Genomic DNA, 56,456 nt, shown 5'->3' with positions numbered 1-56,456 from the left:
CTGATCTCGGGCACATGGACGCCGGACTCGTGCAGGGCGTGCAGCACCAGCTTGACGCCGATGAAGCCGAGGATGATCGACAGCCCGTACGAGAGGTGGACCAGCTTCCGCAGCAGCCCGCCGATGAGGAAGTACAGCTGGCGCAGACCCATCAGTGCGAAGGCGTTGGCGGTGAAGACGATGTACGGGTCCTGGGTCAGGCCGAAGATCGCGGGGATGGAGTCCAGGGCGAACAGCACGTCCGTGGTGCCGATGGCGAGCATCACGACGAGCATCGGGGTCATGACCCGCTTGCCGTTCTGCTGGATCCACAGCTTGGTGCCGTGGTAGCGGTCGGCGACGCCGAACCTGCGCTCCGCCGCCTTCAGCAGCCTGTTCTCCTCGTACTCCTCGTCCTCCGTGTCGGCCCGGGCCTCCTGGACGAGCTTCCAGGCGGTCCAGATCAGGAAGGCGCCGAAGATGAAGAACACCCAGGAGAAGCTGGCGATGATCGCGGCCCCGGCGGCGATGAAGACGGCCCGCAGGACCAGGGCTATGAGGACGCCGACGAGCAGAACGCGCTGCTGGTACTGGGCGGGTACCGCGAACTTCGCCATGATCAGGACGAAGACGAAGAGGTTGTCGACGCTCAGCGACTTCTCGGTGATGAAGCCCGCGAAGAACTCGCCGGCCGGCTGTCCACCGCCGAAGACGAGGAGGCCGAGGCCGAACAGTCCGGCCAGGGCGATCCAGACGACCGTCCAGATGCCCGCTTCCTTGATCGACACCTCATGCGGCTTACGGCCGATGAAGAAGTCGACCGCGATCAGGGCGGCGAGGCCCACGACGGTGAGGACCCACAGGGTCAGGGTGACTTGCACTGCACCTCCGGCATTACGTAACGGCAAACACATCAGCGTTGTCGCTGCCGGAGGTCTCTTCCACCCGGGATGGGCCGACGCCCCGGGACCGGAACCGGTCCGTACTGACGGGTGCGCCGCAGTCAGGGAGTACTCCCCTCCGCACGTAGAACACTACCCAATCACCAAGGAAAGGTAAAGCGCTGAGTAAAGGTGATGCCAAGTCGCCTGGTCAGGTGCTCTTTACCACTGCTTGGTGCGGGCCTTGGTCACCTCCGCGAGCACCTGCTGCAGAACGTGGCTGCCGGCCGGGGCGAGTGAGGGCTCGTACGTCCAGCTGTGACCGACCCACGGATCGGCCAAGTGGTCGTCGGGCAGCGGCGTGAGTCGCAGCAGCGAACGCCACAGCGGATCCAGCAAGGGGCCGTAGGCGGCGGCGTCCTCACGGTCGGCGACCAGCAGGAGATGCACACCGACAGCAGGGCCCTCATCGGCGAGATAGCGGAGCCGGGTCACCGACCGCTCATCGAAACCGTGCGGAAAGTCGTTGACGATCAGAAGCTGCTGTGCGGTGTCCACGTCGGCCGGCAACGCCTCGGCCGCGCCGCCGCGCACCGCCATCTGCACCAGGTCGACCCGCCGGGTCAGCCTCTCCAGCATGCGCGAGACCTCCGCCGCCCCGGTCGCCGGCGGCGCCGCGAGCACTCCGGCCTGCGTCAGCGGCAGCAGCGCACGGGCACCTGCACCAGCCGGGTCGACGACCTGCACGGAGAACGCCTCCGGCGGGTGCACAGCAAGGAGGCGCACCGCGAGGGCGACCGCGGCCTCCACGGCCAGGTGCCGCAGCTCGGCGAGGTCCGGGACGGGGTCCCCGGCGCCTGCCCCCGGACCGCTGTCGATCCACAGACCCCGTTCCAGCGGCAGCCTGACCAGCAGCGGGATGCGCAGTGGGGCGCTCTCGGGGAGATGGAGATCGCCGAGCCGGAGGGCCATCGGCGGCTCGGCGGGGGCGCGGTAGGCGTGCCAGACGGGGGCGCCCCAGCAGGCGTAGGCGGGTGGGAGCGCGGGCTCGACCACCTCCGCCTCGGCGGTGAGCTGGGCCAGGTCGCGGTCGAGGGCCGCACGTGCCCGGCCGGCCAACTGGGCCCGGCGAGCGAGGGCCGCCTCGCGGGCGGCGTCGCTCGCCCCGCCGAGCCTGGCGCGCGGGTCGGCGAGAGCCTGGTCCAGTTCCTTCTCCAGACGCGAGTCGGCGTAATCGACGGCACTGCGGTAGGCCGCGGTGGTGCGGGCGAGGTCCTCGAACATGCCCCAGACCTGGTTGTACAGCCGCTCCTCCATCGACCAGCCCACGGCGTCTCCGGCGACGGGCCGGGCGGCCTGTCCGTCGCCGGCCGAGGGCCCCGAAGGCGGAGGTGGCGCGGGTGGCGACGGGATGCTGTGGGCGCGCCTGGGGTGCGTGTAGTCGACCGGACCGCCGGGGTGGCCGGGACCGGCCCCGCCGGCGTCCTCACCGCTCTGCGGGGCGTACCGGCGAGCAGGCTCTACCGGCTCGGAAGCGGAGGCTGCCTGCGATACGGAAGGAGCAGCGGACGATGAGGGGGCGGGCGAAACCGAGGGGGCGGGCGGCTCCGACGCGGCCTGGGCGGTCTGTGCGGCGGACGGCGTCTTACCGCCGGGAGCGGGCCGGGCCGAGGAAGGCGGGGTTGCGCGCGGGACCGGCTCGTTCGGCGGCGCGGGTGTCGCGTGGGGCGGGGCGTGTGCCGCCTCGTGGATGGCGGTCGCGAGATCGTCTGCGTCGCGCAGCCCCTGGTCAGCGAGGAGTGCGGGCAGACCGTCCGCGTAGCCCTGGCCCATCGCCCGTACCTTCCAGGCACCCTGTCTGCGGTACAGCTCCAGGGCGATCACGGCCGACTCGGCATCCAGGCCGGTGAGGGTGTAACAGGCGAGTTCGGTGCCGTCGAGGCCGTTCACCGTGGCGTGCGGTGCCGGGACGGCACCGAAGCGGTCCGGGCCCGCGGTGCCGGCGGGCAGGGCGAGGAACACGTCGAGGCGGTGCACGGCCTCGGGAAGGGCGGCCAGGTCGACGGCCAAGCGGTGCTCGGCGGCGGCCTGCCGGGGCACCTCGACGCCGGGCTGGGCGGGGGCGCCGGGGTGTGCCACCCACTGGCAGCCGTGCACCGTGCCGTGCTCGTCGCCGAGTGTGGCACCGGTCAGGACAGGTACTCCGGCGCAGACCCGGATCTCCAACCGGATCTGGGACAGCGGGTGGTTCTGCCCCCGTACCAGCTCAGCCGCCACCGCCGCCGCCCCCCTTGGGTCGTTCTGTCGTGCGTACCGTGCCCGGTGAGCAGTCGGTCCCGTCCTAGAGGTGCGGCAGGATCGTCGGCATCAGGTCCTGGAAGGTGCGGCCGTTGGCCGGGGCGCCGATGGCCGTCATCGTCCAGCCGGTGCCGGCCCGTTGCACCTTGGCCATGATCTGGGCGGTGTACTCGCCGCCGCCGGCCAGGGTGTAGCGGGCGAGTTCCTGACCGTTGGTCTCATCCACGAGCCGGCAGAACGCGTTCTGCACCTCCTGGAAGGTCTGGCCGGTGAAGGAGTTCACCGTGAAGACGATCTGGTCGATGTGGACCGGGACGCGCTGAAGGTCCACCAGGATCGCCTCGTCGTCGCCGCCCTGGCCGACGCCGCCGACGAGGTTGTCACCGGTGTGGCGCACGGAACCGTCGTCGCTCACCAGGTGGCGGAAGAAGACGACGTCCGTGGGCTCGCCGCCTGCGAAGAGGACCGCCGAGGCGTCCAGGTCGATCTCGCGGGTGCGGGAGCCGAACAGGCCACGCCGCTTCGCCGCCTGCCAGCCCAGTCCCATGCGGACCGCGGTCAGCGTGGCCCCGTCCTTCTTCTCCAGGCTGATGGCCTGACCCTTGGACAAGTTGACGGACACGGCTGAATCCCCTCTCGACGTTCCCCTGTTGCCCCGCCGGGCCGTTGTCGGGCACTGCGCGGTTGACCAGCACCCTACGCAGAGCCGCTGACAGTGCCGACCTCGGCCCACGCTTTTGTGTCGGTGTTGCAACACTTGACGCATATGCCGAGGTCGGTACCGGGGCCGAGGCTCAGGCGAGGCCGGCCTCCCGCATCTGGCGCAGCTCCTTCTTCATCTCGGAGACCTCGTCGCGCAGCCGGGCGGCGATCTCGAACTGCAGCTCCGCCGCGGCGGCGCGCATACGCTCGGTCATCTCCTCGATCTGCTCGGCGAGTTCGGCCGCCGGGCGGTCCGTGGGCACCGCCTTCCCCTTGGCGGTCTTGGCTGCCTTGCCGGCCTTCGCGCCCTTGGCCGCCTTGTCGCCGAGCGAGGGAACGGGTGCCTTCGCGCCCTTGCCGTCCTTCGCACTGCGGTAACCGGACCCGAGGAGCTGTTCGGTGTCGACCTCCTCGCGGGCGATCTGCGCGACGATGTCGTTGATCTTCTTGCGCAGCGGCTGGGGATCGATGCCGTTCGCCTTGTTGTAGGCGACCTGCTTCTCGCGGCGGCGGTTGGTCTCGTCGATGGCCTTCTCCATCGCCGGGGTGATCTTGTCGGCGTACATATGGACCTGGCCGGAGACGTTGCGCGCAGCGCGGCCGATGGTCTGGATCAGCGAGGTGCCGGAGCGCAGGAAGCCCTCCTTGTCGGCGTCCAGGATCGCCACCAGGGACACCTCGGGCAGGTCCAGGCCCTCACGGAGGAGGTTGATGCCGACCAGGACGTCGTACTCCCCGGAGCGCAGTTCGCGCAGCAGCTCGACGCGGCGCAGGGTGTCGACGTCGCTGTGCAGATACCGCACCTGGATGCCGAGCTCCAGGAAGTAGTCGGTGAGGTCCTCGGCCATCTTCTTGGTCAGCGTCGTGACAAGGACGCGCTCGTCCTTCTCCGTACGCTTGCGGATCTCGTGCACCAGGTCGTCGATCTGGCCCTCGGTGGGCTTGACCACGACCTCCGGGTCGATGAGCCCGGTCGGGCGGATGATCTGCTCCACGAAGCCGTCGGAACGCGAGAGCTCGTAGGTGCCCGGGGTGGCCGACAGGTAGACGGTCTGCCCGATGCGCTCCTGGAACTCCTCCCATTTCAGGGGCCGGTTGTCCAGGGCGGAGGGCAGCCGGAAGCCGTGGTCGACGAGGGTGCGCTTGCGGGAGGCGTCGCCCTCGTACATGGCGCCGATCTGCGGGACGGTGACGTGCGACTCATCGATGACGAGGAGGAAGTCGTCCGGGAAGTAGTCCAGCAGGGTGTTCGGCGGGGAGCCGGGCAGGCGGCCGTCGAAGTGCATCGAGTAGTTCTCCACACCGGAACAGGTGCCGATCTGGCGGAGCATCTCGATGTCGTACGTGGTGCGCATCCGCAGGCGCTGGGCCTCCAGGAGCTTGCCCTGCTTCTCCAGCTCGGCCAGGCGCTCCCCCAGCTCCTTCTCGATGTCGTTGACGGCCCGCTCCATGCGCTCGGGGCCGGCCACGTAGTGCGAGGCGGGGAACACATAGAGCTGCTGGTCGTCGCTGATGATCTCGCCGGTGAGCGGATGGAGCGTGGACAGCGACTCGATCTCGTCGCCGAACATCTGGATGCGGACGGCCAGCTCCTCGTAGACCGGGAAGATCTCGATGGTGTCGCCGCGGACCCGGAAGGTGCCGCGGGCGAAGGCCATGTCATTGCGCGTGTACTGGATGTCGACGAAGCGGCGCAGCAGATCGTCCCGGTCGATCTCGTCACCGACCCTGAGGGGGACCATGCGGTCCACGTATTCCTGCGGAGTACCGAGGCCGTAGATGCAGGACACCGAGGCGACCACCACGACGTCGCGGCGGGTGAGCAGCGAGTTGGTGGCCGAGTGGCGCAGCCGCTCGACCTCCTCGTTGATCGAGGAGTCCTTCTCGATGTAGGTGTCCGACTGCGGGACGTAGGCCTCGGGCTGGTAGTAGTCGTAGTACGAGACGAAGTACTCGACCGCGTTGTTCGGCAGGAGCTCGCGGAACTCGTTGGCCAGCTGGGCGGCCAGCGTCTTGTTCGGCGCCATCACGAGCGTGGGGCGCTGGAGCTTCTCGATCATCCACGCGGTGGTGGCGGACTTGCCGGTGCCGGTCGCGCCCAGGAGGACGACGTCCTTCTCGCCGGCGTCGATGCGCTTGGCCAGGTCGGCGATGGCCGCCGGCTGGTCGCCGCTGGGCTGGTAGGGGCTGACGACCTCGAAGGGCGCCACCGTGCGTTCGATGTGGGAAACGGGCCGCATGTCATCAACCGTACGACCCCGCACTGACAACGGGTCCTGATCAGCGGTTCTGCGGGGTCCCGGAGCCGTGGTGCGCGGGCCGTCGGACCGGCCTGCGCCCCTCGTGGAGGGCGGGACGCCGGTCGGCGTGGGAAGCGACGGCGGCGGCCGGGACGCCCGGTTTGTGCTCGACGGGCCTCCAGTCGGGCCGGCCCGTGACCATCAGCGGGTCGAAGATCACGACGGCGCCCGCGAGCAGCAGGAAGGCGAGCGGGCCGATCAGCATCGGCGCGAGCACGGACGCCGCGGGTGCGCCTCCGGTGGCGTGGGAAGCGCCGTCGAGGTGGACGCCGAGGGCGGCCATCCCTGTGTAGTGCATGCCGCTGACCGCGAGCCCCATGACAGCGCTCGCGCCCACGCTCCACGCGAAGCCCCGCACCTGTCCGGCGGCCCACAGGGCGGCGGTGGCGGCCACGACCGCTATGACGACGGAGGCGGCGACGGTGAGCGTGTCGTAGGTGAACCGTCCGTGGAAGCGGACACCCGCCATGCCGAGGTAGTGCATCGAGGCGACGCCCAGACCGGTGATCGTGCCGCCGGTGAAGAGCGGGGTCCCGGTGGTGCCCCGGTAGCCGACGATGAAGATCCCGGCGCCGACCATGACGACGGCGATCCCGAGACTCGCGTAGGTCATCGGCTTGTCGTAGTGGATCGGTGTCTCCGCGATACTGAAGCCCATCATGGCGACGAAGTGCATGGTCCATATGCCGGAGCCGATCGCGGCCGAGCCGAGGGCCAGCCAGGCGGGGCGTCGGGAGTGCGTGACCAGCAGGGACCGTGTGGTGCAGCGGAGGCCGAGGGCACCCCCCAGGCAGGCCATCAGGTAGGCCACCAACGGGGTGACGGCCCCGTAACTGAATCCGTCGACCGTGCCTTGCATCCGCGGCTGCCTTTCCGCCTTCTCGCGTCCCGGAACGCTTGAATATGCCACCGTCCCAGGACCGCGCGGCGGTCAGGGTTGTCGCAGAGAGTATGACCCCCACCGGAATGGTCGAACGATTTTCCGGCAAAGAAACACGTCCTTACCGCAGATGTGCGCCACCGGTGAGCGGTCCTGGACATCTCCGTTCGGTGTGTGCCCATCGTGCGCCCGGGTGCCGTTGACTCCAGGCTGTCACTCTGGTGCTGTCCGTATGCACGATTGGCTCGACCTGAGGAGTAAGCATGTACGCGCGCGTAGTCGCCGCCGCCGTCGCCGCGGCACTGGGGACGGCGGCGGCCCTGCTGGGCCCTGGCTCCGACGCCCGGGCGGGCGAGGCCGGTATGCCCACCGTGATCGCCCACCGGGGCGCCTCCGCCTACGCGCCCGAGAACACGCTGCCCGCCATCGACAAGGCCGCCAAGCTGGGCTTCACCTGGGTGGAGAACGACGTCCAGCGCACGAAGGACGGCGAGCTGGTGGTCCTCCACGACGACAGCCTGCAGCGCACCACGAACGTCGAGGACGTCTTCCCCGGCCGGGCCCCGTGGAAGGTGCGGGACTTCACCGCCGCGGAGATCGCCCGGCTGGACGCCGGCAGCTGGTACTCCCCGGCGTACGCGGGCGCGCGGGTGCCCACGCTGAAGCAGTACATGAGCCGGGTCGAACGCAACCACGAGAAACTGCTCCTGGAGATCAAGAACCCGGAGCTGTACCCGGGCATCGAGCAGCAGACGCTGAAGCTCCTCGGCAACGAGGGGTGGCTGGACGGCAAGCACCTGCGCCGGCTGGTCGTGCAGAGCTTCAGCGCCGACAGCGTGCGGACCGTCCACGAGCTGAAACCGGCGGTCACCACCGCCTACCTGGGCAAGCCCTCGGTGGCGAAGCTGCGCGGGTTCGCCCGGTTCGCGGACCTGGTCAATCCTTCGATCGGATCGCTCACCCGGGGCTACGTCTCGACGGTGCACACCTTCCACGGGCCGCACGGCAGGCCGCTCGGGGTGTTCGCCTGGACGGTCGACGACGCGGCCACCGCCCGCAAGGCGGCCGGTTACGGCGTCGACGGGGTCATCACCAACAAGCCCGACGTGGTGCGGGCGGCGCTGGCCGCGGACTGAACCGGGCAGGCGTTGTCGGTGGCGGGCCGTACCGTGGGCGCATGGACAGCCAAGGGCAGGATGAGCGGCGGGTCGTGTGGGCCGTGGTCGGCACGGACATCGGGCCGCTGATGCTGGCGGCGACCAGCGACGGCCTGGTCAACGTCGTCTTCCACGCCTCGGACGCGGTGCGCGACCGGGCGCTGGAGCGGCTGGCCGCCCGGCTGGGCGGCCGGCCCGTGGAGGATCCGGACTCGCCGCTGCTGACGGAGGCGATACGCCAGCTGCGGGCGTACTTCTCCGGTGAACGGCACGCCTTCGACCTGCCACTGGACTGGTCACTGATCTCCGGGTTCAACCGGCAGGTACTGCGCGAGCTGGCGTCCGGCGTGCCGTACGGCACCGTGGTGGGGTACGGCGATCTGGCGGGGCGGGTCGGGCAGCCCGGCGGCGCGCAGGCGGTCGGCGCGGCGATGGGAGCCAATCCGCTGCCGGTGGTCGTGCCGTGCCACCGGGTGGTGGAGAGCGGCGGCGGCATCGGTGGTTTCGGGGGCGGCCTGGAGACCAAGCGGAAGCTTCTCGCCCTGGAGGGTGTGCTGCCCGAGCCGCTGTTCTGATCGGAGCGGGACGCGGTTGGGGCCTGTCCTTGGGATCATGCCGGGCTCGCGGGCGGGCAGCACGCTCCGGTCCGGCTGAGCCAGACGAAAGCCCCTAGTCGTCGTAGTGCCGGGCCTCGAAGACGTTGCCGTCGGGGTCGCGGAAGTAGAAGCTGCGTGTGGCGTTGCCACGGGCGCCGGACAAGCCGGGGTCGATTCCCGACACGGGGACACCGTGTTCCTCAAGACGGGCGCGCAGGGCGTCGAAGGCGTCGGCCGGCAGGGACAGGCAGACGTGGTTGACCGGGTGGCCGGCGCTGTCGGCCGAGCCGGGCAGCATCTTCATCCGTGCGGCGAAGCTGTGCGGGGCGAGGTCGAGGACGGTCTCCTCGTTGACGCGTACGGAGGGGAAGGCCACCTCCCCCTCGGTGAACTCGGCGACCCTGACCGGCTCCAGGCCGACGGCCCCCTCGTAGAAGGCGGCCGCGGCGACCGGGTCGGCCACCCACAGGACGACATGGTCGAGACGCGTGGTGTTCTTCGTCATGCGTCCCAGGCTGGTGGCCTCCGCCACGGGCCACAAGCGTTTATCCGCGGCCGATGCCCGCCAGAGATGAGGAAGGACCGACGACAGGAGGCGGGCACGTGGTGCTGGTGGTGTCGGAAGAAGTCCGGGAGGCGATCGACGCGCGACGGCCGGTGGTGGCTCTGGAGTCCACGATCATCGCGCACGGCCTGCCCCGCCCGCGCAATCTGCAGGTGGCCTTGGAGCTGGAGGACGCGGTACGGCGGGAGGGTGCCGTACCGGCGACCGTCGCGGTGCTGGACGGGCAGCCCCGGGTCGGCCTGGACAAGCAGCAGCTGGAGCGGGTCGCCAACGAGGACGGCATCCGCAAACTGGGGCACCGTGACCTGCCGCTCTCCGTGGCGGCGGGGGCGAGCGGGGCGACGACGGTGTCCGCGACGGCTCAGCTGGCCGCGCTGGCGGGCGTCCGGGTGTTCGCCACCGGCGGGCTGGGCGGTGTGCACCGGGAGTGGACGGTGACCCAGGACGAGTCCGCCGACCTGGGGCTGCTGGCGCGCACCCGGATCACGGTGGTGTGCGCGGGGGTGAAGTCCATCCTGGACGTGCCGGCGACGCTGCAGCGGCTGGAGACGCTGGGAGTGGCCGTCGCCGGCTACGGCACGGACCGGTTCCCCGGCTTCTACCTGGCGGACTCGGGGCATCCGGTCGACTGGCGGCTGGACACCCCGGAGCAGGTCGCGGCCGTGATGCGCGCCCAGGACACGCTGGACGCGCCGGATTCGGCGCTGATCATCGCCCATCCCGTCCCGGAGGCGGAACAACTCGACCCCGAGCTGCACGCGCGCGTGCTCGCCGACGCCCTGCGCGCCTGCGCCGAGCAGGGCGTGACCGGGCAGATGGTGACACCGTTCCTGCTGGACTACCTGGTCCGGCACACCGACGGCGCCTCGCTGGGTGCCAACCTGGCGGCGGTGCGCGGCAACGTCCGGCTGGCTGCACGGATCGCCGCGGCGTGGACCAGGGGGTGAGCGCGGGCCGGGACGGAGCGCTGCTGGTCGTCGGGGACGTGGTGACGGACGTGGTCGCCCGGCACCGGGGGCCGCTCGCGGCCGGCACCGACACGGCAGCCGTGATCCGGACGCTGCCGGGCGGCGCGGGCGCCAACGTGGCCTGCTGGGCGGTCCACGCGGGCTGCGCGGACGTACGGCTGCTGGGACGGGTGGGGGCGGACGCCGCGGACTGGCACGAGCGGGAGCTGCTCGCGGGCGGGGTGCGGCCCCGGCTGGTGGTGGATCCCGAGGCGGCGACCGGGACGGTGATCTGTCTTGTCGACGCGGATGCGGCGGCCGAGCGGACGTTCCTGACGGACAGCGGGGCGTCCCTGCGGCTCGGTCCCGCCGACTGGTCGGACGCGCTGCTCGACGGGGTGGCCCTGCTGCATCTGTCGGGCTATCTGCTGTTCACGGAGTCGAGCCGGGCGCTCGCGGGGACGGCACTGGCGGCGGCACGCGCGCGTGGCGTGCCGGTCAGCCTGGACCCGGCCTCGTCCGGCTTCCTGGCGGAGCTGGGGGTGGACCGTTTCCTGGCCTTCGCGGAGGGGCTGGACCTGCTGCTGCCCAGCCGGGACGAGGCGTGCCTGCTGACCGGGCTGCCTGATCCGGTGGACGCGGCGGCCAAGCTGAGCCGTCTCGTGCCGCTGGTGGTGGCCAAGGCAGGGGCCGACGGCGCGCTGGTGGCCCGTTCCGGCACCGTCCTGACCCGGGTCCCGGCCCTGCCGGCGGTGCCCCGGGACACCACGGGCGCGGGGGACGCGTTCACCGGTGCTTTTCTCGCCGCGCTGCTCGCGGGCGCGGCCCCGGAGGACGCGGCGGTCCGGGGCTGCCGGGCAGGCGCGGAGGCGGTACGGCGGGTGGGCGGCAGACCTCCGCGTCGGGACAAGGGACACCTTGGAGCAGCGAGCGGGAGCTAGGGAGGGAGACAAGTGCCGGGGAGGCCGGACGCCGCCCCTTCTTACTGGAGGCGGCCGGCCGACAGCAGCTGTAGTGGAGGCGGCCGGCCGACAGCGGCTGTAACGGTCAGGCGCCGCCGGATGCCCGGGCGTGGACGGTCATGCCTTGTGGCCCCAGGCCGAGATCATCGGTGCGGTGGCCAGGTCCATGGCGCCGGTCTCCACGTTGGCCAGGTGCTGGTCGATCTCGGCGTCGGTGGCGAGGCCGGCGGCGACGAGACGGTCACGGATCTGACGGACCGTCGCGGCCTCCAGGGCGGTGCAGGCGGGCGAGGTCACGGGGAAGTACGCGTCGGCCTCCACGCCGTGCAGCCCGGCCTCCCGGAGCAGTCGCGGAAGTTTACGGCCGTAGGACAGGTCGGCGCCGCGATCGGCGAGGAGCTTGCGGAAGCCTTGGCGCAGCCGGTTGGCGAGCCGCTGCTCCGGCCCCTGTTCGTCGGGGCAGAGCAGGGGCTGGAGGGCGGGGTCCGCGTCCTCGATCAGCAGCCGTCCGCCGGGCCGCAAGGACTTGATCATGGAGCGCAAGGCCCTTTCCCGATCGGGTACATGGACGAGGACGAGCCGGGCGTGGACCAGGTCCAAGCCCTCTTCCGGCGGTTCCCCCGCGCCCACGTCGTGGACGCGGATCTCCACCGGCGGGCGGCCGGCGGGGGCGAGCCGCGTGGTGTCGATGTCGGTGGCGACGACCCGCCCGGCCGGTCCCACCTTCGCGGCGAGCCAGGACACGACGGAGGTGCCGCCGGCCCCGACTTCCCAGCAGCGCCAGCCCGGTGCGATGCCGAGACCTTCGAGGTGCCGGAAGGTCGTGGGGTCGAAGAGGGTGGCGAAGGCGTCGAAGCGCCGGCCTGCCTCGTTCTGCTGGTTGTCCAGGAGGTACCCGTCGGATGGCGTCATGCCCCGATCATCCCCGTCACCCGAGTTGTCCCCCTCTTCCGGCCCTCCATCCGCAGGCGGGAACCAAGCGGAACTTCCTGTTCCCACAGGCTTCCCCGCACTTCGCCCCGGCCTGGCAGACTTGCGGGTCAAGGCACGGAAGCGTTGCAGCACGGAGATCCACGCGAGGAGATCCAGATGTCGATGGCAGGGAATCTGCGGAAGGTCACGGGGCTGGGCAGGGTCGGCGGCCTGCGCAAGGTGGCACAGCTGGCCCGGCGTCGGCCGCGCGTGGACCTGAGCCATCCCGCCAGGTCGCCGCTGGGCTCGTCCGTGGTGAACTGCGTGACGTATCGAGACGGCGTGCGTGTGCCCGGGTGCACCGACCTGGTGGACGCCGTGCGGCTGGTGCGCAAGACCGGCGAAGGCTTCGTCTGGCTCGGGCTGCACGAGCCGACGGACCATGAGTTCGCGGGGATCGCCGAGCTGTTCGACCTGCATCCACTGGCGGTGGAGGACGCGGTCGAGGCACATCAGCGACCGAAGCTGGAACACTACGGGGACACGCTCTTCGCGGTGTTCAAGAGTGTCTGTTACGTGGAGCACGAGCAACTGACGGCCACCAGCGAGGTGGTGGACACCGGCGAGATCATGGTGTTCGTCGGTGAGGACTTCGTCATCACGGTGCGGCACGGGCGGCACGGCTCCCTCGGACCGCTGCGCGAGGAGCTGGAGGCGGACTCGCACCAGCTCGCCAAGGGGCCTGCGGCGGTTTTGCACGCGATCGCCGACCATGTGGTCGATGACTACCTGAATGTCACGGACGCCGTGCAGGCCGACATCGACCAGGTCGAGACGGAGGTGTTCTCGGAGAACGGCGCGCGTCTGGACCCTGGGCGCATCTACCAGATGAAGCGTGAACTGCTGGAACTGAAGCGGGCGGTGGTGCCGCTGGGCCGTCCGGTGGAGGATCTGGCCACCCGGCCCATACGGGTCGTCGCCCCGGAGATACAGGCCTATTTCCGGGATGTGTTCGACCACCTGACACGGGCCAAGGAACAGATCGCCGCGTTCGACGAGCTGCTCAACTCCATCCTGCAGGCGCATCTGGCGCAGGTGACCGTCGCGCAGAACGAGGACATGCGGAAGATCACGGCCTGGGCCGCGGTGGTCGCCGTGCCGACGATGGTGTGCGGGGTGTACGGCATGAACTTCGACCACATGCCGGAGCTGCACTGGCAGTTCGGCTATCCGCTGGTCATGACCGTGATGGCGGCGGCCTGTCTGGCGCTGTACCGCGGCTTCCGGCGCAACGGCTGGCTCTGACAGGGTGCGCCCCGGGCCGGGCGTGATACGAGGTGGCGAGGTTGCGCGGTCACGCGGCCCCCGTTCCCACGGCCACCCGGTGGCGCCCCGAGCCGGGTCAGGCCGTGAAGGACACCACCTTCTGCGGGACGATCCTGACGATCACACGGATCTCGTCGTCCTTCTCGGCCGGCGGGTCGATGCCGAGGTACTTGTGCGACAGCTCGTGCGGGAGCCGCTTCGCCTCGTCCGACAGGATTTCGGCGACGCCCCGGATCTCGGCCGAGTGGTAGGGGTTCGCCAGGTCGAAGACGGAGAGACTGATGCGTGGGTCGCGGCGGAGGTTGCGCACCTTCTGGCGGCGGTCGACGGACGAGAAGAGCACGCTGTCACCCTCGCGCTTGATCCAGACCACGGAGTTCTGCGGGGCACCGTCGGGGCCGAGCGTGGCGACGCTGGCGAAGTTCTTGCCGTCCAGCAGAGCGCGGAGGGAGTCGTCGAAGCCGACGGGACCGGCAGGTGAAGTCGTCATGACGTCACCCTAGTTACATGCACGCGCATAGAAAAGGGGGTTGACCGGATCATCGGGAGCCGGATCGTGGACGGCGTGTCCGGGTCAGCCGCTCCAGGCGGGGTGACGGGGATCGTCGGCGCGTACCAGGACGTCCGCCGTGCCGGCCGGGTCCGTCTCGGTCTCGTAGCGCTCGAAAGCGGGGAGGGTCCAGTGGTCGGCCTCGGGGGTGCGGCGGCGCAGGGCGCCCGGGGAGAGCAGGAGGTGCACGGTCAGGTCGAAGGGGAACCAGTGACGCAGCAGAAGGGGGCCGTGAAGCAACAGGACTCCGCCGGGCGGCAGTTGCACGTAGGGGCTGCGGGTGGCCCGGTCCGTGGCCGGATCCCACAGGTCGGGCAGGATCCGCCCGCTGCCTCCGGGATCGAGCGGACCGAAGACCTCGCGCCACAGGGCGCCGGTGTCGAACCATCCGTCGTAGTACGACTCCGCGTCCTGCCGCCCGTGCTCCAGGCGCAGCGAGGCGGGACGCAGAAACCCCTCGGTGCCGATCACCAGGGAGGGCCGGCCGCGCACCAGCAGTGCCTCCCCCACGCGCGTGGCGAGGTCTTCCGGCTGAGCGGCCGGGGCCCCGTCGAAACCGACGCGCGGCCAGGCCCCTCCATCGGCCGGCGCAGCACCGGCCAGCCGGTCGGCGAGCTGCTCGGCAAGCCGGTCCCAGGTGATCGCTTCCAGTCGCACAAGGCCCACGGTATCCGGGTCTCGAAGCGGAGGGAGTCACGGTCGTACCGGGCGATGTCACCGATCCCGGGTCGGTCGGCGGGGTCGCGGCCGGGCATGACAGCGCCGTGCATGCCGTCTCGCCGTTCAGCGGGCCGGGGCAGGGCTTCGACACGCTGGACCCCGGCTTCTTCGTGAAGGCGGCCGACGCGCTGCTCGACGGGCTTGCCGAAGCCGGCGTGGGCGGGCTCGTGGCGGTGGGTCTGGGCGCGGATCGTTCAACTTCAGGGAGACGAAAGGGTGGTTCCGGCCCGCTGGAGAACGGGCCTGCCGGAGAACGGACGGATGGACGGACGGTCGGGGACGGGCTCTGACGACGAGGAGAAGGCGAGGGCGGGTGAGGGAGCGCCGTGGGCTGTGACGGGGAAAGTACCGCGTATGGTGCTTCCCGCAACTTCCCACTCTTCCGGTCGCCTTGTCGTCGTCCAGCCCCTGAAGCGCAAGCGGTGTGCCGGTTGCCGACGCGGGCCTCTGTCGCTGCTGATGCTGGAGGACGGGGCGCCGCGGTGCCTGCATTGTGCCGACCTCGGGCACCTGGTGTTCCTGCCGCGTGGCGACACGGCTCTGACCCGTAGGGCGCGGGAGGAGAGCACGTTGTCGGCGGTGGTGGTGCGGTTCAACCGGCGCAAGAGCCGCTACGAACGCCAGGGCGTGCTCGTGGAGGAGACCGCGCTGGCACGGGCCGAGGCTCGCTGTCTTGCGGACGCGGAGGCACGGCGCCGACGGCGGGCGCGGGACGCACGGCACAGGGCGGCGGAGGACGAGCGGTTCGCGGCGGCGTTCACCGCGGAGATCCTCCGGTTGTTCCCCGGGTGTCCCGCCGAGCGCGCCCGGGCGATCGCGGCCCACGCGTCGGTGCGGGGCAGCGGACGGGTCGGGCGCAGCGCGGCGGGTCGGGCGCTGACCGAGAGCGCGGTGATCTCGGCGGTCGTGGCGGGTGTACGGCATGTGGACACGTCCTACGACCAGCTGCTGATGAGCGGGGTACCTCGGTACGAGGCACGGCGCCGGATCGCACCGGCTGTGGAGGCCGTGCTGCGGGGGTGGCAGGAGGCCGGGGAGGACACGGGCTGAGGGTCCGGACGGGACGGCGGGGAAGGGTGCAGGCCGAGGATGCGGGCGGAGAGGCGAAGCGCCCGGCGGAAGAGCTTGGGTCGTGGGCGGAGGAAGCTGGGGGACGCGGGCGGAGTACCAGCGGTACGCGGGGCGGTACGCGGCGGAGCCCGGGCGGGACGAGGACGGAGCACAGCCGGGACGAGGACGGAACACGGCCGGGACGAGGACGGAACACGACCGGGACGCGGGCGGAACACGACCGGGACGCGGGCGGAGCACGGGCGGGACGCGGGCGAGCAGGGGCTTTCGCCCGGCGCCGGATTCCGCCGCGGGCTCCGGGCTCACGCCACGGAGTGGGGCGAGGCGGGCACCGGTCTCCGGCCCTGCGCAAACGGAACACGGCTGCGGGCGCCCCGCGGCGATACGGAACGGCTACGGGCACCGGCCCGGGAGGAGCGAACCGGCGCCGTACATCGGCTCGGGGCGGCAAGACGGGTGCCGGACGCCGACCCGAGTGCAACAGACCGCCGCCCGGGCGCTGCCCCCGGGAGGCGCAACCGGTGCCGGACTCCGCCGGGCCTCCGCCGGATCGGAACCCGTGGACCGGCACCGCCGCGGGCGCAACAGCCGGTGCCTGACGCCGGCCCAGCGTGCAACAGCCGGTGCCCGGGGCATCGACCCGGGCGACGGACCGGTGCTGGACACTGACCCGACGGTGCGAACAGACCGCTGCCCGGGGGCTGCCCCGTGCGGTACAACCCGGTACAACCGGTGCCGGGCACCGGCCCGGCCCTGCGCCGGACCAGTGCGCGGGCGACAGAGCGGCCCGGGTGCCGGTCCGGCGGAACATGTCGGCGTCGGGCAGCAGCCCGGTTGAGGCGACCCGGACCGGAGACCGGAACGGGCGGAACGGAAAAGGGGGGCGTGGAGATGATCGATGGGCCGTTCTTCGGGCTGGTCGTGTCGGGGATCCTGGGGACCGGGCTGGTGGCCGGTGTCTTCTACGGGTTCTCGACCTTCGTGATGCGAGGGCTCGCCGCACTGCCGCCCGCGCAGGGCGTCGCGGCGATGAACGCGATCAACGTCGCGGCCGTGCGTCCCGCTTTCATGGTCCTGTTCGTCGGATCGGCGGTGCTGAGCGCGCTGACGGCGGTGGTGACGTTCGTCGTGTGGCCGGGCGAGGGGAAGGTGGAGCTGCTGCTGGGCAGCGCGTTGTACCTGATCGGCTCGTTCGGGCTGACGATCGTCGCGAACGTGCCCCGCAACGAGCGGCTCGCCGGGCTCACGCCGGATGGGCCGGAGGCCGGCGGGTACTGGCCGGTGTACGTGCGCGAGTGGACGTTCTGGAACCACGTCCGGACCGTCACCTCGGCGGCGGCGTCACTCCTCTACATACTGGCCCTCGCCTGACCCACGAGGCGCCCCGTCCCGTCCGGGTCAAGCCGGTGAGAGCCCCGGCAGAAAGCGCTGTCCGCCACTCTGCGCGGCCGTCGGCGGGGACGTATCGTGGCCGAAAGAGTGCCGCCCGAAGACGCACGGCCCTTCGTACACCCGGTGCCTGCGGTGCCCGTACGCGAGGAAGACGCCATGGCCGATCCCAAGGGGTTCATGACCACGCCGCGCCAGGAGTGGCCGCGGCGGCCCGTCGAGCAGCGGGTGCGGGACTGGGACGAGGTGTATGTCCCGGGAGCACTGCTGCCCATCATCAGCAAGCAGGCCGACCGCTGCATGGACTGCGGCGTCCCGTTCTGTCACCAGGCCTGCCCGCTGGGCAATCTCATCCCCGAGTGGAACGACCTGGTCTCGCGTGAGGACTGGCGGGCCGCGAGCGACCGCCTGCACGCCACCAACAACTTCCCGGAGTTCACCGGCCGGTTGTGCCCGGCGCCGTGCGAGGCGGGGTGTGTGCTGGCGATCAACCAGCCGGCCGTCACCATCAAGAACGTCGAGTGCGCGATCGCCGACAAGGCGTGGGAGGAGGGGTTCACTCCGGCCCGGCCGCCCGAGCGGCTGTCCGGGAAGACGGTCGCCGTCATCGGCTCCGGGCCCACCGGGCTGGCCGCGGCGCAGCAGCTGACCCGGGCCGGACACACGGTCGCGGTGTACGAGAAGGACGACCGCGTCGGCGGGCTGATGCGGTACGGCATCCCCGAGTTCAAGATGGAGAAGCGGCATCTGGAGCGTCGGATCGAGCAGATGCGGGAGGAGGGGACGAGGTTCCGCACCTCGACGGCGGTCGGCCGGGATGTCGCGGCGGACGAGCTGAGGACCCGGTACGACGCGGTGGTGATCGCGACGGGCGCGACGGCGTGGCGGGAACTTCCGGTCCCGGGCCGGGCGTTGAACGGGATACACCAGGCGATGGAGTATCTGCCGCTGTCGAACCGGGTGTGTGAGGGGGACCTGGAGATTTCGCCGCTGTCGGCCGCCGGCAAGCACGTGGTGATCATCGGCGGCGGGGACACCGGGGCGGACTGTCTGGGCACCGCGGTGCGCGAGGGGGCCGCGTCCGTGACCCAGCTGGACATCTACGCACAGCCGGGTGCGGAGCGCGACGAGGACATGGAGCCGTGGCCGACGTACCCGAAGATCTACCGGCTGTCGCCGGCGCACGAGGAGGCAGGGAAGCTGCGGACGGCGCCGGCGGCGGACGCGGACGCGCGGCTGTTCGCTGCGTCCACGCTGCGCTTCACGGGGGACGAGAGGGGGTGGGTGCGGTCGCTGCATGTGGTGGAGGTCGACGAGCGGCGGGTTCCGGTACAGGACACCGGGCGGACACTCCCCACCGACCTCGTGCTGCTGGCCCTCGGGTTCTCAGGTCCGGACCGGGAGGACGGGCTGATCGACCAGTTGGGTCTTGCGCTGCAGCCGCGCGGCACCATCGCCCGGGACGACGGCTTCGCGACCAACGTCCCCGGGGTGTTCGCCGCGGGAGACGCGGCGCGCGGGCAGTCGCTGATCGTGTGGGCGATAGCGGAGGGACGGGCGGTCGCGGCGGCCGTCGACCGCTATCTGACGGGGCGTTCCCGGCTCCCGGCGCCGATCGGGCCGACGGACCGCCCGATGGTGGTCTGAGGCGTTGCCCGACGGCGCCGCGGCGAGCCGAGGCCGTGGCAGTGGCGGTGGCGGTCGGCGGGGGCTTGGCGGTCGGCAGGGCCGTCAGGCGGTGCGTTCGTCCGTGCCCGCCACCTTTCCCGTGGCCAGGGCCACACGGTTCCAGGTGTTGATCGTGAGGATCAGGGAGAGGACCTGGGCCAGTTCCTGGTCCTCGAAGTGGGCGGCCGCCTCGGCGTAGACGGTGTCGGGGACGCCGGCGTCGGCGACGAGGGTCACCGCGTCCGTCAGGGCGAGGGCGGCCTGTTCCTTCGGGGTGAAGAAGTGCCGGGCCTCGCGCCAGACGGCGACCATGTGGAGCCGGGCCTCGCTCTCGCCGGCCTTGCGGGCGTCGCTGGTGTGCATGTGCAGGCAGTAGGCGCAGTGGTTGAGATGGGAGGCGCGGATCTGGATCAGTTCGACGAGGGCTGGGTCGAGGCCCGCGCGGGCGGCGGCGTCGAGCCCGATGATCGCGCGGAAGACCTTCGGTGCGGCCTTCCCGAGGTCCAGCCGGGTGTGGGCGGCCTCGGCGGTGGCGATCTTGGTGACGGCCCTTGCGGTGGCGGTGGTGGCGTCGGCGCTGGTCGCCGTGACGCTGGTGGCGGCGGTTCCGGTGGTGGGGCCGAGGGCGGCGGTGGCGTTCGTGTTCGTCGTCATGTGATCCACCGTAGGGGGCCGAAAGACCGGCTGTAGGGTGCATTCCCATGACGGAATCGTGGGTCAATTCGGCGGAGCGGATCGGGGTCGACCTGCATCTGGAGCTGTCGGGACCCGGGGGCCGGCGGGCAGCGCTGACCAGGGCACTGCGGGAGGCCGTGCGCAGTGGCAGGCTGGCGCCGGGCACCCGGCTGCCGCCGTACCGGTCGCTCGCCGCGGACCTGGGCGTGGCCCGCAACACGGTGGCCGACGCGTACGCGGAGCTGGTCGCGGAGGGGTGGCTGGCCGCCCGGCAGGGGTCGGGGACACGGGTCGCCGCGGGGTTGCCGCCCACGCCTTCCGGGCCGGGAGCGAGGGGCGTCCAGGGCGGTCGGGAGGGCGTAGCCGGTCAGGGCGGGGTGGCGACCGGGCCGCGGCACCGCGCCCCGCGAACGCCCGTGGCGGTTCCCCCGGGGGCGCGTGGCCCACGGCACGACCTGCGGCAGGGCACACCGGACGCCTCGTCGTTCCCGCGCGCGGCCTGGACGGCCTCGTACCGCCGGGCATTGCTGGCGGCGCCGAGCGAGGCGTTCGGGCCGGGCGATCCCGCCGGGCGCCCGGAGCTGCGCGAGGCACTGACGGAATACCTGGCACGCGCGCGTGGGGTGCGTACCGAGCCGGACCGGATCGTGATCTGCTCGGGTTTCGCGCACGCGCTGCGGCTTCTCTTCGACCGGGGCACACGGGAGGGGCCGGCTGCGGGAGGGGTGCTGCGCGGTCCGCTCGCCGTGGAGGCGTACGGGCTGGGCTTCCACCGGGAACTGCTCGCGGCGGCCGGGGTGCGCACCGTACCGCTGCCGCTGGACGAGCACGGCGCGCGGGTGGACGGGCTCGGGCGCGAGCGGGCCGTGCTGCTGACGCCCGCGCACCAGTTCCCGACCGGTGGCCCGCTGCACCCCGAGCGCCGGGCGGCGGTGATCGACTGGGCTCGCGCGCGGGGAGCGGTGGTGCTGGAGGACGACTACGACGGCGAGTTCCGGTACGACCGCCGGCCCGTCGGCGCGTTGCAGGGGCTGGATCCGGAGCGGGTGATTCACGTCGGCTCGGTCAGCAAGAGCCTGTCACCGGCGCTGCGGCTGGGCTGGATGGTCCTGCCGCGGCGGTATGTGGAGCCGGTGCTGGCGGCGAAGGGCGAGCGGGAGGGGTGGGTGAGCGTCCCGGACCAGCTCGCTCTCGCGGACTTCGTCGCCTGCGGGTCGTACGACCGTCATGTGCGGCGTATGCGGCAGCGGTACCGGCGGCGGCGTGACCGGCTCGTCGCCGCGCTCGCCGCGCGGGCGCCGCACGTCGAGGTGACGGGCGTCGCGGCGGGGCTGCACGCGGTGCTGCGGCTGCCGCCCGGCACGGAACGCTCGACGGTGAAGGCCGCCACGTGGCAGGGCGTCGCCCTCGACGGTCTGGCCGCGTTCCGGCATCCGCAGGGTCCGACGGCGGCCGGTGACGGACTGGTGGTCGGGTACGCGACCCCGTCCGAACACGCCTACGGAGCGGCGCTGGAGGCGCTGTGCGAGGTGCTGCCGCCCGGGTGAGACCCGTGGCCGGTCTGGGTCAGGTCAGAGGGCGGTTCGGGCGAGTTCCGGGGGTCGGCCGGGTGGGGTCCGAGAGCGGGCGAGCTCCACGCGGCAGCGCAGGACGAGGGTGACGTCGGCGGCCATGAGCTTCTCGGTGGCCAGGAACCCCGTACGCCCTGCCGGGCCGGCCACCGCGTGGCGCGGTGCGTTAACGCGCGGTTGACCCGGGCCATCACCGGCGCCCGGGGTTCCAGGGCCAGCGTCTGCCGGCCCATCGCCTCGTCGTCCGGGTAGCTGTCCTTGCCGCCGAGGTACCAGTCGTGCATCCGCGCGGGATGCGGCCTACCGGTGTCGATCTCGATGGCCGCGTCGGACACGCCGGGTGATCAAGTAACTGACACAATTCACTGGACAGGCAATGGTGTTGAACAAAGACATAAAATCCTCCGGAGCCGTGGTGCGGGTCCCCGGTGTGTTCAGGACAGCAGGAAGTCGGCCTCCCCCGCCTTGGCGCCCTCGATGAAGGCGGTCATCTCGGCCATGGTGTAGATCAACGCCGGCCCGTCCGGGTCGGTCGACTGGCGCACGGCGATCCGGCCGTCGGCCAGCTTCATCGCCTCCAGGCAGTTTCCGCCGTTGCCGCCGCTCCAGGGTTTGTGCCATCCCTCGCTGCCCAACTCCCGTGCGGGCATGCCGTTGTAGACGCGTCCGCGCGGCCTGATGCGATCCATTCACAGCTCCTTGCGGAGATCCCGGAGGATCTCCTTCGTGCGTTGTGCCGTAGCGGCCTGCGCCGCCATGCGGTCCATGACCTCCAGGTGGGTCGCCACCTCGGTGCGCGCGTCGAGGTAGACCGCGCCGGTCAGGTACTCGCTGTAGACCATGTCCGGCAGTTCTGACATGGCGAACCGGAACAGCACGAAGGGCCCGTACGTACCGGGGTGCGGCCCGTTGGCGAACGGAGCGACCTGGAGCGTCACATGGGACAGCTTCGTGGCCTCGAGCAACTTGTCGATCTGCGCGCGCATCACCTCCGGTCCGCCGACCGGGCGGCGCAGGGCGGTCTCGTCCATCACCGCCCAGAAGCGGGGGGCGTCGGGACGGGTGAGGAGTGTCTGGCGTTGCATGCGCAGCGCGACGTGCCGCTCGATGTCCTCCGGGCTCGTCTGTCCGACAGCGCCGGACTTGAGCACCGCGCGCGCGTAGTCCTCGGTCTGCAGCAGGCCGGGGACGAAGTGCGGCTCGTAGGAGCGGATGAGGCCGGCCGCGCCCTCCAGGCTGACGTACATGGAGAACCAGTTCGGCAGGATGTCGTGGAACCGCTGCCACCAGCCGGGCCTGTTCGCCTCTTCGGCCAGCTGGACGAAGGCCTCGGCCTCGTCGTCCGGGACTCCGTACGCCTTCAGCAGCAGTTGCAGGTAGGGGATTTTGAGGGAGACCTCGGCCATCTCCATGCGGCGGACGGTGGCGGGGGCCACGCGGAGGACGCGGGCGGCCTCCTCGCGCTTCAGTCCGGCGCGTTCCCGCAGGTCCAGCAAGCGTCGGCCGAGGACCACCTGGCCCACCGTCGGCGCGGACCGCGGTTCGCTCACGCTCCCACCTCCACCGTAAGCCTCCACCGAAAGATTCCTGACAGCCCTACGGCGCCATTCGAAGGTTCATTCGAAGATCGGGGCGGATCTCCGACGACTCCAATTGGCGCCGCGCGTGGTGCTGTTGCGAGCAGTGTGCCACGGCCTCTGACGGAGTCACACAGCACTCTGCAATTTTCAGAGTGACTCTTGCCAAGTGTCCGCGGCGGGGAGATAGTGGCAGGCGTGATTCCGTCCGCGCCTTTAGGAACAGACGCCGCCGCAGACCGTGCCGGTCGCGGCGCCGATCGGGGTCCCACCGCGCGTGTCGGTTCGAGCGCGGCGGAGGGGGCGACCGCCCATGGGGGCACTGCCGAGCGCAGGTTCCGCTTCGAGCTGGCCGCACATCCGGGTTCCGTCGCCCGGGCGAGACACCTGACGCATGCCCGGCTCTCTCGCTGGGCGGTCTGCGCGGACACCTGTGACAGCGCGACCCTGGTCATCTCCGAGCTGGTCACCAACGCGATCGTGCACACGGCGAGCGGCCGTGTCGTGTGCGAACTGCACGACCACGACGACATGGTGCGCATCGCCGTAAGAGACGAGGGCTGTGCTCCTGGTGAACCCCACCCGTCACCGCAGCGACCCGACGAGGAGCACGGGAGGGGGTTGCTTCTCGTCGACGCGCTGTGCCGGGCCTGGGGTGCCCAGGAGCACGGCCCCGGCCTGCTGGTCTGGGCCGAACTGCCCCGCCGGACCGATCCCGCCCCCGACGCCGCCGAGCCGCGGGGCGACCTCGGCTGGGGCGCCCGCCCGAAGCCGGGTCGCCCGGACGACTCCGACGAGGACCGGTCGGCCGAGGCGAGCCGACGGCCGCCGGAGCAGCGCCGGCGGGAAGAGGCGGGCCAGCGACAAGGAGGCGGATCCTCGGACCGGCACGGGAACGCCACCCGTTCGGAGCAGCGTATGCGAGGGGACCGGCGGTGACGGGCGACGGCGGACGGCCCGTCGGCGCCGGTGCACGCCGGGAGCACGTCACCGCCCCCCGCACCGACGGCCGCCAGGCACATGCCCTCGGCCCCGATCCCTGTAGCGGCCAGGAGTACACCATCGGCCTGAACACCCGTGGCGGCCAGGAGCACGCCCTCGGTCTGAACACCCTGGTGCGTCTGCAGCGCCGGCGCCCCGCCCCGGATCCGGACCACCGGCTGGTGCTTCCTGACGGCATGACGGCTCCGCTCGGCTGTGACGCCGTGGGTGTGCCCGACCGCCTCGGCCCGCTCGTGGTGCCCCGGCTGCCGCGGGTGGGATGCGTGTACGCCGACGGCTCCCACTGGTGGTGGATCGTGCCGTCGGACTCCGACTACGCCCTGCCCTGGCCGGCCCCGGCACAGTACGCCGCCGGCGCCCTGATCACCGCTACCGCCCGGCTGATCCACCGCCCGGAGGGTACGGCCCCCTACACCCCGCCCATCCCGCTGTACCTGGCCCTGTGCCGGGTGACGGACACGGCTCCGGACTGGTCCCGGGCCGCATCGGCCTGACAGCCGCGCCCACCGCCCGGCCACTCCGAGACGGCCGGCCTCCCCGCCCGCCCATCGGCCCTGTCACCACCGGCCCGGTCGCCACCAGCCCCGCCACCACCGGCCGGGTCCCCGGCAGCCCTGCCACTACCGCCCGGTCGCCACCCGCCCGGTCGCCACCATCGCCGCCTCCACCTGCCCCGTCGCCACCAGCGCCGCCGGCCGCCAATCCCGCCGTCACCAGCCAACCCCGCCGTCACCACCCGGCCTTCCCGCCGGACGTTCCGCCAAGCCCCACGCCCGTGCGAACCTGGCGCGCACCACACTCCACCCGCCCATCACCACGCCCACCACGCCCACCACGCTCCCTCCGCGCCCCCGTGTACGTCCCCTCGCGCCCTGCCGGGCCGCCGCCACGGCCGCGATAGTGGCCGTTCCGTCGGGGTCCGGGAGGTCACGGTGAGAAAGAGGCGGCAGGCGGCCGAGCCCGTGGTGTCGGCGTCGGAACGGCTGCTCTTCGGCGGGCCGCTGCGGTACGACATGGGCTGGAACCAGCACGCGGACGCCTTCCTGACGCTGAGCTTCCGGGCGCTGCTGCTGCGGCTGCCGGGCATGCTGACGTCCAGTCTGCGGCTGGCCCGGCAGGCCGACGCGCGGGCCGCCCGGGTGGTGCTGGCCGCCGAGATGGGCCGGGGCGCGGCGCAGGCGGTGAGCCTGCTGGCCGTGAACAACGCGCTCGGCAAACTGCTCACCGGCCCGGACATCGAGCAACGGCTGCGCTCGGCCGCCCCCGCCCTGGTCGTGATGGCCGCCGTGATGCTCGTCGCCGCGCTGCTGCGGGCCGCCTCGACCTACGCCACCGGACGGCTGGAGCCCAAGGTGGAGCGGGTGGCGACGGAGCTGTACCTGAAGTGCGCGGCGAACGTGGAACTGGCCGCGATCGAGGACCACGCCTTCCACAAACTGCTGGACACGGCCCAGTACGGCGCCCGGTCCGCCCGGCACATGATCGACTACAGCACCCGGGTGATCAACGCGATGATCTCGCTGCTCGCCGCGGCGGGCGTGCTCACCGTGCTGCACCCGGCGCTGCTGCCGCTGCTGGTCACCATGACCCTGCCCAGCGCCTGGAGCGCGCTGACCAACGCCCGGCGCCGCTACGAGTCCTTCCACACCTGGGTCCAGCACGCCAGGGCCGGCCAACTCATCAGCGGCCTGCTCACCGAGCCGGCCGCCGCTCCCGAGATCCGGGTGCACGGGGTGGGGCCGTTCCTGCTGCGGCACTTCCGGTCCATGTCCGAGACCGCGGAGGCGGAGCAGGCCCGGCTGTCCGGCCTGGCTGCCCGGACCGGGCTGATCGCCGCTGCCTGGACGGGCCTCGCGACCCTCGCCACGTACGCGACGCTGGGTGCGCTGCTGCTGGGCGGCGCGATGGCCCTGTCGGTGGCCGGTACGGCGGTGCTCGCGATCCGCACGGGTTCGGCGAGCCTGGACACACTGGTGCTGGAGATCAACCAACTGCACGAGGAGGCCCTGTTCGTGGGGGATCTGCAGCGGCTGTACGCCGAGGCGGCCGAGCGGGCGATCCCGGCGGGTGGCGAACCGCTGCCCGAGGACCCGAAAGAGATCCGCTTCGAGAACGTCACGTTCAGCTATCCGCATGATCCGCACCCGGAACCGCAGGAGGCGCACCCGGCCGCCCCCCGTCCGCAAGGTCCCCGCCCCGCTCTCGACGACGTCACCCTCACCCTCCCCCTCGGCCGGATCATCGCGCTCGTCGGCGAGAACGGCTCGGGCAAGACCACGCTGGTCAAGCTGCTCGCGGGGCTGTACACGCCGGACCGGGGCCGGATCCTGTGGGACGGCGTCGACGCCGCGTGTGCCGACCGGCGGCTGCTCGCCGAGCGGATCGCGATGGTGGCGCAGGACTTCAAGCGCTGGCCGTTCACCGCCCGGGTGAACGTGGCCGTCGGCCGTTCCGCCGCGCCGATGACCGAGGAGCGCCTGGCCGCGTCCATCGCCAGCGCGGGTGCCGAGCATGTGGTCGCGGATCTGCCACGCGGCCTGGACACCCTGCTGGCCCGGAACTTCAGCGGTGGCCACGAACTGTCCGGCGGCCAGTGGCAACGGCTGGGCATCGCCCGCGCCGCCTACCGGCGCGGCAGCATCCTGATCGTCGACGAGCCGACGGCAGCGCTGGACGCGCGGGCCGAACTGGAGGTCTTCGAGAAGATCCGGGCGCTGGCGGACGGCGGGCAGACGGTCGTCCTGATCACCCACCGGCTGGCCTCGGTCCGCCATGCCGACCTGGTGCACGTGCTGGAGCAGGGTCGCCTGGTGGAGTCCGGCAGCCCGGAGGAACTGCTGGCCGGAGGCGGTGTCTATGCCGAGCTGTACGCGCTTCAGGCGCAGCAGTTCACTGCGAGGACACCGGCGGCCGCACCGCCGCCGACGCCGTCAGACCGCCAGGTGCCCGCGCCGAAGCCGGCCTGAGCCGGCCTGAGACACCTGGCCCCGCCCGGCCCTGACGCCCGGCGTCGGAGCCGGCTCACTCCACGGTCCGGCTCACCCGGCGCTCCGGGTCACTCGGCGGTCTCGCCCCCGCGGACGATCACCAGGAACGCGTCCGTCGCGAGGTCCATGACGACCTCGGCAGGCAGCCCCTCCAGTCGCCGCGCGTGCGCGAACTCCTCCGCGGGCCAGGAGCCCCGCGGACCACCGGCGGAAAAGCGTTCGAGCACCGTTCGCCCGTTCACCATCTCGCACCTCCAGGAAGCGTCGTACGTGTAGGAATTAACGCTCTGGAGAAGGGAAACGGCTCGCTCAGTGACGTGACTGAGACATTCTCGACACCAGGTCGGCGCGGACCGTGAGGATCCGTTCACCTTGTGACACGAACCGTACGCTCCGTGTCAGTAGTCGTACTCGTCATGAAGGCGGAGCCGGTCGCTGTCGGCGGGGCCGCGGCCGAGCGCGGTCAGGTCGAGCAGGGCCGAGGTAGTCCCCAGTCCGTCCAGCCCGTCGTCGTACGCCGAATAGGTGTGGAAGACCCGGTCGTGGTCGCGCAGGAAGCAGCTGACGCCCGGGCGTTCGAGCTGGTCGCCGCCCGACTCGACGGTGGCCTCGAAGTCGTGGTTGAAGTCGCTGTGCGCCGAGGAGTACCAGGGCACCGCCCAGCCCATCCGCGCCTTGAACGGCAGGATCCGGGTGAACGGCGCCCGGGACACCGCCGCGAAGGAGGTGTTCCGGGCGCGCAGGTGGGCGAGGTGGCCGACCTGGTCCAGGAAGGCCGCGCAGCACGCGCAGCCGGTCTCCCACTCCGGCGCGAACATGAAGTGGTGGACGACGAGCTGGGTCCGGCCCTCGAAGAGGTCGAGGAGGGTCGCCTTGCCGTCGCCGCCCTCGAAGACGTACTCCCGGTCGACCTCGACCATCGGCAGCCGCCGGCGCTCGGCGCCCAGGACCTCACGCGCCCGTCTGACCGCCTCCTCCTTGCGCAGCAACTCCTCGCGCGCCGCGCACCACTGCTCGCGCGAGACGATCTCCGGAAACGACATGAGCCCTCCTGTCCGACGGTCGGTTCGCGGTGGAGACCGCCGACGGCAGCGGAACTCATCGCCGTGGAGGGAGGTTTTTCGGCCAACCTCCGACCGGCTCCCTCGACGGCCGGGCTCCGGCCGGCCTGCCGCGGGCTCAGGTGCCGTACTCCTGGACGCGTCGCCCGTGGTCACGTGCGGTCGGTGCGGGCAGTCGGCCCGTCAGCTCCCTTACGACCCGCCCCATCTCGAGGGTGAGGAGTTCGCGGTCCCGCGTCAGCACGCGGCCGTCGACGACGTGTACACCGCTTTGGCCGACGCCGTGGACACTGCCTGGGAAGCCACCCCCGCCACGGATCCCGCCGTCCGGATCGAGGCGTGGGCCAACGCCTTCCGCACTGGGGCCCAGGTGAACCCCCAAGGAAGGTGTCTCGTTCGGCGGGAGCCGCGGTCTCGGTCACGCGGTGGCCGGCAGCGGCACCCGTACGCCCCGCCGCTCCAGCTCCGCCAGCGCCTCCCGCAGCCGGCCGAGGTGCCGGGCGGTGAGCCGTCCGGTGCCGTCGAGGTGCACCGCGCAGGCCGTGGTGGTGTCCACGAGCCGTTCCAGCGCCTCGGCGACGGCGTCCGTGCCCTCGGTGTGCCGGGCGAGGGCGGGCAGTTCGGCGGCGGCGAGGGCGATGGCGGTACGGGCCTCGGCGAGGGCCCGGTAGGCCTCCCGGCGCAGCGCCCAGCGCTCGGCGTGGTCCCCGGACTCCCCGAGGACGTGCAGGAGGTAGGTGTGCGCGGCACCGCCGGCCGCAGTGAGCCGGGCCCGTACCCCGCCGCCCCGCTTCCCCGGCGTCGGCAGATGGCCCACGACCAGCACGAGCACGCAGGCCAGCAGGGTCTCGCCGATCCGGCTGACCGATGCCTGCGGCTCGCCGCCGGCCATGATCAGGGCGAGGACGAGGACGGTGACGACGGCGGTGAGCGCCGCGAAGTGCCGGGTGGCGACCGGTACGAGGGCGCCGCACACCGCCACCAGCGCGATCAGCCCGGCCGGGCGGGGCAGCAGGGCGGCGAGACCGGCGAACACCACGGCGCCGAGCACGGTGCCGGCGGCCCGGCACAGCACCCGTGAGGCGAGCGGTCCGAGGTCGGGCTTGACGAGGAAGACGGCGGTGGCGGGCAGCCAGTACCAGTGCGCGTGCGGTCCGTACCAGCGGGTGTGGTGCAGGGCCTGGGCGATGGCGGCACTGGCGCCGAAGGAGAGGGTGACGCGCAGGCCGTACTCGCGCCCCCCGGCCCCGAGTGCGGCCCGCAGCGCGGCCCGGACGTCACGGCGGCGGCCGAGCAGCCCGCGGTGGGCGCCCTCGCCCCGGTCGAATGCCTCGGCCGCGCGCAACAGGGCGTCGTCCAGGGCGCGCACGGCCGGGGCCAGGGCGGCTGCCCCGGGCGAACGAAGCCGAGCGGGAGGCAGGTGCGGCGCGGGCAGCGGGCCGGTGCCGGTGTCGCCGCGGACGGCCGCGGCGAGCCGGCGGGGCCCCTCCGCAGCCCGCACCGGGACGGGCTCCCCCGCCCAGTGGAGGGCGGTGGCGGCCTCGGCGAGAGGCAGCGCCGCCGCGAACCGGGCGTGCAGTCGGCGCTCGGCGGCCGAGCCGGCGTGCCGGCGCAGCCGGGGTCCGGCGAGGGCGTCCTGGGCATGGTCGAGCGCGGCGGTCAGCGCCGCCCGCCGGGCGGTGGCCCCTTCCCCGCCCACGGCCTCGACGAGCGCGGCGATCGCGTCGTACACGTCGGCGACCGCTTCCCGCTCCCCGTCGAACCGGAAGTCCCCGGCGAGCGAACCGGGGGTGGGCAGGGCGAGCCGCAGCACCAGCAGCCAGCCGGCGCCGGCCAGGAAGGCGAGGGCCCGCTGCCGGCCGTCCTCGGCCGCCGGCATTCCGGCGCCGACGGCCGCGGCGACGAGCAGCTGCGTGCCGGCGGCGGAGGCGACGGGCCCGACGGCACTGAGGGCACCGGCGGCCGGACCGAGCGCGGTGAGCACCAGGGTCAGCGGTACCGCGGGCAGCCCCTGCCCGGCGTACGACCCCACGAGCAGGCCGAGTGCCCCGGCGAGCGCGGGCACCCCGAGCCGCCGCACGGAGGCCCGCCGGCTGCCGGGCCGGTCGTTGATGCCGGCGAGCATCGCGCCGATGGCGGCGAGCACCCCGTCGGCCGTCTGCCCGAGGAACATCCCGGCGAGCAGCAACGGCCCGGCGGCGAGCGCCCCCCGGCACATCGCGCTCCACGGGACGGGACCGCGCTGAGCACGGAAGGCATGGGCGAGCCAGGGAGGTACGACGGGCCGGGACACGGGGCTCCAGTTCATTCGAGGGCAGGGGTGGGCCTTCGGACGACGGCGGCCGGTGGATGTGGCTCCACGGTAGATCGCGTTCCCCGAGCAAACGGGACGATCACGTTTCAGGCAGGTGAAAGATGCCGGGGCGGCCGTCTTCTTTATGAACGCAATGCACGTCATGAAGACGACGAGCGCACCGGACGCAGCGCCCCGGCGATGATCCTCTCGGTTGCGGCCACGGCATCGGCGAGGGCATCGGGCTCGGCGCGCAGGCCACTCACCACTGCGTCGAGTCCGCGCAATCCGGCCCGCTCCAGCAGTCGTTTCTCGTTCGTCACCCATTCCCCGCGGGCCGCGAGGACGGCATGGGCGGACTGGGCGGCGGCCGTGGCGAGGGCTCCGGCGGTCTCCGTGAGGCGGCCGTGCGGGGCGTGGTTGGCCCTGGCGTAGGAGAGGGTGGCGCCGGCGGTGCCGGTCCAGAGGTCGGCTGCGGTGCGGCGCAGTTTCGGCGGATACCCGGCCGGGCGGGGGAGTTCGCCCCGCAGAACCTGGTTGAGCGCCAGTTCGGCGACGACCAGGTAGCTGGGAATCCCGGCCAGGTGGAAGAGGAGCGGCTCCACCCGGAAGCGGCCCTCCGCCGCCTCCTCCAGCTCGTGTTCCACGACGCCGAGGTCCCGGTAGTGCACATCGACCCGGCGTCCGTCGATGGTGAGCCAGGCGCCGCCGTTGAAGACACCGCCGCCCCAGCCGCCGATCTCGGAGACCTCGCCCGGCCAGCCGAGGGCGCGCAGGTCTTCCGGGGCGAAGGGGCCACGGTAGTAGACGGCCAGGTCCCAGTCGCTGTCGGGGCGGTGCGTGCCCTCGGCGCGGGAACCGCCGAGGGCCACGGCCCGGACACCGGGGAGGGCGGCCAGACGGTCGGCGGTCGCGGCGAGGAAGTCGGCGTCGGAAGACTCGGGCATGGTCCCAGCCTGCCGCAGTGGCGCCCGCGGACGCTCCCGAATTCCGGGCGAGCCCGAGCAGTTCGGAGGTTCACGCCCCGGGTAATTCGGATGCGCGCGGGCCGGTGACGGCCGATCATCGAAAGCTGTTCGCCGTTCGCTGTTCAGCGTTCGCCGTTCTGACGCCACGCTGTCCGACGTCAGGGACGGTGACACGCTCCGGCGCCCGCCGCCGCAACGCTGTCCGGCACCGGTCACCGCAACGCCGTTCGGCGTGCCCTGCCTTGACGCCGTCCCCGATCCCGTAGGAGCCACTCCCATGATTCGACGCGTCACCGTTCCCGGACTCTTTCCCCCGCCCACCTACTCCCACGCCTCCGTCGTCGAGGCCGGCACGAAGCTCGCGTTCCTCGCGGGGGCGGTGCCGCTCACGGCCGACGGTGAGCTGGTGAGCCCGCGTGACCCGGTGCGCCAGGCCGAGCAGGTGATCGCCAATCTGCGCGAGCAGCTGCGGGCCGTCGGCTCCGACCTTGAGCACGTGGTCGTGTCGGAGGTGTACGTGGTCGGCGACGAGCCCGCGACGCTCTCCGCGGTGTGGGACGTGGTCGAGGCGTCGGGCCTGAGTCTCGGACCGCACTCGTCCACGCTCCTCGGGGTCTCCTGCCTGGGCTACACCGGACAGTTGGTGGAGATCACGGTGACGGCTGTGGTGCCGGAGCGGGAGGGGGACGAGGCGCAGGGGCCGTCGGCATGAGGTGCTGAACCGGCATGAGGTGCCGAACCGGCAGTGGTGCTGAAGGGGCATGGTGGTGCCGAAGGGGAACGAACGAGCTGTCCCAGGTCTACGGCAGCCCGGCCGCGTCCGCCGCCGTACGCAGGACCTCGCGCAGCATGCCGGCGGTGAGCCGGCCGGTGAAGGTGTTGCGCTGGCTGACATGGAAGCAGCCGAAGAGGTCCAGGCCGTCGAGCGCGACCCGGGTGCCGTGTGCGAAGGCCGGGCGGGGACGGGGCACCGTCCAGCCCGCCTCCCGGAACGCGGGCAGCGCGGCCTGCCAGCCGAAGGCACCGAGGACGACCGCGGCTTTCAGCGTCGGGCGGAGCAGCGTCAGCTCCTGGACCAGCCAGGGGCGGCAGGTGTCGCGCTCCCCCGGGGTCGGCTTGTTGGCGGGCGGGGCGCAGTGCACGGGCGCCGTGACCCGCACGCCGTACAGCTCCAGACCGTCGTCGGCGCTGACGGAGGTGGGCTGCGAGGCGAGCCCCACGTCGTACATCGCCTGGTAGAGCACGTCTCCCGAGCGGTCACCGGTGAACATGCGGCCGGTACGGTTGCCTCCGTGTGCCGCCGGGGCCAGCCCGATGATCACCAGTCGGGCGTCGGCGGGGCCGAACCCGGGCACCGGCCGGCCCCAGTACGTCCAGTCGGCGAACGCGGCCCGCTTCGTACGGGCCACCTCCTCGCGCCAGTCGACCAGCCGAGGGCAGGCCCGGCAGTCGGCGACGCGCCGGTCGAGCCGGGCGAGAGCGCTGCTGTCGTCCATACGGCCACCGTTCCCCGAAACGCACGCACCGACGCGGAGCCCGGCGCCACAAAGCCGCAGACGGAAAAGGGGCGCGGGTCCGCGGATGTGCGGGTCCGCGGATGTGCGGGTCCGTGAGTGCGCGGGTCCGTGAGTGCGCGGGTCCGTGAGTGCGCGGGTCCGTGAGTGCGCGGTCTGCGGGAATCGGATCCGCCGGTTCCACGGCCGGCAGAGGACCTGTATGCGTCCCGGTGCCCAGGTGCCCCCGGACGATCACGGGCGCCGTGAAAACGCTTCGGGCGCAGCCACCCCGTGGCGTTAGGGTCGATGCATGGCTTCCGAGGATGCGGGCGAGAACGTGGACGGTGGGACCGGCGAAGGGTCCGGCACGCCGGGCGGAACGGGCCCCGTCCCTGCCGAGCAGCCGCTCGACCCGAAGATCGCCGCCGCGGTGGCCGCAGCCGAGGCCGCCGGACCGGGCAACGGCGAGACCGTCCGCATCGACAGCTGGATCTGGGCCGTCCGTCTGATCAAGACCCGCTCCGCCGGTGCCGCCGCGTGCCGGGGCGGTCACGTGCATGTGAACGGCGAGCGGGTGAAGCCCGCCTACTCGGTACGCATCGGCGACGAGGTGCGGCTGCGGCACGAGGGCCGGGAACGGGTCGTGATCGTCAGGCGCCTGATCCGCAAGCGGGTCGGCGCGCCCGTGGCCGCCCAGTGCTACATCGACAACTCCCCGCCGCCTCCGCCCCGCGAGACCATCGCCCCCGCCGGTCTCCGCGACCGCGGCGCCGGCCGGCCCACCAAGCGGGACCGCCGTGAACTGGAACGACTCCGCAGCGCCGGCGGCCTCGCCGGATTCGGCGCCCGCGGCGCCCCCGGCGGCTTCGGCGCACCGGGCGGACCTGGCGGACGTGGTGGCTTCAGCGGACCGGGCGGCCCCGGCGCAACGGGCGGAGTCGGTGGGCCCGGCGGCCGTGGCGGGTCGGGCGGCCGTGCGGGGTCGGACGGGCGTGCAGGGTCGGAGGGCCGTATGGGATCGGAGGGCCGTGGGGGGTCGGAGGGCCGTGGGGGACGCCGGGGCTCCGAGGCCGCCGGTGGACGCGGTGGGCCCGGTGGCCCGGGTGGTTCTGGTCGCGCCAGGGGCTCGGGAGAGCGGCCGCACGGGCGGTGAACCGCGCGGGTGGCGGGCGACGAGATCCCTGGCCCTCCCGGTGACCGAGTGACGGGCAGCCGCGGTGTCCGTGAGCCGACAGCCCAGCCCCGCGGCCGTCAAACGGGCAACCACAGGTACGCGAGGTAGGCCGGAGGAAGCCGTCCCAGGGCCCGGCCCACGCGCCAGCCGGCCGCCCGAACCCGGCCGCGAGGAGACACCGTCCCCGGCGACGTCCTCTCCGCTGAGGCCGGCCGGGCTTGCGCTGTCCGGCCGTGGTGTCACCGTCGGCGGAGCAGCCGCAGGAGCTCCTGGTTGTGCGCCCGGCGGGCCCAGGCGATCAGGGCGAGGGGTGCGATCAGGATCAGCGGGGTCGCCGCGTTCTGGCCGTCGAAAGCGGTGAGCTGGACGACGAACGCCCCCACCATGAGCGCGCCGAGGGCGATCGCCGCCACGGACTGCAGCACCGGGATCAACAGGGCTGTCGCCCCGGCGAGTTCCAGCGCACCGATGGTGTACATGGCCGCGCTGCCCCAGCCGATTCTGTCGAAGGACTCGACGGCCGTCGGATGCGCTATGAGCTTCGGCAGGGCACTCGCGATGCCGTAGAACAGGGCGAGCAGCACCTGCACGGCGCGCAGGGCGACCAGGGCTCGGCGTGCCCGGCCCGTGCGGGCACCGGGGGCGGCCGTGGGCGTCATGGTGCTGGAGCCGACGGGGGCGGTGGTCTCGGACATGAGCATCTCCTGGTGAAGCGGTCCCAGTTGCTTTCACCGAGGTAGACCGCTCAGGAGCCGGGAAATCATCGCCTGAGGAGGGGCCGGTGCAGTCGCCGGAGGAGACCGCAGCTCGACCGCGCAGCCGGCCGGGGTGATGGCCCGACGGGCCCGTGCCTCGTACCCCTCACGCGTGCCAATCCTCATGCCCGGACAACGGCCCGCTCCCGCACGCCCGTTCCCCTCCTCCCCCGGTTCACTCGTTCGAGCTATCCGGGCGGGAACGGGAACCATCCGTGCCCGACGTACCAGTGGCCACCGGCTCGCAGGTGGTCCCCGACGGCCCGTTCCACCGACGTACGGCGTGGCAGATCGGCCACCGGCAATTCCGGGTCACCGAAGACGAACTGGACGGGCTCGGTGTCGGCCGGCTCGCCGATCTCGCGCGCGATGCGGAACCGTGCCTGGAACCGGACGATGTTGGAGTCGGCGGGCAGACACCGACGCAACTGCGGGTCCAGCAGCCAGGAGTGGCACAGCACCACCGTCGGCCGCTCCTCGGGAAAGTGCCGGGCGAAGAACTCGCGGGCCATCGCCAGGGAACGGTCACAGGCGGAGGGCGTCAGCGGGCCGTGGAAGTCGGGGATGTGCAGGTTCAGGCAGGGTGTTCCGGGTGCCGCGTCCAGTCCGGCCGCCGCCGGCGCCGTGTGCGGCCCGATGCGCGCCCGTTCGAACTGGAGCCGTCCCAGTTGGTACAGCTCACCGCGGAAGTGCCGGACCAGCCAGCGCCGCGCCTGCACCCCGGTCCGGCCGTGCCGTCTGCGGTGCACCGCGATGTTACGGCCCAGGTCGGCCAGGGTGCGCCGGGAGATCTCGGCCGGGATTCCGCGCGCCTGGTGGTGCGCCCGGGTACGCGGGAGCGCTGCGAGGAAGACGTACACCGGGAAGAGGTCGGCCAGTTCGGCCGGTGCCGAGGCGAGCAGGGTGTCGAGTCCGGGTGTGCGGCCCGTGTCACCGGGCTCGCGGAACACTTCCTCGACGCAGTCCGCCAGGAGTCCGAGCGTGTCCGGGTCCCCGGTCACCCTGCGCCGCTGGGCGACGAGTGCGTTGATGTCCTCGTGCGGCACGGCCAGGTCGAGGAGCAGTTCGGGCAGATCGTCGGCATCGGGCAGCACGGGAGGTTCCCCCTTCGGTACCCACGTCGATCTGTCGAGCGTTGATGCGCGTCGTGACCGAGGAGTACGTTGCCATGAGGAGTGGTGGTTGCGATGCGTACGGGCAGTGAACCGGCGACCGCGCGCAGTGCTCTGCGGATGCGGTTCTGGCTGAGCGTGTGGGGACTGGTCTGGGCGGTCTTCGGCACGGTCGCGTTCGCACTGGTGGGACGCCCGGGCTGGGCGGCGGCGTGCGGCACGCTGTGGCTGGTGGTCACCGTCGACATGGCCGTGATCCTCCGGCACATCCGGCAGGGCCCCCACTACCAGCCGGGCCACGACATACCGCCGTACCCGCCGCCGGACGACGGCCCGCCGCCCCCGGTACCACCGAGGCACCGCCATCCATGAGCGGAGGTTCGACGGCTGCGAGCGGGTGCACCGCCCCCTCACCCCTTCCGTCAGTCCTCCGTCAGTCGTCGAAACGGGCCGCCTTCAGGTACTGCGGGTTGGGGTCGAGCGCGGCGGCCAGCCGGAAGTGACGTTTGGCCTGGTCGGGGCGGCCCTGGCGCTCATAGGTGCGGGCCAGGGCGAAGTGCGCGAACGCGTTGTCCGGCTCGCGCTCCAGCACGATGGTGAACTCCAGCTCGGCGGGCCGCAATTGCGCCGCGGCGAAGAAGGCACGCGCGCGCAGAAGGCGCGCGGCGGTGTTCTCGGGGTACGCGGCGATGACTCCGTCGAGCAGTTTCACCGCGCCCCGCGGGTCCCGCGCGTTGAGCAGTTGCTCCGCGGCACGGAAGTCGATGACATGCGTTTCCGGAGTACGTCCGGTGGAACCGCTGGTCTCGGGCACGGCTGAGTCCTTCCCTTGCTCCAGCGCTTCAACGCCCCGAGCCGGACAGCTATTCCGTGACCCCGGCCGCTTGTCCGGCCCGGCGTGCGAGGTCGTCCCAGACCTCGGCGACGCGCTGCTTCAGCGCGTCCAGGGGTACGTCGTTGTCGATGACGACGTCCGCGATCTCCCGGCGCTGTTCGCGCGTCGCCTGTGCGGCCATACGCGCGCGTGCGTCCTCCTCGGTCATCCCGCGCAGCCGTACCAGCCGGTCGAGCTGGGTCTCGGCGCTCGCGTCCACGACGATCACGACGTCGTAGAGCGGCGCGAGACCGTTCTCGGTGAGCAGGGGCACGTCGTGGACCACCACCGCGTCCTCGGCCGCGGCGCTCTCCAGCTCGCGGGAACGCGCTCCCACCAGGGGATGCACGATGGAGTTGAGGACGGCGAGCTTGTCGGGGTCGGCGAAGACGATCGAACCGAGCCGGGGGCGGTCCAGGCTGCCGTCGGCGGCGAGGATGTCCGTCCCGAAGGCGTCCACCACGGCCGAGAGGCCGGGGGTGCCGGGTGCCACGACCTCGCGCGCGATGCGGTCCGCGTCGATCAGCACGGCCCCGTGCTCCACGAGCAGCCGCGACACCTCGCTCTTGCCGGCGCCGATACCGCCGGTCAGGCCCACTGTCAGCATGAGCGGAAGCCTAGACGCTCCGCTCCGGGGCCGGCCGGACAGGGCTGCGGGCGGGCACAAGGCCCGACTGAACCGGGGGCTGAACCGGGGGCGGGCTGGAGGCGGGCAGGCAGGGCCACGCGCCGGCCGACGCCGATGCGGACGGGTAGGGCGAGGGCGGCCCAGTCCGGGCCGGGGCCGGGGCCAAGCACGGGCCTTGTCGGTCGGCGCGGGGGATGCCCGAGGCGGGCGGGCGGGCGGGCAGGCAGGTAGGGCGGGGCGGCCGAGTTCCAACCGGGGCCGGCGGCCCAGTACGGGCCAGACCGATCCCGCACCGGGGATGCCCGAGGCGGGGTCGCAGTCCGGCGCCGGAGATGCCCGAGGCGGGCGGGCAGGTAGGGCGGGGCGGCCGAGTTCCGGCCGGGGCCGGTCCCGTACGCCCCCGGGGCGGTCCCGGCCCGGGGATGCCTGAGGCGGCTGGCGGTATGGGCCGGCAGGGGGGCGGTGCGGGCCGGTGAAGGCTGGTTGCGGGGGTGACCCGCGCCCTGGGGGGCGCGGGTCAGTTGTCGCCCTCGCGCTCCGCCAGGAAGCGCTCGAACTCCCGCCCGATCTCGTCCGCCGACGGGATCTCCACGGGCTCGGCCAGCATGTTGCCCCGGGTCTCGGCGCCCGCCGCGGCGTCGTACTGGTGCTCCAGGCCCTGGACGAGCGCGGTCAGTTCCTCGTCCCCCTCCCGGACCTGCCGGTCGATCTCGTTCTGCGTGCGGTGCGCGTCCGTGCGCAGCGAGTGGGCCACGCCGGGCAGCACCAGACCGGTGGCTGCCGTGACGGCCTCCAGGACGGTCAGGGCGGCGTCCGGGTAGGCGGAACGGGCGATGTAGTGCGGGACGTGCGCGGCCACGCCCAGGACGTCGTGCCCGGCCTCCATGAGGCGGTATTCGATCAACGCCTCGGCGCTGCCGGGCACCTGCGCCTCGTCGAACGGGCTGCGGTGACCGGGAACGAGGTCGGTGCGGTTGCCGTGCGGGGTCAGGCCCACCGGGCGGGTGTGCGGGACGCCCATGGGGATGCCGTGGAAGTTCACGGACAGGCGGACGCCGAGCCGTTCCACCAGCTGCCGCACCGCCGCCGCGAACCGTTCCCACTCCACGTCCGGCTCGGGACCGGACAGCAGCAGGAACGGGGCACCGGTCGTGTCCTGGACGAGGCGGACCTCGATGGCCGGTACTTCGTAGTCCGTCCAGCGGTCCCGCTTGAAGGTCAGCAGGGGGCGCCGGGCCCGGTAGTCCACGAGCCGGTCGTGGTCGAACCTGGCCACGAGCTGGTGGGGCAGTGAGTCGAGCAGCTGGTCGACGATCTGGTCGCCGGTCTCACCCGCGTCGATGTATCCGTCGAAGTGGTAGAGCATGACAAGGCCGGCCGACTCCTGGGCGAGCGCCATGTCGACCACGGCGAGGCCCTTCGGCTCCCATGCGTACAAACCCTGCGGATCAAGCACTGTGACCGCTCCTCCTCGTGTCCGTCATCGACAACGCGCCCTGGAACGGCGGAATTCCCGCGACACGCCGCGATCTGCGATCTCCCGCGGGACGCCTTGACGTCCCGTCACCTGGTCCGTACCTTCACGACCATCGGCGTTCATACTGACGTTCATCGTTCATGTATGAGAAATCGCCTGGATCGCGCCCTGACGTCCGTACGAAAGGAGAGCCCCCATGCGCATACGCACTCCGCTCGTCTTCCTGCTCGCCACGCCCCTCGCCGCCGGCGGTGTGCTGCTGACCGCCGCCGGGCCGGCCTCCTCCGCCACCACCATCGAGGTGACGACCGCGGCCCAGCTGAAGACCGCCCTCGGCGCCGCCGAGCCCGGCGACACGATCCACCTGGCGGACGGCACGTACACCGGGAACTTCAAGGCGGCCACGCCGGCCACGGCGTCCGCCCGGATCACCCTCACCGGGTCCCCCGGCGCCGTCCTCACCGCCGGCGGCGGCTACGGGCTCCATCTGAACGGCGCCTCCTACTGGACGGTCAGCGGCCTGACCGTGACCGGCGGCCAGAAGGGCATCATGATCGACGCGGCCAAGGGCGTCGTCGTGGACGGCGTCACGGTGCACGGCCTGGACATGGAGGGCGTGCACTTCCGCAACTCCAGCACGGACGGAGTGATCAGGAACTCGCGCGTCTACGACACCGGGAACGACGGCAGAGGCATGGGCGAGGGCGTCTACGTCGGCACCGCGAACACGCTGTCCGACAGGAGCGACCGCGTCCAGATCCTGAACAACACGATCGGTCCGGACGTGGGCGGCGAGAACGTCGACGTCAAGGAGGGCACGACCGGTGCGCGCATCATCGGCAACACCTTCGACGGCAGCGGTCTGACCGGCGCCAACTACGACGACTCCTGGGTCGACGTCAAGGGCAACGACGTCCTCGTCCAGGACAACACCGGCACCCGGACCAGCAACGACGGCTACCAGACCCACACCCAGCAGCCCGGCTGGGGCTGCGGCACGGTCTTCAGGGGCAACCGGTCGGCCCTGACCGGCGCCACCGGATCCACCCGGCTGGCGATCGACGTCACCAACAACAGCCCAGACTGCAGGACGACGGTCTACAGCAGCAACACGGTGACAGGCGGCAAGGGCCTGACGAACATCCCGGTGACTTCATGAGCGGGCATCCCGGTGACCTCTGAGGAGGCCCGGTGACGTCCTGAGCAGCAGTGAGGGGCCGCACCTCGAAAGGTGCGGCCCCTCAGCAGCTATCGGCTAAGCCTCAGCTGCGACGATCAGCTCTGGCCGCCGGCGAGCTTCTCGCGCAGCGCGGCCAGCGCCTCGTCCGAGGCCAGCGCGCCGGAGGTGTCCGCACCCTCGGAGGAGTACGAACCGCCACCCGAAGCGGCCGGAGCGGCAGCCTCGCCACCCTCGGCGGCAGCGGCAGCGTCGGCCTCGCGGGACTTGATGACCTGCTGCTGGTGCTGCTCGAAGCGGGTCTGCGCCTCGGCGTACTGGCGCTCCCACTCCTCGCGCTGCTTCTCGTAACCCTCGAGCCAGTCGTTGGTCTCGGGGTCGAAGCCCTCGGGGTAGATGTAGTTGCCCTGGTCGTCGTACGACGCGGCCATGCCGTACAGCGTCGGGTCGAACTCGACCGAGGCCGGGTCGGAACCGAAGGACTCGTTGGCCTGCTTCAGCGAGAGGCTGATGCGACGACGCTCGAGGTCGATGTCGATGACCTTCACGAAGATCTCGTCGTTGACCTGGACGACCTGCTCCGGGATCTCCACGTGGCGCTCGGCCAGCTCGGAGATGTGGACCAGACCCTCGATGCCCTCGTCCACGCGGACGAACGCACCGAACGGAACCAGCTTCGTGACCTTACCGGGCACGACCTGGCCGATCTGGTGGGTGCGGGCGAACTGCTGCCACGGGTCTTCCTGGGTCGCCTTCAGCGACAGGGAGACGCGCTCGCGGTCCATGTCGACGTCGAGGACCTCGACGGTGACTTCCTGGCCGACCTCGACAACCTCGGACGGGTGGTCGATGTGCTTCCAGGACAGCTCGGAGACGTGGACCAGACCGTCGACGCCACCCAGGTCCACGAAGGCACCGAAGTTGACGATCGACGAGACGACGCCGGAACGGACCTGACCCTTCTGGAGGGTCGTGAGGAACGTCTGGCGGACCTCGGACTGGGTCTGCTCCAGCCAGGCACGGCGGGACAGGACCACGTTGTTGCGGTTCTTGTCCAGCTCGATGATCTTGGCCTCGAGCTCCTTGCCCACGTAGGGCTGGAGGTCGCGAACACGGCGCATCTCGACCAGGGAGGCCGGGAGGAAGCCGCGGAGGCCGATGTCGAGGATGAGACCACCCTTGACGACCTCGATGACGGTACCGGTGACGATCCCGTCCTCTTCCTTGATCTTCTCGATGGTGCCCCAGGCACGCTCGTACTGGGCGCGCTTCTTCGAGAGGATCAGGCGGCCTTCCTTGTCCTCCTTCTGGAGAACAAGGGCTTCGATCTCGTCACCGACGGCGACGACCTCGTTGGGGTCGACGTCGTGCTTGATCGACAGCTCGCGGCTCGGGATAACGCCTTCGGTCTTGTAACCGATGTCGAGCAGGACCTCGTCCCGGTCGACCTTCACGATGACGCCGTCGACGATGTCGCCGTCGTTGAAGTACTTGATCGTCTCGTCGATCGCGGCGAGGAAAGCTTCCTCGTTACCGATGTCGTTGACCGCTACCTGCGGGGTGGTGGCGGTGGTCTCGGTGCTGCTCGTCATGTGGGAAAGGGCTCCGGTACGGACATTGAAGTCGTAGGTACTGCTTACGCCGGGAGCCCGTTTCGCTCTGTAGAAGCCGGACAGCCAAGGAAGCGCCACCTTGATGGACACCGGGTGCCCGGTGGCGCCTCGAAAACCGAGGGGACATACAACAGATGCGAGCGCAGCCTGCTACGTCTGAGGTGCGCAGGCTCGCAGCGCAACTTGTAGCATACGGGGGCAGCCGGACAGGGTCAATGCGCGAAGGCGCACACCCGGGGCGGATCGCCGCATACCCGGCAGAAGAAACACCCCAACGGGCCACACGGGCCCGGGGGATCCCTTCCGCGCAGACCCCGGCGGGTTGGACGGAAGAGTACGACGAGGGAGCCGATCATCCAAGAGCCGGAAGCGTACGACCCGGAGCGGCCGGAGGGATTCGAGCCCGAGGCCACCCGGCGTGACGCCGATGTCACGGAGAGCACCCGGGCGAACCGGGGCTGGTGGGACCGGAACGCGGACGAGTACCAGGTCGAGCACGGCACGTTCCTCGGGGACGACCGCTTCGTGTGGGGACCGGAGGGCCTGGACGAGGTGGAGGCCGAGCTGCTCGGCCCGCCGGAGGAGCTGAAGGGCAAGGACGTCCTGGAGATCGGCGCGGGCGCGGCGCAGTGCGCCCGCTGGCTGGCCGCCCAGGGCGCGCGTCCGGTGGCCCTGGACCTCTCGCACCGCCAGCTCCAGCACGCGCTGCGGATCGGCGGGTCGATTCCGCTGGTCTGCGCGGACGCCTGCGCGCTGCCCTTCGCGGACGGCTCCTTCGACCTGGCGTGCTCCGCGTACGGCGCGCTGCCCTTCGTGGCCGACCCGCGGCTGGTCCTGCGTGAGGTGCGCCGGGTGCTGCGGCCGGGCGGGCGGTTCGTGTTCTCGGTGACGCATCCGATCCGCTGGGCGTTCCCGGACGAGCCGGGTCCCGAGGGCCTGTCGGTGTCCTCCTCCTACTTCGACCGCACGCCCTACGTGGAGCAGGACGAGGAGGGCCGCGCGGTGTACGTGGAGCACCACAGGACGCTCGGCGACCGGGTGCGGGACATCGCGGCGTCGGACTTCCGGCTGGTGGACCTGGTGGAGCCCGAGTGGCCGGCCTGGAACACCGCGGAGTGGGGCGGCTGGTCGCCGCTGCGCGGCACGCTGATCCCGGGGACGGCGATCTTCGTCTGCGAGCGGGACTGAAGCGCTTCACGCACCCGCCCTCGCGCACGCGCGCGCCAGGAGCAGTCGTACGCACACCACTGCTCGTACGCGTACGCGCGTGAGGGCCGTTCCTGTCGTCGTACGACACTGGGAAGGTGATCCGTTACGACGCTCTGGACGCGCTGCCCGTGCGCTCCGCCCTGCCCGCCCTGGCCGACGCCCTGGAGGGTGACGGCACCGCCGTCCTGGTGGCGCCGCCCGGCACCGGCAAGACGACGCTGGTGCCGCTCGTGCTCGCGGGGCTGGCCGGGGGCGGTCCCGCGCGGCGGGTCGTGGTGGCCGAGCCGCGGCGGATCGCGGCGCGCGCGGCGGCCCGGCGCATGGCGTGGCTGCTGGGCGAGAAGCCCGGCCAGAGCGTCGGCTTCACGGTGCGCGGCGAGCGGGCCGTGGGGCGGCACACGCGCGTGGAGGTCGTGACGACCGGTGTCCTGCTCCAGCGGCTCCAGCGCGACCCGGAGCTGGCGGGGGTGGACGTCGTCGTCCTCGACGAGTGCCACGAGCGGCATCTGGACGCCGACACCGTGGCCGCCTTCCTGTGGGACGTCCGGCAGACGCTGCGGCCGGAGCTGCGGCTGGTGGCCGCGTCGGCGACCACGGACGCCGAGGGGTGGGCGCGGTTGCTGGGCGGGGCGCCGGTGGTCGAGGCGGCGGGGGCCGCCCATCCCGTGGAGGTGGTGTGGGCTCCTCCTGCGCGTCCGGTACGGCCGCCGCACGGGATGCGGGTGGATCCGGCGCTGCTTGCGCACGTGGCGTCGGTGGTGCGGCGGGCGCAGGCCGAGCGGGAGGGGGACGTGCTGTGCTTCCTGCCCGGGGTGGGTGAGATCGCGCGGGTGGCCGGGCAACTGGGGGGTCTGGGCGCCGTCGACGTGCTCCAGGTGCACGGGCGGGCCCCGGCCGAGGTGCAGGACGCGGTGCTGACGGCGGGACCGCGGCGGCGGGTGGTACTGGCGACGTCCGTCGCCGAGTCGTCGCTGACCGTGCCCGGAGTGCGGGTGGTGGTCGACTCCGGGCTGGCGCGGGAGCCGCGGGTGGACCACGCGCGCGGGCTGAGCGGGCTGACCACCGTGCGGGCGTCGCGGGCGGCGGGACGGCAGCGGGCGGGACGGGCCGGGCGTGAGGCGCCGGGGGCGGTGTACCGGTGCTGGACGGAGGCCGAGGACGGCCGCCTGCCGGCTTTTCCGGCGCCGGAGATCAAGGTGGCCGACCTGACCGCGTTCGCCCTCCAGGCGGCTTGCTGGGGCGATCCGGACGCCTCCGGGCTGGCGTTGCTGGACCCGCCGCCGGGTGGGGCGATGGCGGCGGCGCGGGAGGTGCTGTCGGCCGTGGGGGCGGTGGACTCCGCCGGGCGCGCCACGGAGGTCGGTGTGCGGCTGGCCCGGCTGGGGGTGCACCCTCGGCTGGGGCGGGCGCTGCTGGACACCTCCGGTGAGGGGGCGCCGGTCGTCGCTCTGCTGTCCGAGGAGGTGCCGCGGGACTACGGTGATGATCTCGCCGGTGCTTTGCGGCGTGCTCGGCACGGGGGTGACGCCTACGCGGGGCGGTGGGCCGCGGAGGTACGGCGGCTACGGGCCGTCTCCGCCGAGTTCTCCCACCCGCCCGCCGGCGGCCTCACCCCGCGGGTGGACGCCGAGGCAGGCACGGGCACCTTGGCCGAGGGGCGCGGCGGGGCCGGGGAGGACGGGGTCGTCGGGGCTGTCGCCGCCCTCGCCTTTCCCGAACGGGTCGCCAGGCTCGACGGCGGCTCGTACCTCATGGCGTCCGGGACGCGGGCCGAGCCTGCCGACGGGTCCGCCCTGCGGGGCGCTCCCTGGATCGTCGTGGCCGTCGCCGACCGGCCCTCCGGCAAGGGCCACGCGCGCGTGCTGCTCGGGGCCGCCGTCAGCGAGGACGTGGCGCGGGCCGCCGCCCGGCCTCTGCTCGCCGAGCGGGACGAGGTGCACTGGGCCGGCGGCGACGTCGTGGCCCGGCACGTGGTACGGCTGGGGGCGATCGAGCTGGCCGTACGCCCCCTGAAGAACGCCGACCCGGCGCTCGTGCGCGGCGCCCTGCTCGACGGGCTCCGGCAGGACGGGGTGGGGCTGCTGCGCTGGTCGGCGGAGGCCGAGTTGCTGCGGCAGCGGCTCGCGTTCCTGCGTGCGCGCCTCGGGGAGCCGTGGCCGGACGTGTCGGACGACGCGCTCCACGCGCGCGCGGACGAGTGGCTGGAGCCGGAGCTGAGCAGGGCCCGGCGGCGGGCCGATCTCGCCCGGATCGACGCCGGGCAGGCGCTCGCGCGGCTGCTGCCGTGGGCGAGCGGGGAGGCCGGCCGGCTGGACGAGCTGGCGCCGGAACGGATCACCGTACCGAGCGGGTCCAGAATCCGGATCGACTATCGGGATCCCGGGCGGCCGGTCCTCGCGGTCAAGCTGCAGGAGATGTTCGGGCTGCGGGAGACGCCGTCCGTGGCGGGCGTGCCGCTGCTCGTGCATCTGCTCTCCCCCGCCGGCCGGCCCGCCGCCGTCACGGCCGATCTCGTCTCCTTCTGGCAGGACGGCTACCGGGCCGTCCGGGCGGAGCTGCGCGGCCGGTATCCCCGGCATCCGTGGCCCGAGGACCCGGCGTCCGCCGAGCCCACGCGGCACACCAACGCCCGGCTCAGGCGCTGACCGGCTCGGACTCCTGCGTGCGCGGGGGCGCGGGGTCCCGCGGGTGGCGGGCGCGGCCCTCCAGGCAGAGGGAGAGGGCGAGGAGCAGCAGGCCGAGGCCGAGGAAGCCCCGGGGGGCGTAGGAGGTGAGGGCCAGGACGAGGGTGCGGTTCTGCTTGACGAGGGCGACCGTGTGGTCGATGTAGTCCTCGCGCATCTTCACGTGCCCGGCGAAGGCGGTGACCTTGGCCCGGCCGCCCAGCAGGGTGCCGCCGCGCAGCTCCTCCTTGTGGAGTTCCTCGCCGTAGACGGGTGCGCCGGTGACCGGTTCGACCCAGAACTTACGGACCGTGCTGTACCAGCGGGTGGTGCCCGTCCTGGCGACCGTCTCCGGGGTGATGCCCTGGACGGGCATGGTCTTCGGCATCGGGACCCTGGTCCAGGGGATGGTCTGTTCGAAGTAGAAGACCGGCACGCCGCGGAAGGTCCGGGTGCCCTCGTAGTGGATGGGGCTGGTGGTGCGGGTCTGCGCGTCGAAGTACTCGTAGTCCCGTTTCTGCGTCAGGAAGGGCCACTTGAACTCGATGCCCTCGCGCTTGACCGGGTCGCCGTCGACCATCTCGCCGGTGGCGTGCACGGGGTCCTGGCTGTGGGCGTCGAAGATGTACCGTTCGGGCACCTTGGAGACCATCTTGCCGTCGGGGCCCTGGACGTAGGAGAGGCTGTCCCAGACGACGACCGGGCGCCCGGCCGTCCGCTCGATCCTCTTCGCGGCCGCCACGTCGCCCTTGAGGGTCTGCACGATGGTGACCTTGGAGACCTTCCTCGCGCGCATGGTGCCGTAGTCGAGGAGGGTGGCGCCCCTGGCCTCCAGGACCATGTCCTGGTACTGGCCGGCCGGGATGCGGGCCAGGCGCGGGAAGGCGTACCAGCGCAGCAGCGGGGACAGCGCCGCGCAGAACACGGCGCAGGCGAGCAGGACCAGGCTTGCGTTGCGGCGCATTTCCGGCCTCCCTCCCGGACGGGCGCTGCTACGGGTGCGAGGGCACCGTCGTCAGCAGCGGCTTGGGGGACGTCCGGCCGGACGGCGAGCCCACCGCGCTGATCGTGAGGACCAGGGCGAGGGCGAGGGCGAGACCGGTCGCGGCGGCGATCAGGGCGCGCATGCGGGCCTCCCGGCGGTCGGTCCATGACCTCACGGCCTCTGATGGTTCGTCAGATCCGGCACCGTAGCAACGCGCGGGCGAGATGAGAACAGCGGTGCACGCACGCACAGCGGTGCACGCACGAAACCAGGGCGCCCTCCCCGCCGGAGCGGGAAGGGCGCCCTGTCACAGTGCCTCACCCCTGAAGGCGCGGCCTCGGACGCATGGCCTCAGGAGGAGGGAGAGGAGGAGGCGGACGGCGAGGAGGAGGCGGACGGGTCCGGGGACGGGCTCTGCGACGGGTCGACGGTGACCGCGACCTTCAACTCGACGGTGAGGGTCGCGCCGCCCGTGGTGGTGACGCGGAGCAGGTAGGTGCCCGAGATGTCGTCGGCGTACAGCTTCGGCAGCGTGAGCAGGCCCTTGGCGTCGGTCCTGAGCCCGGTGAGCGTGCGCACGGCGTTGCCGTCGGCGTCCTTGAAGTAGGGGCCCTTGTCGTTCTCCGTGGAGTCGGCCGCGGACTTGACCAGGGTGGCGGTGGCCGCGACCTTGTCGGCGACGGCGCCCTTGTACGTCGCCTTCACCTGGACCTGGTCGGCGAACTCGCCGCCCGGGGTGCAGGTCAGCGGGGTGTCGGCGGTGCGGACCAGGGTGTCGGCGGCGCGCGCGGCGACCGTCGCCGTGTAGTCGACGCCCTTGACCGAGCGGCCCACGACGGCGGCGGTGACCTTGAAGTCGCCGGTCTTCTCGCCGGCCTGGAGCGCGGGGGCGAGCGCGACCCCCTTGGCGTCGGTGGTGACCGTGGCCACGGTCTCGCCGCCGGTGAAGGTGGCGTCCGTGCCGCCGGTGATGGTGAACCGGACCCTGATCCTGGCGATGGACTTGCCGGCCTTGGTCTCGGCGCGGGTGCCGATCCGCTCGGCGAAGGCGTCGCCGGCCATCGCCGTGAGCTTCTTCGTGCCCGCGTCCTCCAGGTGGTCCACGAGGTCGGTCGGGGTCGGCGGGACGGGCGGCCGCGGCGGCTTGGGGTCGGGGGTCTCCGTGCCGCCGTTGCCGTTCCCGCCCTTGCCGTTCCCTCCCTTGCCGTTCCCGCCCTTGCCGTCGCCGTCCGAGGGCTTGCCGGGCTCGGGAGCCGGCTTGGTCCTCGGCGGCTTCGAGGGGCTCGGGGACGTGGTGGGGCCGGGGTTGTCGTCGCTGCGGTGCCCGGGCACGCCGCCGGAGCCGTCGGGGACGGAGTGGGTGCCCTTGCGGTAGTACTCCATCCAGTTCAGGACCAGGTTGAGATAGTCCTGCGAATTGTTGTAGCTGAGGATCGCGCTGTGCAGGTCGGCCTCGCGGGACAGGTCCCAGTCGTTGCGGCACAGGTAGTGGCCCGCGGCGAGCGCGGCGTCGTAGACGTTGTTGGGATCCTTCTTGCCGTCCCCGTTGCCGTCGCGGCCGGCCCAGGCCCATGTGGACGGGATGAACTGCATGGGTCCGACGGCCTGGTCGTAGGTGCTGTTGCCGTCGTACGCGCCGTTGTCGGTGTCCGGGATGAGCGCGAAGCCGTTGCCGTCGAGCTGCGGGCCGAGGATCGGGTGCAGCGTGGTGCCGTCGGCGTCCACCTGGCCGCCGCGGGCCTGCCCCGACTCCACGTTGCCGATGGCGGCGAGCAGTTGCCAGGGCAGGTTGCAGCCGGGCTTGGAGGAGCTCAGTTCGGCGGCGGCCTTCTGGTACGCGTCCAGGACCGTCGCGGGGATGCCGCCCTCGGCCCTGCCCACGGGGCTGGAGGGGCCGAGGAGCGACGACGACGGGCTGGGCTCGGGGCTGTTCAGCGGCGGCAGGTCCGTGTAGTACGGCGAGTTGCCGGTGGCGTTGCCGCCGCCGTCACCGCCGCCGTCCGGTACGGAGGTGGCGGTGCCGGCCGACATCTGTCTGCCGTGCTCCTCGCCGGTCGCTCCCGGAGCCTGGGACGCGGAGAGAGCCGCGACCGCCACCGCGGCCACGGCGGTGGTCGCCGCCCCCTTGCGCAGCCGACTGCCGAAATGCGCCGCCATTGAGTGAACCCCTCCCGTGGACGCCCGCGCGTCCGTCTCCGCCGCTTTCTTCCTCGCTCTGGGTCTGACGGTTGACCCGGCGTTCTGGTTGCCCCTGTTCCGTCTTTCGGTCCGTGGGACGTCAGTACGGCCGCGCGCCCGGCACGGCAACGCAGGTGACCCTACGACAACTTGCTGTGAGCGGGCACCCATTGACGCCCGGATTTCACCGTTTGGCCAACTGTCATCGGCAGGACGCCCCCGGGCGGCACCACTCATACTGAGCGGACCTGATCACCGGTACCGAAGCCCGGGCCGGCGAACGCTCCGGAGGCCCTGTTGCCGTTCACTCTCAGCCATGCGGCGGCCGTGCTGCCCGCGATCCGCCGGGACGGGAGCGGCCGGGGCGGGCTGGTGCCCACGGTGCTCGTCGCGGGTTCCTTCGCGCCCGACCTGCCCTACTATGCGGCTGGTGTCCTGCCGGGCGGGATGGAATTCGGCACGGTCACGCACGCGTTCGCCGGGGTCGCCACGGTCGACGTGCTCATCGCCTGGGCCCTCGCGGGGCTGTGGCTGCTGGTCCGCGGGCCGCTGGTCGCGATGCTGCCACGGGCCCGGCAAGGGCGGCCGGCCGCACTGGTGCGCTGCGGCGCGCCCCCCGCGCGCGTGGGGGCCGCGTCGGCGGGGTGGTGGTACGGCTCCGCGGTGGCCGGCGCGCTCACCCATGTGGTGTGGGACGCGTTCACGCACCACGACCGGTGGGGTACGCGGCTGGTTCCGGCCCTCGGGCGGGCCCGGCCGGCGGGCGTGCCGCTGTACACCTGGTTACAGTACGGGTCGTCCGCGGTGGCTGCCGTGCTGATCGCGGTGTTCGTGGCGCGAGCGCTGCGGCGGGCGCCGGACGGGGCACCGGAAGGGGTGCCCCTGCTGTCCGTGCGGGACCGTTGGTGGGCGCTCGCCGTGATCGGCGGCTGTGCTCTGGCCGGGGCGGTGCAGCGGACGGTGCAGTGGCGGCAGGAGCGGGGGGCGGCCGGGCGGCCGTGGGAGCTGGTGCCCACCCTGTGCTTCGGGGTGGGCACCGGGACGGTCCTGGGGCTGCTGCTGTACGCCGTGGGGGTCAGGGCCTGGCGTCCGGCCGCCGGCCCTGAGGATCCCGGGGATCACGCTGAGGTGGCCGGTGCGGGCCGGGGGCGGCCGGTCGCTCGGTGAGGGAGGCGACGAAGACCGTGAGGGTGGGCCGGGGGCGTGATCTCGGGACCAGGGTGAGCGTCAGGGCGAGATAGCCGCGGGCCAGGTCGGCCCACTGGCGCCAGTCCGGCACACGGTCCGGGTGCCCGGCGAGCCTGCGCCGGAGGCTCTTGGTGACGTTGCGGACGGTCATGGCCGGCTCGGACGGGACGCGGGCGGTGCTTGCGTCGGCCGCGAGGGCCGGGACCGGCGCGGCGGGCAGCGCCGGCGCCGAGGCGGTGACCGCCCAGACCCCGATGACTGCCTCGGGCGTCCGGCGGTGAAGCATGCGTATACCCATGCCCGCAGTGTTGCGGCTGCGGGGGGTGCGGGGCGTTCTGGCGGGGGCCACGAGAGTGACGGGTCCCCCCGGGGGTCGGGCCTGTTTGGTACGGGTGGGGTAAGGGCCGTCCGCGTGGGTCCGGCACCGCCGGAAGCGGCGTGCGGCTGGGCCGCCGCTCCGGCACCGGCGGCCTCCCCACCACCGCCATGCGCCGTGACCTGGGAGGGAGCCGTCACGGGGGCAATGGCCTCGACACGGCCGGGATGACGCGCTGGAAAGGCTGATTCCCGCCGCGGCGGAGACGAGGGGCTCGGCCGGAGCGTGCGGGCTCGGCCGGAACGTGCGGGCTCGACCGGAACGTGCCGGCTCGACCGGAACGTGCTGGTCGGACGACGGGGGCGTCGGGCTCCGGGGCGACGGAGGGGGCGCCGTACCCCACCCGACCCCCCGACGGCGCGCCCCCGCCGGCCGACAGGCGCGGCGGACCGGAGACCGCGGAGGGGGCGTCGCGCCCGGTGCGGTGGCCGTGTCCCGACTCCGCCCGGTCGTGGCGCCCCCTCCGTGCACGTACCGTCGGACTAGTGCGCGGCCGACTCCCAGTCCGGGCCCACGCCCACCGAGACGTCCAGCGGGGCCCTCAGCTGCACGGCGGCAGCCATTTCGCGGCGGACGAGTTCCTCCGCCGCCGCCCGCTCGCCGGGGGCGATCTCCAGGACGATTTCGTCGTGGACCTGCAGGAGCATGCGGGACTTGAGGTCCGCCTCCCGCAGCGCGCTGCCCACCTTGAGCATGGCGATCTTGACGATGTCCGCCGCCGTGCCCTGGATGGGCGCGTTCAGGGCCATGCGCTCGGCCGCCTCGCGGCGCTGGCGGTTGTCGCTGTTGAGGTCGGGGAGGTACCGGCGGCGCCCGAAGAGCGTCGCCGTGTAGCCCGTCGCCCGCGCCTCGTCGACCGCCCGGCGCAGATAGTCCCGGACCCCGCCGAAGCGCTCGAAGTACGCGTCCATCAGGGCGCGGGCCTCGGCCGCGTCGATGTTCAGCTGCTGGGACAGGCCGAACGCGGACAGGCCGTAGGCGAGGCCGTACGACATCGCCTTGATCTTGCGGCGCATCTCCGCGTCCACGGCGCCGGGCTCGACGCCGAACACCTGGGAGGCGGCCGTGGTGTGCAGGTCCTCGCCGGAGGTGAACGCCTGGATGAGGCCCTCGTCCTCGGACAGGTGGGCCATCACCCGCAGTTCGATCTGGCTGTAGTCCGCGGTCATCAGGGACTCGAAGCCCTCACCGACCACGAAGCCCCGGCGGATCGCCCGGCCCTCGTCCGTGCGGACCGGGATGTTCTGGAGGTTCGGGTCCGTGGAGGACAGCCGGCCGGTCGCGGCCACCGTCTGGTTGAACGTGGTGTGGATACGGCCGTCGCCCGCGATGGCCTTGATCAGGCCCTCGACGGTGACCCGCAGCTTGGCCTGCTCGCGGTGCCGGAGCATGATCACCGGCAGTTCGTTGTCGGTCTGGGTGGCGAGCCAGGCCAGGGCGTCGGCGTCCGTGGTGTAGCCGGTCTTGGTCTTCTTGGTCTTCGGCAGGGCCAGCTCCTCGAAGAGGACCTGCTGGAGCTGCTTGGGCGAACCCAGGTTGAACTCGTGGCCGGCCGCCGCGTGCGCCTCCTTCACGGCCTGCTGGACCGCGCCCGCGAACATCTGCTCCATCGCCTCGAGGTGCGCCCGGTCGGCGGCGATGCCGTGCCGCTCCATGCGGGCGAGCAGGGCGGAGGTGGGCAGCTCCATGTCGCGCAGGAGGTCGGCGGCGCCGACCTCCGCCAGGCGGGTCCCGAACGCCTCGCCGAGGTCCAGGACCGCGCGGGCCTGGATCATCAGGGCCTCGGCCTCGGCGCCGTCGTCCGCGCCGAAGGCCAGCTGGCCGTCGGCCGCCGCCGCCGGGACCAGCTCGCGGTGCAGGTACTCCAGGGAGAGCGCGTCGAGGTCGAAGGAGCGGCGGCCGGGCTTGACCAGGTAGGCGGCGAGCGCGGTGTCCATGGTCACGCCCTCGACGGACCAGCCGTGCTCGGCGAAGACGCGCATGGCGCCCTTGGCGTTGTGGAGCACCTTGGGCCGGTCCGCGTCGGCCAGCCAGCCCGCGAACGCGTTCTCGTCGGCCTGGTCCAGCTCGGCCGGGTCGAACCAGGCCGCCTCTCCCCCGGCCGCGGCGAGGGCGACCTCGGCGACCGAGCCGGCGCCCAGTGCCCAGGTGTCCACGGTGGCGACGCCCAGGGTGCCGGTGCCGTGCTCGGCGAGCCAGGGGGCCAGCTCGCCGGTCCGCAGGATCCTGCCGTCGATCTCGACGCCGTCGGCGGCGACCGGGGCGGCCTCGGCCTCCTCCGTGCCCGGGTCGACGGCGAAGAGCCGCTCGCGCAGCGAGGGGTTGCGGATCTCCAGGGTGTCGAGGACCATCGCGACGGCCTTGCGGTCGTACGGGGCCCGCTCCAGGTCGGCGACCGCCTTCGGCAGCTCGACCTCGCGCTCCAGCTCGGTCAGCAGGCGGTTGAGCTTGACCGCCTCCAGGTGGTCGCGGAGGTTCTGGCCGGCCTTGCCCTTGACCTCGTCGACGCGCTCGACCAGCTCGGCGAAGGACCCGAACTGGTTGATCCACTTCGCGGCGGTCTTCTCACCGACGCCGGGGATGCCGGGGAGGTTGTCGGACGGGTCGCCGCGCAGGGCCGCGAAGTCGGGATACTGGGCGGGCGTCAATCCGTACTTCTCGAAAACCTTCTCCGGGGTGAACCGGGTCAGCTCCGAGACGCCCTTGGTCGGGTAGAGCACGGTGATGTGCTCGCTGACCAGCTGGAAGGAGTCGCGGTCACCGGTGACGATCAGCACCTCGAAGCCCGCGGCCTCGGCCTGGGTGGCGAGCGTGGCGATCACGTCGTCCGCCTCGAAGCCCTCGACGGCGAAGCGCGGGGCGTGCATCGCGTCGAGCAGCTCGCCGATCAGCTCGACCTGGCCCTTGAACTCGTCCGGGGTCTTGGAGCGGTTCGCCTTGTACTCGGTGAACCGCTCGGAGCGCCAGGTCTTGCGGGAGACGTCGAAGGCGACCGCGAAGTGCGTGGGCGCCTCGTCACGCAGGGTGTTGGCCAGCATCGACGCGAAACCGTAGATCGCGTTCGTCGGCTGGCCGGTCGCGGTCGTGAAGTTCTCCGCGGGCAGCGCGAAGAACGCGCGGTAGGCCAGCGAGTGCCCGTCCATGAGCATCAGCCGGGGACGGGTGCCGCCGGGGGTCTTGTCGGTCTGCTTCGATGCTGTCTCTGCCACGCCCCCGATCCTGCCACGCCGCACTGACAGTCCGGTCCGGACGGTTCTCCGCCCGGTACGGCGAGACGCGGTCCCGTCACTCACCGCGACAGGTCCGCGGCGCAAGCGATGCCGGCGGCCCGTGCCGGCCCGCCCGCCCGCCACGGCCGTCGGTGCCCCGTGGGAGGATCGCCGGCGTATGTGTCACGCGCAGTCGAAGGGGAGCGTGCGATGGCGACGAAGCCGCCCAAGGGTGATCCGGTTCAGGACGCGCCGCAGGTCACGGAACCCAAGCACGTGGCGGCGGGGCTGCCGGCCATCGGGCACACCCTGCGCGTCGCCCAGCAGCAGATGGGTGTGCGGCGCACCGCGCTGACGCTGCTGCGCGTGAACCAGAAGGACGGCTTCGACTGCCCGGGATGCGCCTGGCCGGAACCGGACCACCGGCACGCGGCGGAGTTCTGCGAGAACGGCGCCAAGGCGGTCGCCGAGGAGGCCACGCTGCGGCGGGTCACGCCCGAGTTCTTCGCCGCCCACTCCGTCGCGGACCTCTTCGGCCGCAGCGGCTACTGGCTGGGCCAGCAGGGCCGGCTCACGCACCCCATGTACCTCCCCGAGGGAGGCACGCACTACGAGCCGGTCTCCTGGGAGCGGGCCTTCGGCATCGTCGCCGAGGAGATCGCCGCCCTCGGCTCCCCGGACGAGGCCGTCTTCTACACCTCGGGCCGCACCAGCAACGAGGCCGCGTTCCTGTACCAGCTCTTCGCGCGCGAGCTGGGCACGAACAACCTGCCGGACTGCTCGAACATGTGCCACGAGTCGTCCGGGTCGGCGCTCACCGAGACGATCGGCATCGGCAAGGGCAGCGTCCTGCTGGAGGACCTGTACCAGGCCGACCTGATCATCGTCGCGGGCCAGAACCCGGGCACGAACCATCCGCGCATGCTCTCGGCGCTGGAGAAGGCCAAGGCCAACGGCGCGAAGGTCATCAGCGTCAACCCGCTGCCCGAGGCGGGTCTGGAGCGCTTCAAGAACCCGCAGACCCCGCAGGGCCTCGTCAGGGGCGCCGCCCTCACCGATCTGTTCCTGCAGATCCGCATCGGCGGCGACCAGGCCCTCTTCCGGCTCCTGAACAAGCTGATCCTGGAGACCGAGGGCGCGGTCGACGAGGAGTTCGTGCGCGAGCACACCCATGGCTTCGAGGAGTTCACCGAGGCCGCCCGGGCCGCCGACTGGGAGCAGACGCTCGCGGCGACCGGCCTCACGCGCGCGGAGATCGAGAAGGCCCTCGGCATGGTCCTCGCCTCGAAGCGGACCATCGTCTGCTGGGCCATGGGCCTCACCCAGCACAAGCACGCCGTCCCGACCATCCGCGAGGTGGTCAACTTCCTGCTGCTGCGCGGCAACATCGGCCGTCCGGGCGCGGGTGTGTGCCCGGTGCGCGGGCACAGCAACGTCCAGGGCGACCGCACCATGGGCATCTTCGAGCGGCCCGCCCCGGCCTTCCTGGACGCCCTGGAGAAGGAGTTCGGGTTCGCGCCGCCGCGCGAGCACGGCCTCGACGTCGTACGGGCCATCCGCGCGCTGCGCGACGGCGAGGCGAAGGTCTTCTTCGCGATGGGCGGCAACTTCGTCTCCGCCTCGCCCGACACCGAGGTCACCGAGGCGGCGATGCGCCGCGCGCGGCTGACCGTGCACGTGTCGACCAAGCTGAACCGTTCGCACGTGGTCACGGGCGCGCGGGCGCTGATCCTGCCGACGCTGGGCCGCACCGAACGCGATGTGCGGGACGGCGGGGAGCAGTTCGTGACGGTGGAGGACTCCATGGGCATGGTGCACGCCTCGCGCGGGCGCCTGCGGCCGGCGAGCCCGCAGCTGAGGTCCGAGCCGGCCATCGTCTGCGGTCTCGCGCGCCGGGTGCTCGGCGAACGCAGCGTCGTGCCGTGGGAGGAGTTCGAGAAGGACTACGCGACCGTCCGGGACCGTATCGCGCGCGTGATCCCGGGTTTCGAGGACTTCAACGCGCGCGTGGCCCGTCCCGGCGGCTTCGCGCTGCCGCACGCCCCGCGCGACGAGCGCCGCTTCCCGACCGCCACGGGCAAGGCGAACTTCACGGCGGCGCCGGTGGAATACCCGAGGCTGCCCGAGGGGCGGCTGCTGTTGCAGACCCTGCGCTCGCACGACCAGTACAACACCACCATCTACGGGCTGGACGACCGTTACCGGGGCATCACGGGCGGGCGCCGGGTGGTGCTGGTGCACCCCGAGGACGCGCGGGCGCTCGGCGTCGCCGAGGGGGCGTACGTCGACCTGGTGAGCGAGTGGCAGGACGGGGTGGAGCGGCGGGCGCCCGGGTTCCGGGTCGTGCTGTATCCGACGGCCCGGGGCTGTGCGGCGGCGTACTACCCCGAGACGAACGTGCTGGTGCCGCTCGACGCCACCGCCGACACCAGCAACACCCCGGCGAGCAAGTCCGTCGTCGTACGCCTCGAAGGTCACTCCGAGGGCGGTCTGGAACAATCGGCGACCGACTGAGCGTTTGCTCAGTGAGCGGACAGGTGGACGACGAACGGAGCCGGGCCCATGGGTGAGCAGCAGCAAGTGAAGTTCCCGCAGGAGATCATCGAGGAGTACGCGGCGCTCGGTGTGGACCTGCCCGCCCTGTTCTCGGCCGGCCACCTGGGTGCGCGCATGGGGGTGCAGATCCTGGAGGCCGCACCGGACAGGGTCGTCGGCACCATGCCGGTGGAGGGCAACACCCAGCCGTACGGCCTGCTGCACGGCGGTGCCTCGGCGGTGCTGGCGGAGACCCTGGGCTCGGTCGGCTCCATGCTGCACGGCGGCATCTCGAAGGTCGCCGTCGGTGTCGACCTCAACTGCACGCACCACCGCGGGGTGCGCTCGGGCCTGGTGACGGGCGTGGCCACGCCTGTGCACCGGGGCCGGTCCACGGCGACGTACGAGATCGTGATCAGCGACGAGGAGGGCCGCCGGGTCTGCTCCGCCCGGCTGACCTGCCTGCTGCGGGACGTGCGCCCGGGTGACGGACCGGCCGAGTCCGCCGGAAGCTGATCCCCCGCTTCGCGGGAAGCGAGCCCGGCTTCGGCCGAGGCGTTGCCCCTCGCCGCCCCTCCCCCTAGCTTCGGCACATGGGACGGCGAGGAGGCCCCCCGCCGGGGGTGGGACTGCTGGTACTCGGACTGGTGCTGCCGGCGACGCTGTACACGGCGGGCTGCACCGCCCCCGCGGGCTCCACCGGCCCCTCCCCCGGCCCCGCGGGCTCCACCGGCCCCTCCCCCGGCCCCGCGGGCTCCACCGGCCCCTCC

Annotated in this window: 50 protein-coding genes and 2 pseudogenes (1 of these 52 cut by a window edge); 22 read left to right on the top strand and 30 right to left on the bottom strand. The window is 72.4% G+C overall.

Annotated elements, in window-relative coordinates; all coding sequences use genetic code 11:
* The 5 genes from AB0B40_RS02340 to AB0B40_RS02320 form a co-directional block, all read right to left on the bottom strand.
* Positions 1-860 carry the 5' portion of a TerC family protein gene (locus AB0B40_RS02340; RefSeq protein ID WP_345050720.1) on the bottom strand. 136 nt of this gene lie to the left of the window's left edge, so only the first 860 of its 996 coding nucleotides appear in the window; it begins with the start codon at positions 858-860; its stop codon lies off the left edge, out of view.
* 222 nt (positions 861-1,082) lie between these two features.
* Positions 1,083-3,137, bottom strand: coding sequence for a TerD family protein (locus AB0B40_RS02335; RefSeq protein ID WP_362262232.1), 2,055 nt, complete (start codon positions 3,135-3,137; stop codon positions 1,083-1,085).
* 64 nt (positions 3,138-3,201) lie between these two features.
* The gene (locus tag AB0B40_RS02330; protein ID WP_345050715.1) at positions 3,202-3,780 is read right to left on the bottom strand and encodes a TerD family protein; all 579 of its coding nucleotides are present in this window, start codon (positions 3,778-3,780) and stop codon (positions 3,202-3,204) included.
* A 172-nt stretch (positions 3,781-3,952) separates the two neighbouring features.
* Positions 3,953-6,100: an excinuclease ABC subunit UvrB gene (gene uvrB / locus AB0B40_RS02325; RefSeq protein ID WP_362262229.1), complete on the bottom strand. Its 2,148-nt coding sequence runs from the start codon at positions 6,098-6,100 to the stop codon at positions 3,953-3,955.
* A gap of 40 nt (positions 6,101-6,140) precedes the next feature.
* A complete protein-coding gene (locus tag AB0B40_RS02320; protein WP_345050711.1) occupies positions 6,141-7,019 on the bottom strand; it encodes an MHYT domain-containing protein in 879 nt (292 codons plus the stop codon).
* A 284-nt stretch (positions 7,020-7,303) separates the two neighbouring features.
* On the opposite strand from AB0B40_RS02320, the gene AB0B40_RS02315 reads away from it, so the two are divergent.
* A complete protein-coding gene (locus tag AB0B40_RS02315) occupies positions 7,304-8,176 on the top strand; it encodes a glycerophosphodiester phosphodiesterase family protein (protein ID WP_345050708.1) in 873 nt (290 codons plus the stop codon).
* A gap of 41 nt (positions 8,177-8,217) precedes the next feature.
* Positions 8,218-8,772 carry a methylated-DNA--[protein]-cysteine S-methyltransferase gene (locus tag AB0B40_RS02310; protein ID WP_362262225.1) on the top strand — a complete coding sequence of 185 codons (555 nt, stop codon included), beginning with the start codon at positions 8,218-8,220 and terminating at the stop codon, positions 8,770-8,772.
* Positions 8,773-8,866: 94 nt separating this feature from the next.
* Here the strand turns inward: AB0B40_RS02310 and AB0B40_RS02305 are convergent, their stop codons facing one another.
* On the bottom strand, positions 8,867-9,298 hold the full coding sequence (locus tag AB0B40_RS02305; RefSeq protein WP_345050704.1) for a VOC family protein: 432 nt from the start codon (positions 9,296-9,298) through the stop codon (positions 8,867-8,869).
* A gap of 98 nt (positions 9,299-9,396) precedes the next feature.
* Here AB0B40_RS02305 and AB0B40_RS02300 point away from each other — a divergent pair, with 98 nt between their 5' ends.
* Positions 9,397-10,305, top strand: a complete 909-nt coding sequence (locus AB0B40_RS02300) for a pseudouridine-5'-phosphate glycosidase (RefSeq protein WP_345050977.1) — start codon at positions 9,397-9,399, stop codon at positions 10,303-10,305.
* Positions 10,290-11,246: a PfkB family carbohydrate kinase gene (locus tag AB0B40_RS02295; protein WP_345050701.1), complete on the top strand. Its 957-nt coding sequence runs from the start codon at positions 10,290-10,292 to the stop codon at positions 11,244-11,246. Before AB0B40_RS02300 ends, AB0B40_RS02295 begins: the two co-directional genes overlap by 16 nt.
* A gap of 138 nt (positions 11,247-11,384) precedes the next feature.
* Here the strand turns inward: AB0B40_RS02295 and AB0B40_RS02290 are convergent, their stop codons facing one another.
* A complete protein-coding gene (locus AB0B40_RS02290; protein WP_345050699.1) occupies positions 11,385-12,179 on the bottom strand; it encodes a methyltransferase domain-containing protein in 795 nt (264 codons plus the stop codon).
* Between the two features lie 177 nt (positions 12,180-12,356).
* Here AB0B40_RS02290 and corA point away from each other — a divergent pair, with 177 nt between their 5' ends.
* Complete coding sequence (corA, locus tag AB0B40_RS02285) at positions 12,357-13,484, top strand: magnesium/cobalt transporter CorA (protein WP_345050696.1); 1,128 nt, start codon at positions 12,357-12,359, stop codon at positions 13,482-13,484.
* Positions 13,485-13,581: 97 nt separating this feature from the next.
* On the opposite strand, the gene AB0B40_RS02280 is transcribed toward corA, so the two are convergent.
* On the bottom strand, positions 13,582-13,995 hold the full coding sequence (locus AB0B40_RS02280; RefSeq protein ID WP_345050694.1) for a PPOX class F420-dependent oxidoreductase: 414 nt from the start codon (positions 13,993-13,995) through the stop codon (positions 13,582-13,584).
* 84 nt (positions 13,996-14,079) lie between these two features.
* Positions 14,080-14,712 (bottom strand): uridine kinase, encoded by a 633-nt coding sequence (locus AB0B40_RS02275; RefSeq protein ID WP_345050691.1) that lies wholly within the window; start codon positions 14,710-14,712, stop codon positions 14,080-14,082.
* Positions 14,713-14,819: 107 nt separating this feature from the next.
* On the opposite strand from AB0B40_RS02275, the gene AB0B40_RS02270 reads away from it, so the two are divergent.
* From AB0B40_RS02270 to AB0B40_RS02255, 4 genes are all read left to right on the top strand, one after another.
* A complete protein-coding gene (locus tag AB0B40_RS02270) occupies positions 14,820-15,065 on the top strand; it encodes a hypothetical protein (protein ID WP_362262219.1) in 246 nt (81 codons plus the stop codon).
* Between the two features lie 64 nt (positions 15,066-15,129).
* The gene (locus AB0B40_RS02265) at positions 15,130-15,825 is read left to right on the top strand and encodes a DUF2293 domain-containing protein (RefSeq protein ID WP_362262217.1); all 696 of its coding nucleotides are present in this window, start codon (positions 15,130-15,132) and stop codon (positions 15,823-15,825) included.
* 912 nt (positions 15,826-16,737) lie between these two features.
* Complete coding sequence (locus tag AB0B40_RS02260) at positions 16,738-17,217, top strand: anthrone oxygenase family protein (protein WP_362262444.1); 480 nt, start codon at positions 16,738-16,740, stop codon at positions 17,215-17,217.
* Between the two features lie 177 nt (positions 17,218-17,394).
* Positions 17,395-18,882, top strand: a complete 1,488-nt coding sequence (locus tag AB0B40_RS02255; RefSeq protein WP_362262214.1) for a glutamate synthase subunit beta — start codon at positions 17,395-17,397, stop codon at positions 18,880-18,882.
* Positions 18,883-18,966: 84 nt separating this feature from the next.
* Here AB0B40_RS02255 and AB0B40_RS02250 read toward each other — a convergent pair whose 3' ends face one another.
* Positions 18,967-19,557 (bottom strand): carboxymuconolactone decarboxylase family protein, encoded by a 591-nt coding sequence (locus AB0B40_RS02250; protein ID WP_345050682.1) that lies wholly within the window; start codon positions 19,555-19,557, stop codon positions 18,967-18,969.
* Between the two features lie 47 nt (positions 19,558-19,604).
* On the opposite strand from AB0B40_RS02250, the gene AB0B40_RS02245 reads away from it, so the two are divergent.
* On the top strand, positions 19,605-21,125 hold the full coding sequence (locus tag AB0B40_RS02245) for a PLP-dependent aminotransferase family protein (RefSeq protein WP_362262211.1): 1,521 nt from the start codon (positions 19,605-19,607) through the stop codon (positions 21,123-21,125).
* Between the two features lie 149 nt (positions 21,126-21,274).
* Here AB0B40_RS02245 and AB0B40_RS02240 read toward each other — a convergent pair.
* The 3 genes and pseudogenes from AB0B40_RS02240 to AB0B40_RS02230 all read right to left on the bottom strand — a co-directional run.
* Positions 21,275-21,484: pseudogene (locus AB0B40_RS02240) on the bottom strand (SAM-dependent methyltransferase); the annotation flags it as partial.
* Between the two features lie 99 nt (positions 21,485-21,583).
* Entirely contained in the window at positions 21,584-21,838 is a 255-nt protein-coding gene (locus AB0B40_RS02235) for a DUF397 domain-containing protein (protein WP_161293237.1), read from the bottom strand.
* On the bottom strand, positions 21,839-22,699 hold the full coding sequence (locus AB0B40_RS02230) for a helix-turn-helix transcriptional regulator (RefSeq protein ID WP_362262207.1): 861 nt from the start codon (positions 22,697-22,699) through the stop codon (positions 21,839-21,841).
* Between the two features lie 216 nt (positions 22,700-22,915).
* Here AB0B40_RS02230 and AB0B40_RS02225 point away from each other — a divergent pair, with 216 nt between their 5' ends.
* From AB0B40_RS02225 to AB0B40_RS02215, 3 genes are all read left to right on the top strand, one after another.
* On the top strand, positions 22,916-23,665 hold the full coding sequence (locus tag AB0B40_RS02225) for an ATP-binding protein (RefSeq protein WP_345050674.1): 750 nt from the start codon (positions 22,916-22,918) through the stop codon (positions 23,663-23,665).
* Positions 23,666-23,793: 128 nt separating this feature from the next.
* Positions 23,794-24,222: a hypothetical protein gene (locus tag AB0B40_RS02220; RefSeq protein WP_345050974.1), complete on the top strand. Its 429-nt coding sequence runs from the start codon at positions 23,794-23,796 to the stop codon at positions 24,220-24,222.
* Between the two features lie 438 nt (positions 24,223-24,660).
* Positions 24,661-26,694 (top strand): ABC transporter ATP-binding protein, encoded by a 2,034-nt coding sequence (locus AB0B40_RS02215; protein WP_345050671.1) that lies wholly within the window; start codon positions 24,661-24,663, stop codon positions 26,692-26,694.
* 89 nt (positions 26,695-26,783) lie between these two features.
* Here the strand turns inward: AB0B40_RS02215 and AB0B40_RS02210 are convergent, their stop codons facing one another.
* The 5 genes and pseudogenes from AB0B40_RS02210 to AB0B40_RS02190 form a co-directional block, all read right to left on the bottom strand.
* Positions 26,784-26,960 carry a hypothetical protein gene (locus AB0B40_RS02210; RefSeq protein ID WP_345050668.1) on the bottom strand — a complete coding sequence of 59 codons (177 nt, stop codon included), beginning with the start codon at positions 26,958-26,960 and terminating at the stop codon, positions 26,784-26,786.
* A 153-nt stretch (positions 26,961-27,113) separates the two neighbouring features.
* Positions 27,114-27,758: a DUF899 domain-containing protein gene (locus AB0B40_RS02205; RefSeq protein WP_345050665.1), complete on the bottom strand. Its 645-nt coding sequence runs from the start codon at positions 27,756-27,758 to the stop codon at positions 27,114-27,116.
* 136 nt (positions 27,759-27,894) lie between these two features.
* Positions 27,895-28,035, bottom strand: a pseudogene (locus AB0B40_RS02200) (amidohydrolase); the annotation flags it as partial.
* Between the two features lie 159 nt (positions 28,036-28,194).
* Complete coding sequence (locus AB0B40_RS02195) at positions 28,195-30,084, bottom strand: FUSC family protein (RefSeq protein WP_362262203.1); 1,890 nt, start codon at positions 30,082-30,084, stop codon at positions 28,195-28,197.
* A gap of 146 nt (positions 30,085-30,230) precedes the next feature.
* Positions 30,231-31,016 carry a nucleotidyltransferase domain-containing protein gene (locus AB0B40_RS02190; RefSeq protein ID WP_345050660.1) on the bottom strand — a complete coding sequence of 262 codons (786 nt, stop codon included), beginning with the start codon at positions 31,014-31,016 and terminating at the stop codon, positions 30,231-30,233.
* A gap of 298 nt (positions 31,017-31,314) precedes the next feature.
* On the opposite strand from AB0B40_RS02190, the gene AB0B40_RS02185 reads away from it, so the two are divergent.
* The gene (locus AB0B40_RS02185; protein WP_362262199.1) at positions 31,315-31,749 is read left to right on the top strand and encodes a Rid family hydrolase; all 435 of its coding nucleotides are present in this window, start codon (positions 31,315-31,317) and stop codon (positions 31,747-31,749) included.
* A gap of 88 nt (positions 31,750-31,837) precedes the next feature.
* On the opposite strand, the gene AB0B40_RS02180 is transcribed toward AB0B40_RS02185, so the two are convergent.
* Entirely contained in the window at positions 31,838-32,533 is a 696-nt protein-coding gene (locus AB0B40_RS02180) for a uracil-DNA glycosylase (RefSeq protein ID WP_345050655.1), read from the bottom strand.
* Between the two features lie 418 nt (positions 32,534-32,951).
* Between AB0B40_RS02180 and AB0B40_RS02175 the strand changes: the two genes are divergently transcribed.
* Positions 32,952-33,686 (top strand): RNA-binding S4 domain-containing protein, encoded by a 735-nt coding sequence (locus AB0B40_RS02175; RefSeq protein ID WP_362262441.1) that lies wholly within the window; start codon positions 32,952-32,954, stop codon positions 33,684-33,686.
* Positions 33,687-33,946: 260 nt separating this feature from the next.
* Here AB0B40_RS02175 and AB0B40_RS02170 read toward each other — a convergent pair whose 3' ends face one another.
* Complete coding sequence (locus AB0B40_RS02170; RefSeq protein WP_345050652.1) at positions 33,947-34,402, bottom strand: DoxX family protein; 456 nt, start codon at positions 34,400-34,402, stop codon at positions 33,947-33,949.
* A 248-nt stretch (positions 34,403-34,650) separates the two neighbouring features.
* A complete protein-coding gene (locus AB0B40_RS02165) occupies positions 34,651-35,556 on the bottom strand; it encodes an acyltransferase domain-containing protein (protein ID WP_345050649.1) in 906 nt (301 codons plus the stop codon).
* A gap of 93 nt (positions 35,557-35,649) precedes the next feature.
* On the opposite strand from AB0B40_RS02165, the gene AB0B40_RS02160 reads away from it, so the two are divergent.
* Entirely contained in the window at positions 35,650-35,946 is a 297-nt protein-coding gene (locus AB0B40_RS02160; RefSeq protein WP_362262194.1) for a DUF6343 family protein, read from the top strand.
* Between the two features lie 61 nt (positions 35,947-36,007).
* Here AB0B40_RS02160 and AB0B40_RS02155 read toward each other — a convergent pair whose 3' ends face one another.
* The 3 genes from AB0B40_RS02155 to AB0B40_RS02145 all read right to left on the bottom strand — a co-directional run bounded on the left by AB0B40_RS02155 (position 36,008) and on the right by AB0B40_RS02145 (position 38,532).
* Positions 36,008-36,388: a tetratricopeptide repeat protein gene (locus tag AB0B40_RS02155; protein WP_345050644.1), complete on the bottom strand. Its 381-nt coding sequence runs from the start codon at positions 36,386-36,388 to the stop codon at positions 36,008-36,010.
* 49 nt (positions 36,389-36,437) lie between these two features.
* Entirely contained in the window at positions 36,438-37,055 is a 618-nt protein-coding gene (coaE, locus tag AB0B40_RS02150) for a dephospho-CoA kinase (RefSeq protein WP_345050642.1), read from the bottom strand.
* Positions 37,056-37,593: 538 nt separating this feature from the next.
* A complete protein-coding gene (locus AB0B40_RS02145) occupies positions 37,594-38,532 on the bottom strand; it encodes a PAC2 family protein (protein ID WP_345050639.1) in 939 nt (312 codons plus the stop codon).
* A gap of 217 nt (positions 38,533-38,749) precedes the next feature.
* Between AB0B40_RS02145 and AB0B40_RS02140 the strand changes: the two genes are divergently transcribed.
* A complete protein-coding gene (locus AB0B40_RS02140; protein ID WP_362262189.1) occupies positions 38,750-39,712 on the top strand; it encodes a right-handed parallel beta-helix repeat-containing protein in 963 nt (320 codons plus the stop codon).
* Positions 39,713-39,828: 116 nt separating this feature from the next.
* Here AB0B40_RS02140 and rpsA read toward each other — a convergent pair whose 3' ends face one another.
* Positions 39,829-41,322, bottom strand: a complete 1,494-nt coding sequence (gene rpsA / locus AB0B40_RS02135) for a 30S ribosomal protein S1 (protein WP_333777830.1) — start codon at positions 41,320-41,322, stop codon at positions 39,829-39,831.
* Positions 41,323-41,694: 372 nt separating this feature from the next.
* On the opposite strand from rpsA, the gene AB0B40_RS02130 reads away from it, so the two are divergent.
* Together AB0B40_RS02130 and hrpB are read left to right on the top strand one after the other, a co-directional pair.
* Complete coding sequence (locus AB0B40_RS02130) at positions 41,695-42,531, top strand: class I SAM-dependent methyltransferase (protein ID WP_345050973.1); 837 nt, start codon at positions 41,695-41,697, stop codon at positions 42,529-42,531.
* 116 nt (positions 42,532-42,647) lie between these two features.
* Positions 42,648-45,197 (top strand): ATP-dependent helicase HrpB, encoded by a 2,550-nt coding sequence (gene hrpB, locus AB0B40_RS02125; protein WP_362262186.1) that lies wholly within the window; start codon positions 42,648-42,650, stop codon positions 45,195-45,197.
* Here the strand turns inward: hrpB and AB0B40_RS02120 are convergent.
* The 3 genes from AB0B40_RS02120 to AB0B40_RS02110 form a co-directional block, all read right to left on the bottom strand.
* Positions 45,187-46,179: a DUF3068 domain-containing protein gene (locus tag AB0B40_RS02120; protein ID WP_362262184.1), complete on the bottom strand. Its 993-nt coding sequence runs from the start codon at positions 46,177-46,179 to the stop codon at positions 45,187-45,189. The two genes, hrpB and AB0B40_RS02120, sit on opposite strands and share 11 nt — an antisense overlap.
* Before the next feature lie 28 nt (positions 46,180-46,207).
* Complete coding sequence (locus AB0B40_RS02115) at positions 46,208-46,342, bottom strand: SPW_0924 family protein (RefSeq protein ID WP_345050971.1); 135 nt, start codon at positions 46,340-46,342, stop codon at positions 46,208-46,210.
* Positions 46,343-46,551: 209 nt separating this feature from the next.
* Positions 46,552-48,357 carry a lytic transglycosylase domain-containing protein gene (locus AB0B40_RS02110; RefSeq protein ID WP_362262181.1) on the bottom strand — a complete coding sequence of 602 codons (1,806 nt, stop codon included), beginning with the start codon at positions 48,355-48,357 and terminating at the stop codon, positions 46,552-46,554.
* A gap of 318 nt (positions 48,358-48,675) precedes the next feature.
* Between AB0B40_RS02110 and AB0B40_RS02105 the strand changes: the two genes are divergently transcribed.
* A complete protein-coding gene (locus tag AB0B40_RS02105) occupies positions 48,676-49,545 on the top strand; it encodes a DUF4184 family protein (RefSeq protein WP_345050628.1) in 870 nt (289 codons plus the stop codon).
* Here the strand turns inward: AB0B40_RS02105 and AB0B40_RS02100 are convergent.
* A complete protein-coding gene (locus tag AB0B40_RS02100) occupies positions 49,454-49,864 on the bottom strand; it encodes a hypothetical protein (protein WP_345050625.1) in 411 nt (136 codons plus the stop codon). The two genes, AB0B40_RS02105 and AB0B40_RS02100, sit on opposite strands and share 92 nt — an antisense overlap.
* 560 nt (positions 49,865-50,424) lie before the next feature.
* Positions 50,425-53,151 (bottom strand): DNA polymerase I, encoded by a 2,727-nt coding sequence (gene polA / locus AB0B40_RS02095; RefSeq protein WP_345050623.1) that lies wholly within the window; start codon positions 53,149-53,151, stop codon positions 50,425-50,427.
* A gap of 210 nt (positions 53,152-53,361) precedes the next feature.
* Between polA and AB0B40_RS02090 the strand changes: the two genes are divergently transcribed.
* Entirely contained in the window at positions 53,362-55,665 is a 2,304-nt protein-coding gene (locus AB0B40_RS02090) for an FdhF/YdeP family oxidoreductase (RefSeq protein WP_362262176.1), read from the top strand.
* 48 nt (positions 55,666-55,713) lie between these two features.
* Positions 55,714-56,202 carry a hotdog fold thioesterase gene (locus tag AB0B40_RS02085; RefSeq protein ID WP_345050618.1) on the top strand — a complete coding sequence of 163 codons (489 nt, stop codon included), beginning with the start codon at positions 55,714-55,716 and terminating at the stop codon, positions 56,200-56,202.
* Positions 56,203-56,456 lie beyond the last annotated feature (254 nt).

It is taken from the genome of Streptomyces sp. NPDC042638, from assembly GCF_040647235.1.
Taxonomy (GTDB): domain Bacteria; phylum Actinomycetota; class Actinomycetes; order Streptomycetales; family Streptomycetaceae; genus Streptomyces; species Streptomyces rameus.
Note: the sequence above shows the minus strand (reverse complement) of the source record. Positions and strands in the feature narration are given on the sequence as shown.

Bases quoted from the DNA above. Each gene is read 5' to 3' on its own strand.
- uvrB (WP_362262229.1), bottom strand. From the start codon at position 6,100: ATGCGGCCCGTTTCCCACATCGAACGCACGGTGGCGCCCTTCGAGGTC.
- AB0B40_RS02320 (WP_345050711.1), bottom strand. From the start codon at position 7,019: ATGCAAGGCACGGTCGACGGATTCAGTTACGGGGCCGTCACCCCGTTG.
- AB0B40_RS02315 (WP_345050708.1), top strand. From the start codon at position 7,304: ATGTACGCGCGCGTAGTCGCCGCCGCCGTCGCCGCGGCACTGGGGACG.
- AB0B40_RS02310 (WP_362262225.1), top strand. From the start codon at position 8,218: ATGGACAGCCAAGGGCAGGATGAGCGGCGGGTCGTGTGGGCCGTGGTC.
- AB0B40_RS02305 (WP_345050704.1), bottom strand. From the start codon at position 9,298: ATGACGAAGAACACCACGCGTCTCGACCATGTCGTCCTGTGGGTGGCC.
- AB0B40_RS02290 (WP_345050699.1), bottom strand. From the start codon at position 12,179: ATGACGCCATCCGACGGGTACCTCCTGGACAACCAGCAGAACGAGGCA.
- corA (WP_345050696.1), top strand. From the start codon at position 12,357: ATGTCGATGGCAGGGAATCTGCGGAAGGTCACGGGGCTGGGCAGGGTC.
- AB0B40_RS02280 (WP_345050694.1), bottom strand. From the start codon at position 13,995: ATGACGACTTCACCTGCCGGTCCCGTCGGCTTCGACGACTCCCTCCGC.
- AB0B40_RS02265 (WP_362262217.1), top strand. From the start codon at position 15,130: ATGGTGCTTCCCGCAACTTCCCACTCTTCCGGTCGCCTTGTCGTCGTC.
- AB0B40_RS02260 (WP_362262444.1), top strand. From the start codon at position 16,738: ATGATCGATGGGCCGTTCTTCGGGCTGGTCGTGTCGGGGATCCTGGGG.
- AB0B40_RS02255 (WP_362262214.1), top strand. From the start codon at position 17,395: ATGGCCGATCCCAAGGGGTTCATGACCACGCCGCGCCAGGAGTGGCCG.
- AB0B40_RS02250 (WP_345050682.1), bottom strand. From the start codon at position 19,557: ATGACGACGAACACGAACGCCACCGCCGCCCTCGGCCCCACCACCGGA.
- AB0B40_RS02245 (WP_362262211.1), top strand. From the start codon at position 19,605: ATGACGGAATCGTGGGTCAATTCGGCGGAGCGGATCGGGGTCGACCTG.
- AB0B40_RS02235 (WP_161293237.1), bottom strand. From the start codon at position 21,838: ATGGATCGCATCAGGCCGCGCGGACGCGTCTACAACGGCATGCCCGCA.
- AB0B40_RS02210 (WP_345050668.1), bottom strand. From the start codon at position 26,960: ATGGTGAACGGGCGAACGGTGCTCGAACGCTTTTCCGCCGGTGGTCCG.
- AB0B40_RS02205 (WP_345050665.1), bottom strand. From the start codon at position 27,758: ATGTCGTTTCCGGAGATCGTCTCGCGCGAGCAGTGGTGCGCGGCGCGC.
- AB0B40_RS02195 (WP_362262203.1), bottom strand. From the start codon at position 30,084: ATGAACTGGAGCCCCGTGTCCCGGCCCGTCGTACCTCCCTGGCTCGCC.
- AB0B40_RS02190 (WP_345050660.1), bottom strand. From the start codon at position 31,016: ATGCCCGAGTCTTCCGACGCCGACTTCCTCGCCGCGACCGCCGACCGT.
- AB0B40_RS02185 (WP_362262199.1), top strand. From the start codon at position 31,315: ATGATTCGACGCGTCACCGTTCCCGGACTCTTTCCCCCGCCCACCTAC.
- AB0B40_RS02180 (WP_345050655.1), bottom strand. From the start codon at position 32,533: ATGGACGACAGCAGCGCTCTCGCCCGGCTCGACCGGCGCGTCGCCGAC.
- AB0B40_RS02170 (WP_345050652.1), bottom strand. From the start codon at position 34,402: ATGTCCGAGACCACCGCCCCCGTCGGCTCCAGCACCATGACGCCCACG.
- AB0B40_RS02160 (WP_362262194.1), top strand. From the start codon at position 35,650: ATGCGTACGGGCAGTGAACCGGCGACCGCGCGCAGTGCTCTGCGGATG.
- coaE (WP_345050642.1), bottom strand. From the start codon at position 37,055: ATGCTGACAGTGGGCCTGACCGGCGGTATCGGCGCCGGCAAGAGCGAG.
- AB0B40_RS02140 (WP_362262189.1), top strand. From the start codon at position 38,750: ATGCGCATACGCACTCCGCTCGTCTTCCTGCTCGCCACGCCCCTCGCC.
- rpsA (WP_333777830.1), bottom strand. From the start codon at position 41,322: ATGACGAGCAGCACCGAGACCACCGCCACCACCCCGCAGGTAGCGGTC.
- AB0B40_RS02120 (WP_362262184.1), bottom strand. From the start codon at position 46,179: ATGCGCCGCAACGCAAGCCTGGTCCTGCTCGCCTGCGCCGTGTTCTGC.
- AB0B40_RS02115 (WP_345050971.1), bottom strand. From the start codon at position 46,342: ATGCGCGCCCTGATCGCCGCCGCGACCGGTCTCGCCCTCGCCCTCGCC.
- AB0B40_RS02110 (WP_362262181.1), bottom strand. From the start codon at position 48,357: ATGGCGGCGCATTTCGGCAGTCGGCTGCGCAAGGGGGCGGCGACCACC.
- AB0B40_RS02100 (WP_345050625.1), bottom strand. From the start codon at position 49,864: ATGGGTATACGCATGCTTCACCGCCGGACGCCCGAGGCAGTCATCGGG.
- AB0B40_RS02090 (WP_362262176.1), top strand. From the start codon at position 53,362: ATGGCGACGAAGCCGCCCAAGGGTGATCCGGTTCAGGACGCGCCGCAG.
- AB0B40_RS02085 (WP_345050618.1), top strand. From the start codon at position 55,714: ATGGGTGAGCAGCAGCAAGTGAAGTTCCCGCAGGAGATCATCGAGGAG.